The following is a 57,671-nucleotide window of genomic DNA, read 5'->3' as shown; positions in this document are numbered from 1 at the left end:
GATCGCGGGAATTGATCACCCAACCGTACTGAGTTATCTCGATGTACTGCGCGATCATCATCCGGTGGGTAAACGTGTGGCGATTATCGGTGCGGGGGGTATCGGCTTTGATGTGGCTGAGTATTTGGCTGTTGTGTCGGCTAACTCAATACAAGAGCAGAATCATCAACAGGATATTACCCACTGGCTGAAAGAGTGGGGTATTGATACGCAAATCAAGGCGCGTGGCGGGTTACAACTGGCTGTTGCACCAGTCACACAACGTGAAATCTGGCTGCTACAACGTAAAGAGAGCAAAGTCGGGGCGGGATTGGGGAAAACCACCGGCTGGATACACCGTGCGAGTTTACAGCAGCATAATGTGCAGATGTGGGCTGGTGTTCAGTACCACAACATTGATGATCAAGGGCTACATATTGAATATGCCGGTCAGCGCCAAATTCTGGCGGTCGACAACATTATTTTGTGTACGGGGCAAGAGCCGCTGCGTGAGCTGGCCGATCAACTACTGGCATTAGGGCGTAAGCCTCATGTGATTGGTGGAGCTGATGTGGCCAGTGAGCTAGATGCAAAACGTGCGATTCGTCAGGGTGCAGAGGTCGCGTCGCGTCTGTAATTGTATGCGTAGTAGTGACTAACATTTGATACTAAATAGCTATGATCACTAATACGTGATCACTCATAGACGGTAGATCGCAGATAACTTACAATTGAGAACTATTCGTATTTGTTAGGCGGCAGTTGAGCATGGTAATCTAACAACAGTGTTTACTTGTACGTTCACTGTCACCTTGCTGTAACAGCCGTTACAGTCAGGCGCTATTTTTTATACAAAGCTTTATGCAAGGTTTACGCAGGGAGTTACCTATGCACGCGTTGGATTTACTGTTGCACCGCCGTTCGGCTTCACGTCTGCAAGCCCCCGCACCACAGGGCGAGGCACTCGATACCATTATTCGCGCGGGTATGCGTGCGCCTGATCACGGCGCATTGCAGCCGTGGCGTTTTACCCTGATAGAGGGTGACGGATTGCAACGTTTTAGTGATCTGCTGGTCAGCGTGGCCGAGCAAGACCACGAACCTGCCGAATTTATCGAAAAATCACGCCAAGCGCCGTTTCGCGCACCGCTGATTATTGCGGTAGCTGCGCACTGTTGCGATCACCCCAAAGTGCCACACTGGGAGCAGATTATGTCGGCAGGTTGCGCAGTTCAGGCTATGCAAATGGCAGCCGTTGCACTCGGTTTTGGCGGTATCTGGCGCAGTGGCAAATGGACAGAAGATCAGCGTATAAAAGCGGCTTTTGGGTGTAATGAACAAGATGCGCTGGTGGGCTTTCTCTATCTGGGAACAACGCCGTTAACACCACAAAAAGTTAAACCGGCTGATATTTCACCTTTTGTCAGACATTTTTAATGTGAATCGGTGATTTATTCCACGAGATAGGCTTTTATCGTACTTTATCACCCACAACACCCATCATTTTTGAGCATCTCACGCTATGCGCGCTTATAATAGGCGCATTGCGTGTTACGGCACGCCTGTCATTTTCATAATTTGATGATAGGATTTTTTCCCATGGAAGCTCTGCGTTTAACCCAGTACAGCCACGGTGCAGGTTGCGGCTGTAAAATTTCGCCAAAAGTACTTGATACGATTTTGCATTCAGAAATGCAGAAGTTTGCAGACCCGAATTTATTGGTTGGCAACGAAACCAAAGATGATGCGGCTGTTTACGATATTGGCAATGGCACAGGCATTATCAGTACCACCGACTTTTTTATGCCGATTGTGGATGATCCTTTTGATTTTGGCCGTATCGCCGCCACCAATGCCATTAGTGATGTGTACGCAATGGGCGGAAAACCTATTATGGCGATAGCTATTTTGGGTTGGCCGATTGCCAAATTACCGGCTGAAGTTGCCCAAAAAGTGATTGATGGCGGGCGTTATGCGTGTCAGCAGGCGGGTATTGCACTGGCAGGTGGCCACTCAATTGATGCGCCTGAACCGATTTTTGGTCTTGCCGTTACCGGGATTGTTGAAACAGCCTTGGTGAAAAAGAACAGTGCGGCAGAGGCCGGTTGTAAGCTCTATCTAACTAAGCCGCTGGGTATTGGTGTGCTGACCACCGCAGAGAAAAAAGGCAAACTACGCCCAGAACATGTGGGTGTAGCAACGGAGACTATGTGCCAGATGAACACATCAGGCGCTGATTTTGCCCACTTAACCGGCGTTACGGCAATGACCGATGTTACCGGTTTTGGTTTGCTAGGCCACTTAAGTGAAATGTGTCAGGGCTCTTCTCTGACGGCAACCTTGTGGTTTGATACTGTGCCAAAACTCGATGCGGTAGAAGCCTATATTGCCGAGGGGTGTGTGCCTGGCGGTACGCTGCGTAATTTCGACAGCTATGGCCATTTAATTGCGCCGCTGACGGATTTACAGCGTAATTTATTGTGTGATCCGCAAACCTCTGGCGGATTATTACTGGCTGTACGTCCTGATGCTGAAGCCGACGTTCAGGCTGTAGCTGCCCGCCATAATCTGACGCTCTCAGCCATTGGTGAATTGCACCAACATGCACTGCAAGGTGCACCAGATACTGCCCTGATCGAGGTTAAAGCATGCCGCGTTTAAATGCAGCTGAAGTGGATTTTCGCACGCTGTTTTTAACGGATACCCCGCTCATGGATGTGCGCGCGCCGGTTGAATATTTACAAGGCGCATTCCCGACTTCAGTTAACTTACCGCTGATGAATGATCGTGAGCGAGAAGCGGTCGGGATCTGTTACAAAGAAGAAGGGCCTGAGCATGCACTACGCTTAGGGCATAATTTAGTGCGTGATGAGGTAAAAAGCGCACGTCTTGCCGCGTGGACAGCCTATTGCCATACACATCCGCAGGGTTACATGTACTGCTTTCGTGGTGGCCAACGCTCACACATCACCCAAGCATGGTTGAAAGAGGCTGGAGTAGACTACCCATTAATTGAAGGGGGTTACAAAGCCTTACGCCGTTTTTTAATGGATCAGACCGTTGAAGCGGCAACATTGCCAATGATACTGGTTGGCGGCAACACTGGCAGCGGCAAAACGCGCCTGATTAAATCACTGCCTAACAGTGCTGATCTGGAAGGCGCAGCCCGTCATCGTGGCTCTTCTTTTGGTCGGATGGTGGTTGAGCAATCTACCCAAATTGGGTTTGAAAATCAGTTAGCCATTGAACTGCTCAAGTGTATGGATAGCGGTGCAACCTCTCTGGTTCTCGAAGATGAGGGGCGGATTATCGGTTCGGCACACGTACCGCTAGAACTATTCCAATCAATGACAGAAGCAAAAATTGCGGTGATTGATGACCCTGTTGACGTTCGGCTAGTTCGCCTGCGTGAAGAGTACGTTGATTTTATGTTGAACGGCTTTATCAGTGTGTATGGCGAGCAACAAGGTTGGATGCAGTTTGCTGATTACTTGCGTCATGGCTTATTCGGTATTCGTAAACGCTTAGGAGTGACCCGTTTTCAAGAGATCACCGAGCTGTTGGAGAATGCCCTGATTCAGCATCAGCAGGGCCAATCAGCAGATGTACATATGAGCTGGTTAACGCCACTACTGGTTGAGTATTACGACCCAATGTATCAGTATCAACTGGGCAAAAAAGCTGACCGCATCTGTTTTAGGGGCACGTATCAAGATGTTGAAGCATACTTGAGAAATCAAGGTATTTAACCTATGCCGGGTAGCTGCTTTTTACATTATTACACAGGCCACATGGCACGCTCATGTGGTCTGTGCTTCACGGTTTATGCTGTATATCACAAAGCGATTTATCATAAAGGTTGTCAATGCGTCTTTTCATCGCGGAAAAACCCAGTCTTGGTCGTGCTATTGCCGATGTATTGCCAAAACCACACCGAAAGCAAGATGGCTATATTGAGTGCGGTGAGGGAAATGTGGTGAGCTGGTGTATCGGCCACTTGCTTGAGCAAGCCGAGCCTGATGCCTATGGCGAGCAGTATGCACGGTGGAATTTACTGCATTTACCGATAGTGCCGCAAAAATGGCAGTTGCAACCGAAACCCTCCTCCCGCAAACAGCTCAACGTATTGGCCTCATTGGTCAAAAAGGCGACACAAATTGTCCATGCCGGTGACCCTGACCGAGAAGGGCAACTTTTGGTGGATGAAGTGCTGCAATACCTGCCGTTATCGGCAGCGGCTGCAACGGATATTCAGCGTTGCCTGATTAATGATTTAAACCCTTCGGCTGTTACGCGGGCGATTAGCCGCCTGCGGCCTAATCGGGAGTTTATTCCCCTGTGTGTTTCCGCGCTGGCGCGTGCGCGCGCCGATTGGCTATATGGCATAAACATGACCCGTGCCTACACACTGCTTGGCCAGCGGGCAGGTTACAAGGGTGTGCTTTCGGTTGGGCGGGTGCAGACCCCGATTTTGGGCTTAGTGGTGCGGCGTGATGAAGAGATAGAGCACTTTATTCCCCGAACCTATTATGAAGTGCGGGCGCATATTCAAACACCTACCCACGAAACCTTCTGCGCACAGTGGCAGCCGAGTGAAGCTACTGAGCCCTATCAGGATGAAGAGGGGCGGATTATCAGCCTGAAACTGGCGCAGCATGTTGCCGCAAGGATCAGCGGTCAACCCGCGCAGGTTGATGATTACGAAGATAAGCGCGAAAAAGAGCAACCACCACTGCCTTTTTCACTTTCAGCGTTGCAAATTGATGCTGCGAAGGCCTTTGGGCTGAGTGCCCAGCAGGTGTTGGATACCTGCCAGAAGCTATATGAAACGCATAAACTGATCACCTATCCACGATCTGATAGCCGCTACTTACCCGCAGAGCATTTTGCTGATCGGCATGCGGTACTGAATGCGTTGACGGTACATGCTGCCTCGCTTGATGCTTCACATGCAGGGTTTGACGCACAACAACGTGGACGCTGTTGGGATGATGGCAAAGTAGATGCTCACCATGCCATTATTCCAACCGCCCGCACGAAACCGGCCAATCTAACGGCGGATGAACAAAAAGTGTATACCTTGATTGCTCGTCAATACTTGATGCAATTTTGCGCGGATGCCGAGTATCGTAAATGCAAAATTCGTCTGACTATTGATGGCGGTAAATTCCATGCACAGGCGCGTAACTTGCAAACCGCCGGCTGGAAAGCGTTGCAAGGCAAGCAAGATGAAGAGAAAGATGATGAGAGCAGCGCGCCGTTACCCGCCGTCAGTAAAGGGGATGTTCTAACCTGTGATCACGGTGAAGTGCTGCACAAAGAGACCCAGCCACCGCGCGCTTTTACCGATGCAACACTGCTTTCTGCGATGACAGGTATCGCCCGTTTTGTACAAGATAAAGATCTGAAAAAAGTGCTACGCGCAACCGACGGTTTAGGCACGGAGGCGACCCGAGCTGGCATTATCGAACTACTGTTTAAGCGGCAATTTTTGCACAAAAAAGGGCGTACGATTCAATCAACACCCGCTGGGCGTGCGCTGATCCACAGCTTACCGGATGTTGCTACTCGACCGGATATGACTGCGCAGTGGGAGTCAACTTTGACCGCAGTCAGTGAAAAACAGTGCTGTTATGATGACTTTATGCAGCCATTGATTGCACAGTTGCAGCAACTCATTGAAAAGGCTAGACAGTCACGTACACCACAGGCATTAAGTGGCATCCAACAGATACCATCTACGGCAGTACAACACGTAAAGGGTACTCGCAAACGTACCGAGGCAACAAAAAAAAGAGCAAGCGCAAAAACCACAGAAACAAAACGAGTGGGTATAAAAAAATAGTGAATAGCACAAACAGCAACAGCTAAAAAGTATCTGTCAAATTAAGCTCTACAAATAACAAGAGTTAGGGCTGATGCTTTGTCTTCGCTCTCATGAAAAATATCCCATGAAAAGGAGTTCTTGAATGTTTCAAATTTTGCTTTCTAAATCGCCAGTGCCACTATTTTTATTACGGAACACTCGTGGGAAGCATGGGTGGAGAAGAGTGAGTTATAGCTTGTTGTTTGGCTGTATGTTTAGCTATGCAGCCAATGCAGAAGTCATAGTAACCGGTGTTCAGGGCATACAAAATAGCACAGTATTAAGTACAGGGAACCGCAATCCAACACTGTCAAATAACCTGATTGCAGCAGATATTAACCCGCTAATATCAACAACAAAAACCAACACTGATAGCAATATGAATACGGTAAAACAGTGGGGAAATACTGAGCGCACTCGGCTAAATCTTGATTTAAATACAGGTGCATTAATGCAAGGCCAAGCATGTTATTACGCAGATCAACGTTATTCTGAAGGTGCATTGGTTGATGTTGGAAAACAGATACTTCGTTGTAGTAAACAACAACCTGAGTTCAATAATAGCCCATTAGAGTGGCAGCTATTTAATGTAACGAGTGGAAAACAGTGAAATATTCAGCACATTTACAAACATGAACAGAATATGAATATCTTCCTCAGATTAGATTAAGACGAGAAAGTGTTTAATACACCCATCAACCACGAGGAAGGAATATATTATGAACACTATCGCTATCGCCACTGTTGTATTGTTGCTAACGTCTGCTTCTGCTATGGCTTCTGATCACCATGTTGTTACTGATACTGGGCTTGTTAGCCAGAATGCTTATCAAGGCCCAGTGAAAACGATGACAATTGCAGAGTTACAGGCAATGAAGATGCCATTTGAAGATCACAATGTCGTATTAGAGGGTTATTTAACCAGCCAAATTGATACTGAACACTATACATTTAGTGATGGCAAACAGCAGATAACAGTAGAAGTAGACCATGACGTATTTATGCCACAAGGTGTTACTGGCAAAACCAAAGTGCGTTTATATGGTAAATATGAAACCGGTATTACTAAATCAGAGCTCGAAGCTAAACGTATTCAACTGCTATAATGGGGCGAGTAATTATCACTAAATGGCAAAAAAAAAGCGGCAATGGCCTATGATAACCTTCTATCTATAGAGGAAAATATGGGAAAACGTTGCCGCTATAGGCCACTACGGATCAGATGAGTCAACCTATGAAGCACATTGAATTAGCGACACTACTGTTAGCAGTGACGTTAAGTTTTACGCTGCCAATACGAGCACTGGCTGATCCGTTACCGCCTAACTATACGCCTCCGGCACTTGAGTTTGATGATGATGTACAAGACACCGCATTAGCAGCCACCCAAGCGGGGTTGATAAAGCCTTACAGTGCATTACTTGCCCAAGTTGAAAAGGATTTCTATGGCCGGATCATCGAAGTTGAATTAGATGAAGATGATGGTGTTTGGAAGTATAAATTAAAACTGCTGGGTGAAAAAAATAACCTGATTAAGGTTAAATATAATGCAACAACGCTACAAGTTATCAAAATGAAAGGCTGCCATCTTAAACAAGCATTAAAGCGCGATATTGTCCCTCTTGATGATTAATACGAGATGGCAATAAATCATCAATCAATGAACAACTGATATAAGCAATGCGGAATCTGATATGAAAGTACTGGTGATTGAAGATGAGCAGACACTGGCTGCACAAATAGCCGAGGCACTCACTCAACATCAATGGACAGTCGAGCAATCGTACGATGGAATTGATGCATTGTACCGCGCCACGAGTGAAACATGGGATGCTATCGTACTTGATCTTGGTTTGCCAAAACTTGATGGCCTGACGGTATTGCGCAGTTTGCGATCTGAGGGCATTCAGACTCCTGTTATTATTTTAAGTGCGCGTGCAGAGCTGCATCAGCGGGTTGATGGTTTAAATGCAGGCGCAGATGATTATCTCACTAAACCTTTTCAGATGGTTGAGCTGGTGGCTCGTTTGTCTGTGCAGCGTCGCCGTGCGGCAGGGCATGCGGCCTCTGTGTTGCAGATAGGTGCACTCACGCTTGATACGCAAACTGCCGTTGTAACATGGCAAGGCAAAACGGTTGATTTAACCTCACTAGAGTATAAAGTTTTAGCCTATTTAATGCACAATCAGGGGAAGGTTGTTTCCCGTACTGACTTGGTTGAACGTATTTATCAGCAAGATTTTGATCGTGATTCAAACACTATTGAAGTCTTTATTGGAAGAATTAGGCGTAAAATTGATAGCCAAATCATCCAAACTGTACGCGGATTAGGTTATCGAATCCATGAATAACCCTGCAAGTTTGCGCCAACGGGTATTAGGTGCAACCATCGGTTGGCTACTGCTTGTTTTGTTTAGTGCAGGAATGTTATTGCCCTCTATTTTTAATCACTACTTACGCGCTGAGGCAACGCAAACACTCACGTTGTACCTTGATGAGCTAAGTGCACGTATTGAGTTATCTGCAGAGGGTAAGCCTGTTGTTACTGGCCTACTGAGTGACCCACGTTTTCGTCAACCTTATAGCGGGCTTTACTGGCAAGTGAGCTCACCAACTGCAGTTATTCGCTCACGATCTCTGTGGGATAGCCGTTTGCAACCACAGTTAAATGCAGGCTTATCACCGCATAACTTAGGTAATAAGCAAACTCGCCATACACCAACAGACTCACAACACAGCGAACAACAGCATCAAACTGATTTAGCACCTGCAGCAAATACTGTCGAGCAGTGGGTTGGGCCAGAAAATCGCCCATTGATTACTGTTTCTCGTACACTGACGTTACCTGATTACGCATCTCCTTTATTGCTTCAAGTTGGGCAAGATGAGTCCTCTTTGCGTCAGACATTAACACGGTTAACACACAGTTTTTGGTGCGTACTATTAGCACTAGGGCTAGGGGTTGTTGTTATTATTGGTGGGCTCATTAACTGGTCATTGCGACCATTACGCCGTATGCAACAAGAACTTACTGCAGTGAGATTAGGTCAGCAAGTGCAACTTAATGGTGCGTTTCCACGTGAAATTGCGCCATTAGCAGATGATCTTAATGCACTCTTATTTCATTACAGCGAGTTATTGACTAGGGCCCGTCATCATACCGGTAATTTGGCACATGCTTTAAAAACACCATTGGCTATTTTGGGTAATCAAATTGCATTACTGCCTATTGACCAGCGCCAACCTATGCAGCAAGTTTTAGCGCAACTACAGCAACAAATCGATAGCCATTTGGCTCGCGCACGTATCGCCGGTGCAAATAATATTTTAGCTGTGCGCTGTAACCCTGCTATACGCACAGACCGTATTATCATGGCAATGGAAAAAATTTACTCTGAACGAAATATTGTCTGTATTAATGAGTTAGACAGTGATTTAGCATTAGCCGTTTCAGATAATGATTTTGATGATATGGTTGGTAATCTTATTGAAAATGCCTTCAAATGGGCCAATAGCATGATCACACTCAGTGCCACAGAACAGGCTGAGTCGTTAATGGTCATGATTGATGATAACGGCTTAGGCTTAGATGAAAATCAGTGTCAACAGGTATTGCAACGAGGCGTTCGCCTTGATGAAACCGTGGCAGGCAGTGGTTTAGGGCTTAATATTGTCAATGAAATGGCACTTTCATATCGGGGTTCACTGCAACTACAGCGTAGCCCACTGGGTGGGCTACGTGCAATATTGGTATTACCTAAGGCTCGTACAATATCATAAACGTGGGGTTATTACGGTTATTGCACCATACCGCGTGCAGGATGTGCATTTTCACGCTGCATTTGCCATAGCATCCAAATAGCCAGTAAAGTGCTACAAGCTGGCATGGCCATCCAAATGCCGTTAATCCCCCACAAAAAGGAAAATACCCATAAAAAGCCACCAATGAGCAGCAATTTCCCACCGGTAAGGGTCGAAGCCAATAACGGTTTATTCACAGCCTGAAAGTAAGTGGCACCGACTAATAATAGCCCTTCCATCGGCAAACCCCAGAAGTAGCGATAAATCCCATTAATCGCTTCGTTGTTTAGCGTAACATTATCACCGGCAAATAGCTGAGTAACCAGATGTGGGAAAAGATAGAGGAATGCCATACCCACAAGACCTAGCCCTGTTGTAATCCCTAGGGCTAAATTACGAATTTTCCGTACACGATCCTCTAACCCAGCACCTGCATTAAAGCTGGCAATCGGTTGAATACCCAGTGCAATACCCTCAAAAATCAGGTAGAAAAATGCCTCGGCATAACTGACAATACTGTAGGCCGCGACATGCAGCGCATTACCTGCACTCATAAAAGCTTTGTTGTGCAGTGCCAGCACAACAGAGAGATAAAGATACATTAATAAGCTTGATGTGCCTAAACGCAGGATCTCTACAATCAATTTTATACGTGGAAACAGTGCTCGCCATGAAAGGCGTAACTGGCTGCGTTTTGAGCAAAAATGAGCCAAACACAAGCCTCCACTGATCAGTTGTGAAAGCATAGTGGCTAAACCTACACCCGCAAGGCCAAGAGGAATAATGGCTAAAAAGGTGTAATCAAGCAGCACGTTGAGCGTGCCGCCAAAAATCAGAATATAGGTGACTCGCTTTGGCTCTCCATCATTACGCAGCAAGGCAGAGAAGCTCATAGAAAGCATTGCTGAAAAACCTAGCAGAAAATACCAGCGTAAATACTCAATACCTGCTGTAAATATATCACCAGTAGCGCCTAGCCAGCGTAGCATAGTGCCACCATAGGTCAGCCCGATCGTACCGATAATGATTGCTGCTGTAATCACCAATATCAGGGCATTACCGACAATATTTCGGGCTTGTTCAATCTTCCCCTGACCTAAACGCAATGAAACCAATGATGATGCACCCATACCAATCATTGCGCCGATAGCATACAACACCGACCCAACAGGATATGCCAGCATGACTCCTGCAAGCCCTTGTTCGCCTAAATAATGGCCAACAAAAATACCGTCAACAGTAACATATACACCACTGATCACCATGGCGGTAATGGTGGGCAGTGTGTAACGCCAAAACAGCGTTAACAGGGGCTCGGTAGCCAGCGAAGTATCATTTTCCTGTGGAGGTATGGCAGTTGAAGTCATAGTGATGGGCTCTGTCGCATAATAATTGCGTAATTAATAAATCAGCATAAATGAGCAGGTTAACCCGCATATTCTAGCGAGATTGTATCAAATGTACTGATAATTCAGGCATAGTTATGCGTTTTAATATAACAAACAGTCTACTATCTCACATATTTGTGTGGCGATGAGAGAGAGTCATACCGTGTTACTCATGCTTAAAAGTGTGATGTTCAGCATATTCAGTGGCTTGAATGCGGCTATAAATAAGTATTTTGCGCCACTTTCTGGTTTAATCACGAGAGCGTTATTTTATGAATAAAATCAGTGAGGTTACTGGATGTTTGGCTACTCACCGATACCCCAAGTGCGTTTATTAACTGAGCGGTTGGTTGTGCGTTTAGCACATGAAAAAGATGCAGTAAAAATTGCTGAGTATTACTGTCATAATCGTGATTATTTACAACCGTGGGAGCCAAAGCGTGATGCAGGCCATTTTACGGTTAGTGGTTGGAACGCTCGTTTATCGCTGATCTCTGAATACCATCGGCAAGGGGCAGCATTTAGTTTTTTATTGCTGGATCAAACAGAGTCACATGTGCTGGGCGTTATCAATTACAGTAACATTATTCGCGGCGTATTTCAGGCCTGTTATTTGGGGTACTCACTGGGAAAGCAGTTTGTGGGAAAAGGGCTGATGTATGAAGCTTTAAAAGAGAGTAATCGGTATATGCTCGAAAAACAGCAACTACACCGGATTATGGCTAACTACATGCCACATAATCAGCGTAGCGGAAATTTACTGGCTCGGCTTGGTTTTGAGCGAGAAGGCTATGCAAAAGAGTATTTGCTCATTAATGGTGTGTGGCAAGATCATGTTATGACTGCTTTAACCCATCGTAGCAGGAAAGACAGCGCATAAATCAGATTATTGTGCTAATAATAACAAGACTTTCAGCAAGATAGAGAGGTTGATGTGAAAACTCAATTAACAGCTTATGAAGCACGAGTGATTGGCTGTTTGTTAGAAAAACAGATAACAACACCAGAACAATACCCTTTATCACTGAATGGCTTAACTATCGCATGTAATCAAAAGACTAATCGAGATCCAGTTCTCGAACTGTCAGATTCAGAAGTGCAAAATATACTCGATGATCTGTTAAAAAAGAGATTAATCCGAGATCTTTCAGGGTTTGGCCACCGAGTAGCAAAATATGAGCATCGGTTTTGTAACTCTGAATTTGGCCACCTAAAATTAAATCCACAAGAGTTTGCGCTGATTTGTACCTTACTGTTACGTGGGCCACAAACTGCCGGTGAGTTACGCACCCGCACTCAGCGTTTGGCTGAGTTCACTGATGTACAAACCGTTGAAGCTGTGCTGGAAAAGTTGGCAACTCGTGATGATGGCCCGTATGTCGTACAATTACCACGTGAAGCAGGGAAACGTGAAAGCCGCTATATGCATCTTTTTTGCGGTGATATAAGTGCTACAAAAATAGCGACTACGTATGACTCAGACCGCCTACAACTGACACCGGATCAGAATGAGAGCTTACGGATCACACAACTTGAAAGTGATATTACGGCGTTACAGCAGCGAGTCAGTACACTTGAAACCTTGTTACAGCAGGTTTTATCAGCAGACACGACAATATCTGCATCGTAATTTCAGGTTACAGAATACTCAGTAGCCACATAAGCTACATAAAAAAGAATCCCGATTGAGGGATTCTTTTTTTTGACATTCGTTGGCCAATATTCAATGTATTCGCCAACGTTGTTCAAATCATCAATAGCCCTTGGCTAAAGGTATCTGTATGATCTACGGGTTTATTCACTACACTATTAAGCGCAATTACATACGCTCGACAGTATCGATACCCAGCAAATCAAGGCCCTGTTTAAGGGTTTTTGCTGTCAATGATGCTAGTTTCAGGCGGCTGTTACGCAGACTCTGATCGTCTTGATTGAGGATCGGGCACGCTTCATAGAAACTTGAGAACAGACCGGCCAGCTCGTACAGATAAGCACACATCAGGTGAGGTTCACCTTCGCGTACCACACTGTAAACTGCTTCTTCAAACTGCATCAGTTTGATTGCTAACGCTTTTTCGCGATCATCATGTAAAATGATATCGCCCGTTAAACTGTTTTCATCAATATTGGCACGCTTAAAGATAGAAGACACACGGGTATACGCATATTGCATATACGGTGCGGTATTGCCTTCAAAACTCAGCATATTCTCCCAATCGAAGATATAGTCAGTTGTCCGGTTTTTTGACAGATCAGAGTATTTCACTGAGCCCATCGCTACCGCATTAACAACCGAAGCACGCTCTTCTGCGCTCAGATCCGGATTTTTATCTGCAATCAGCTTTTCTGCACGCTCGGTTGCTTCATCGAGCAGTTCAGAGAGCTTAACAGTACCGCCTGAACGGGTCTTAAATGGGCGGCCATCTTTACCTAGCATCATACCGAATGCACAATGCTCAAGTGTCATACTTTCAGGGATATAGCCCGCTTTACGAACAATGGTCCATGCTTGCATCAAATGTTGGTGCTGACGTGAGTCAATAAAGTATAAAGCGCGATCGGCTTTGAAATGATCCCAACGGTATTTTGCACAAGCAATATCAGTTGTAGTGTACAGATAGCCACCATCGCTCTTTTGCACAATAACACCCATGGCTTCGCCATCTTTGTTTTTGAACTCATCGAGGAAAACGACCTGAGCACCTTCACTTTCAACCGCTAAACCGCGAGTTTTCAGATCAGCTACAATGCCTGGTAACATTGAGTTATATAGGCTTTCACCCATCACATCTTTACTTTTCAGGCTGACATTCAAGCGATCATAAATACGCTGGTTTTGCTCCATAGTAATATCAACCAGCTTACGCCACATGCTCAGACAATATGCATCACCACCTTGCAATTTCACCACGTAACCACGTGCACGCACAGCAAAGTCTTCATCTTCGTCGTAGCACTTTTTCGCTTCACGGTAAAACGCTTCTAAATCAGACAGCACCAAGGTTGCGTTACTGTCGTTTTGAATTTTTTCTAGGTAAGCTATCAGCATACCAAATTGAGTGCCCCAATCCCCTAAGTGATTAGCGCGAATAACGTGGTTACCCAAAAACTCAAGGGTACGAACAACGGCATCACCAATAACGGTTGAGCGAATGTGGTGAACGGCCATCTCTTTGGCAACATTAGGTGCTGAATAATCAACCACAATCGTTTGGCTTGGCTGTGTTGCACAAACATTTAATTTATTGTCAGTCAGTGCTAATGCTGCTTGTTTTGCAACCCATTCAGGGTTTAAGAAAATGTTAATAAACCCAGGGCCAGCAATTTCAGTTTTGCAGGCAATAGCACCTAACTCTAGGTTTTCAATCACTTTTTCTGCTAATTGGCGTGGCGCAATACCCAAGCGTTTTGCAGCGCCCATCACACCATTAGCCTGATAGTCACCAAATTGTACTTTTGCTGATTGGCGGACCATAGAATCACAATCAATCGGTGCACCTGCTGCGATCAGCGCCTGGTTAACCTTCTCGGAAATAAGAGCTTGTATATTCATCTGATTACCTTCAATCGAACAGTTAATTATTGTGCATATAAATAAACAGCAACGATACTATCAGTATTGATACATGTTATGCCGAATAATAATGCGTAAAGCTATGCACAGAGATACCGAATACTCGGTATCATACCCGTGCAACAGAGCCATGAAAACCCCACAAGCCATCCTGATATCAGTATATCGACTTAAATGAGGATAAAAGATGTCAACCCCCTTTGAATGGATAAATGAGTTAGCCGATCTTTCGTACTCTCTGCCTGATTTTGTGACGAAAATCACACAGTTAGCAGCAGATCTGGGTGTCAATATTCACGATTATCCCGCTGATCATATTGCGGTACGTTGTCATTCACAGGAAACGGCTGCTCGTTGGCATCAGGGCTTATTGCAAGCCGGTGAAATGTTGTCGCAAAAAAATATTAATGGTCGTCCAATTTGTCTGTTTGCACTGCATCAGCCATTATCGGTTGGTCCGTGGGTGATTGATTGTATAGAGCTACCTTATCCAAGTGAAAAACACTATTTACATGAAGGATGGGAGCATATTGAACTGGTTGTTTCCGTCAATGCAGAAACGATTACCGAGATGGAATCTGCTGCGCTCCATGCGATTCCATCACTCTCTACATGGATGAGTACCGCATCAATAACATCAGAAATAGCAACAGTGCGTTATAAAGCAAGTATGCCACAGGCCGAGGATGAACAGCGCACAAACCCAACGTTAGCATTTTCTCGTAATGGTATTACGTTAAAAATTCATCCACTGTCTATTCGTGATGTCATTGGGTGTCATCCGTAAGCCATTAATTATGACTTATTGTTTCGTAAGTGGGGGCATATACCGATGCACCATTGGCAATAGCCGATAGTGAATATCAGAAAAATATTTAGCCGTTAGCATGTAACGCTTTGCTTTATCAGGGCAGAAAAAAGCCAGAAACATAAGACAAATATTGTGACAACTTTTTGTTAGTCTTTTTGTCGTTAAATCGTCAATTTAGCGGTCAGCCGAGCAGTAATGTTAACTGACCGTTTTTTAAAAGATTGATAAAGGTGATTGCAATGAAATATACAGCAGGTGCTGCGTTGATTCTTGGTGTATGTGCACTTTCTGGTTGTGCGAATACAGATATGTATTCTGGGAATGTATTTTCAGGTCAAGATGCCAAAATGGTGCAGAACGTTAGCTACGGCACAATCATATCGGTTAGACCTGTAAGGATTCAAGATGATCAACAGCAGGGATCAAGTTTAGGCGGCTTAGGTGGCGCGGTTATTGGTGGCTTACTCGGTAGTGAAGTGGGTGGTGGTATTGGTCGCGATATCGCAACAACGGCGGGTGCAATTGCAGGCAGTGTTGTTGGGTCTAATGTAGGTAATCGTCTTGATCAAACGGAAGGTTTAGAGATGGTTATTCGTAAAAGTAATGGTCAAAATATTGTTGTTGTACAGCAAGCTGCACCTGGTTTTGTACCGGGCGCACGCGTTCAATTGGTCGGAAATGGTGGGCAGGCAACAGTTTCACTGATTGGTGCTGGATACCCTTATGGTTATGCGCAGTAATAACCATTTTATTGCTACAGCAACAGAGCTGTTGCGAGAAAGGTGTTTAGTTCACACAAAAAGAGTAGCTAAAGTGCAATTATTTTTTATTGTGTGATCCCGTTGGCTATACTTAGGGTGTGGCAGTTAACAGCTAGAAGCCTCTGATAGTCACACCCTTGTTTATTTTAGTGTGTTTACCTGCGGTATAACATAGCTAGTTTATTGTTGCTTTAATCCATGATAATAGTTGATTAGCTCACTGTTTTTTTGATTAATAGCATGTCTGTTATGCTAAAGCATTACACTTAATTGTTACATCTCTCTTTAATTAACACGATCTTTCGCGCATGGTGTACGTTGTGCAGAGGTGTGATGCATTATAGAGATTGAGTGTATACAGTAAGGTATTACGGCAGTTGAATCGCCGTTATGCATGCTTTAGTGATGCGGTTTACACGCTGTAAATTAGATTATGCTAACGGAGGTTATAATGAACACACGTTTAGGTGCTCTTGCGTTCATAGCGATGAGTTTAGCAGGCTGTGCAAATACAAACATGTACTCAGGAGATGTGTATAGCGGTGCACAGGCAAAAACTGTGCAGAATATACAGTATGGTACAATTGTCTCAATTCGCCCAGTCAAGATTCAAGCTGAAAGCTCAGGATTAATTGGTGGTATCGGCGGTGCGGTAGTCGGTGGTTTATTGGGTAGCACTGTTGGCGGTGGCACAGGGCGAGATATTGCTTCTGCGGCTGGGGCTATTGCAGGCAGTGCAATAGGCAAAAAGGCAGAAGATAGCTTAAATCAGATTAATGGCGCTGAGATGGAAATCCGCAAAGACAACGGTGCATCTATTGTTGTAGTACAAAAGGCCGATCCACGTTATCAACCGGGTGTGCGTGTGCGCTTGGTTGGGGGGAATAACGATATGACCGTCTCGGTAATGTAATGATGGTTACTACGCAGTAGATATATAAGAATAAACTGAATATTGCTATAAATATTATAGCGGATATATCTATACGTATAATCACTATAAATAAGAGATCAACAAGTAGCAAGAGGCTGTTTATTTAATGAACAGCCTCTATCTAATACAATATAAATAATATAAACGAGTTAAATAATAAATCGCTATTTTAATTTAAAACTAAAGTAGTGTGAGATTATTACTACTTAAGTGATATTTTTAGTGCAGTAAGGGCTTTTTCTATACGATCAAGTGCTTGATTTAATCGCGCACGAGTACAACCAAAATTGAGCCGTACAAATGCAGCATTACCAAAATCAGCACCTGCTGATAAGCCGACGCCTGCTTGCTCAAAAAAATGGTGTGGGTTTTGTACTGGCAGTGCAGAGCAATCAATCCACGCTAAATACGTTGCCTCGGTATGAGCCAATGTTAAATATGGCATCGCATTAATTCTTGCTTCTGTTATGTCTCGGTTTTCCCGTAGATAATCAAGTTGAGCTTCTAACCACGTATCTCCCGCTACATATGCAGCTTCTGCTGCCGTATAAGCCATGATATCGACACTCGGCACAATACCAGTACGCGCTTTAATAAACTGTTGGCGCAACTTGTCATTGGGAATGATAGCGATAGAAGCGCCCAATCCAGCAATATTAAAGGTTTTTGATGGGGCAAATAGCGTGATTGAACGTTGCTCTGCATCGGCATTGAGTGATGCAATGGGAATATGAGGCTGATTATCCAGCAGTAAATCACAGTGAATTTCATCACTACAGATCAGTAAATTGTGCTGACGCGCAAATTCAGCCTGTGCCAGCAGTTCTTCTCGGCGATAAATAGTACCGCCCGGATTTTGTGGGTTACACAACATCAGCAGCTTTTCATTTCCCTGCATTTCATTGGCGATACGGTCTAAGTTCATCACCCAGCGGCCTTGTTGCAGAGTGACGGGGGCCAGAACTTGTTCAATACCCGCAAAGGCTGATGATTTTACAAACGGCGGATAAATTGGTGAAGGGGCAATACTACGCTGGCCTTGGGCAGTAAATGCTCTAACGGCCAAATTTAGGCCACAAACCAGACCCGGTAGGAACACCAACCACTCTGGTTTGATAGCCCAGTCATAGCGAGTTTGCATGCGTGCAATAAATGCTTCGGTCAGTACCGATGATGCACCGTAACCATAACCAAACACACCGTGTTCCACCCGTTTATGCAGCGCCGCAATGACCGCAGGCGGAGAGCGAAAATCAGTGTCAGCTACCCACATTGGCAGAATATCTTTACCGGCATATTTGTTCCATTTATCGCTGTCGCTGTGGCTGCGATCAATGGGGATATCAAAATTAAACAGTGTATGCGTATTGTCAATAGCAGGTTTGGGTGATTGCATTTGATAGGCTCTCCTTGCCAGCCCGAAACGGGCATCTCTGATGTTATCCCATACAAATAGGGGGATAGGGCGTTGACGAATCATGTCGTTAAGATAACGAAAATGCAAGGTGTATAGAGAAGAGCAAGTAAGGGAGATGTGAATAATAAAAAAGGGCCTCGTAAGGCCCTTCGAATGTGTTAGCAATGCTGCGTTATGCCCGCAGATTATGCATTATCGCGATCCATGTTTTCAGTCTGCTCTAACCATAGGGCATTGATAATGCCGAATGAACAGGCTAATAGCACACCGAGAATCCAAGCAAAATACCACATTGTTCTTGTCTCCTAAGGGCTCATTAATAGGCTGAAGGGTTATTTTCAATATGTTTAGTCTCAATACGACCAAACATTTTGTAGTAGCACCAAACGGTATACACCAGAATAATGGGGACAAAAATCACAGCTGCACCAAGCATGATCCCCAGTGTTTTCTGGCTTGATGTTGCATCCCACATGGTCAGACTTTGTGCCGCCATAATGCTTGATGGCATTACAAACGGGAACATAGTGACGCCGGCAGTCAAGATGATGCAGGTAATGGCCAGTGAAGAGGTTAAAAATGCAAAACCCGCTCGCTCAAAATGTGATGCAATAATTGTCAGTAACGGCATAAACACACCGATAGCAGGAATTGCCCACAAAATAGGGTAGTCGTTGAAATTCTTCATCCAGGCACCAATCTCTACTGCAACTTCTTTATGCAGTGGATTAGAAGGGGCGCTTGTGTCAATCACCGAGGTGATGAGGTAACCAGGGATGCCTTTCATTACCCAGATGCCGGCCAGTGCAAAACAAACTGCTGTGATTAACGCAGTGATTTTTGCCGCAGTACGAGCACGAACATGCAACTCACCCACCGTTTTCATTTGCAGCCAAGTTGCCCCTTGCATAACCAGCATCATCAAACTGACGACACCACATAGCAGGCCAAATGGATTTAGCAAACCAAAGAAACCACCTTGATATTGTAAACGGAGCAAACTATCTACTTCGAATGGAACACCCTGCAGTAAGTTACCAAAGGCTACACCAAAGACCAATGCGGGTACTGCACCACCGATGAACAAACCCCAATCCCACATAGTGCGCCAGCGGGAATCTTCAATTTTTGAGCGGTAATCAAAACCGACAGGACGGAAGAACAGCGCAGCAAGCACTAATACCATCGCCACGTAGAAGCCAGAAAAGGCAGCAGCATAAACCATTGGCCACGCAGCAAACAGAGCACCCCCAGCAGTGATTAACCAAACTTGGTTACCATCCCAGTGTGGTGCAATGGTATTAATCATTACCCGACGTTCGTTGTCAGTTTTTCCGATAATCGGTAACAGCGCACCGACACCCATATCAAAGCCATCAGTGATAGCAAAGCCAATCAGCAATACACCGATCAGTAGCCACCAGGCAAAGCGTAACAATTCATAATCAATCATGGTCGGCTCCTGAATTATGCGTGAGTGTCAGTAACAACGGGTGCACTTTTTTGCTCAAAATGGTAGCGGCCAGTCTTTAAGCAGCTTGGGCCTAAGCGAGCAAATTTGAACATCAGATACATTTCAGCAATCAGGAACAGAGTATATAGCCCACAAATCAAGAGAAGTGAGAACCAAACCTGACCGGTACTGATAGATGATACTGCGGATGATACGGGCAATATTTCACCAACAGCCCAAGGTTGACGGCCATATTCAGCAACAAACCAGCCTGCTTCAATAGCAATCCAAGGTAACGGAATACCCCACAGTGCCAGTTTCAACAACCATGGTTTTTGATCAATTTTGTGGCGCGTTGTTTGGATAAAGGCCATGCCGATGATAAACAGCATCAAGAAGCCAACACCCACCATAATTCGGAAGCTAAAGAACAGTGGCGCAACTTTCGGAATAGAGTCTTTTACTGCTTGCTGAACTTGAGCGTCAGTGGCGTTAAAGACATCCGGTGCATACGGTTTTAGCAATAGGCCATAACCTAGATCTTTTTTCGCATTATCAAACTGTGCACGCAGCTCAGGGGTATCCTGACCGGAGCGCAGCTTTTGCAGCAGGTCATAAGCAACCATACCGTTACGGATACGCACTTCGTGCTCTTTCATCAGATCTTTCAGGCCGATGACAGGTGTATCAACAGAACGGGTTGCAATCAGGCCCAGTGCATACGGAATGCGGATAGCGTAATCGGTGCGCATCTCTTCTTGATTAGGAATACCAATCAAGGTAAATGCTGCAGGCGGTGCGTGGGTTTCCCACTCTGACTCAATGGCAGCGAGTTTTACTTTCTGCACATCACCCAGCTCATAGCCTGATTCATCACCTAGCACCATAACAGAGAGGATAGAGGCCATACCAAAACTTGCGGCAATGGCAAATGAGCGGCGCGCAAATGGCATATCACGCTTTTTCAGCAGATAGTAAGAGCTGATACCCAGTACAAACATTGCGCCTGTGACATAACCGGCCGCTACAGTGTGAACGAATTTCACCTGTGCAACAGGGTTCATGACCAGATCAGCAAAGCTGACCATTTCCATACGCATGGTTTCAAAGTTAAACTCTGAACCTACTGGGTTTTGCATCCAACCGTTGGCAACCAAGATCCACAAAGCAGACATGTTGGTACCAATTGCAGTCAGCCAAGTGACTAGCAGATGTTGGTGTTTAGACAGGCGATCCCACCCAAAGAAGAACATACCCACGAAGGTAGATTCAAGGAAGAATGCCATTAGCCCTTCAATGGCTAACGGTGCACCAAAGATATCACCAACATAGTGAGAGTAGTAAGACCAGTTTGTCCCAAATTGGAACTCCATGGTCAGACCTGTTGCAACCCCTAGGGCAAAGTTAATTGCAAACAACTTTCCCCAGAATTTGGTCATATCTTTGTAGATTTGTTTGTTGGTCATGACATAGACCGACTCCATAATGGCCAGCAAAAATGCCATACCAATTGTGAGTGGAACAAACAAAAAATGGTACATTGCAGTCAGAGCGAACTGCAATCTGGATAGTTCAACAACATCTAACATCACGACTCCTTGCTTTTTGCAGGAAGACTCCAGCTCTTGATCTTCAATCCTTGAGAAAGATTGTTATCTACACTGTTATTTGATAGGTCAATAAACAAACAACAGTGCATGAGCCACAGAGGATTCAATTTCTGCGTTCATAAAATGAGTTGATGCACTCTATGAACGAAGTCATCACATAACAGCAACCTAAATGACAGGGTGACTAAATATTACGCCTCTAATCCCTTACGCGGAATAGGCTTTTTAGTGATTCAAGTTATATTTTTTGTTATTCGGTCAATTATATTTAACAACCTACAACGATAAAAATTGATCACGGTCAACACCGAGAGATGATACTCCTATTCATAAGTTGATGCAGCTCAATTCCCGCTAAATTAAAGCAAAATATGTAATCGATTTGTTTTATTTCAGCACGTTAGTCGTAACTTCGTCACTGTATTTATTCAATATAGTCTGTTTATGGGGTAAAGCATGTAGGCGTATTAAAAGAGTAATCAATATAAAAACATAAATATAACAAATAAGGGTTGTGCCTGTTTTAAAGTTTATTTCACATTAATAATTCTAATGAATTAGGCTTAAAATTTGTCGTTTCTGTTTTTGGGGTTGTCTGCATATAATTTGCGCCATCAACAAGATGAGTTATGTTGAAATTGTTTTTTTATGAAAAAATTTGAACCCCATCACTTCGGAGCAGATATGCGTACTAACACGCTTAACAAGTTCGTAAACTCTTATAAAAAATTATTCAGTGACTTGTTTATGCTGCACAATAAATAGTGATTAGCTAAATTTACATGAACCCCACATTTTAAATGTGGGGTTTTCTTTTTGAGATAGGCAACAGGCTTTGTAGGAGAGCGTGCGATCTATGGCACATGAAGGCACTGAATAGCAAAAGGGTATTAAGCAAACAGGCTATTTTATGCGCATACAATCATTTTTGTGTTTGTATTTCTGGTACGTTACTTTTTATTTAATTTTCTTGAGTGGGCGTTAAGCCGAAGTGCTGGTATGCCCGTTGAGTAGCAATACGCCCGCGTGGTGTCCGCTGTAAAAAACCTTGTTGGATCAGATAAGGCTCAAGTACATCTTCAATGGTATCACGCTCTTCACCAATGGCTGCGGCAAGGTTATCCAACCCAACAGGGCCACCCATAAATTTATCAATGACTGCCAGCAGTAATTTTCTGTCCATAAAATCGAACCCTTCGACATCGACATCAAGCATATCGAGTGCTCGGCTTGCGATATCAAATTCAATAGCGCCTGTGCCTTTGACCTCGGCAAAATCACGTACCCTGCGTAATAAACGGTTGGCAATACGTGGAGTACCCCGTGAACGGCGGGCAATTTCTAATGCGGCAAGAGAGTTCATGGGTAATTCAAGGCAGCGGGCACTACGTTGAACAATTTGGGTTAACTCTTCGGTTTGATAAAACTCAAGGCGCTGCACAATACCAAAACGATCGCGCAGTGGTGAGGTTAGCGAGCCTGCACGCGTGGTTGCACCTATCAGTGTAAACGGGGGTAAATCGAGTTTGATAGAGCGTGCCGCAGGGCCTTCGCCAATCATGATATCGAGTTGATAATCTTCCATGGCAGGATAGAGCACCTCTTCGACAGCCGGTGATAGCCGATGGATCTCATCGATAAACAGCACATCATGGGGTTCGAGGTTGGTCAGCATAGCGGCCAGATCACCGGCCTTTTCCAGAACGGGCCCAGATGTGCTGCGCAGATTGACCCCCATTTCATTGGCGATAATATGGGCAAGCGTAGTTTTACCTAGCCCCGGCGGGCCAAAGATCAGCACATGATCCAGCGCATCTGATCGCATTCTGGCTGCTTGAATGAAAATATCCATTTGAGTACGAACATGCTCTTGTCCGATATATTCATCAAGCAGGCGGGGGCGAATAGCCCGATCAATCACTTCCTCTTCACGAGGGGCACTGACAGGGGAGATCAGACGGTCAGCTTCTATCATCCGGAAACCTTTTATTATCTATCAGCCCCGTGTTAGGGCTGATATCAGCAGTAGAGGGCTATAATGCAAGTGTACTATTGATTTGGCAATTACAATGCCGCGCGTAATGCGTTACGGATCAGGGTTTCGCAGTCAGCCTCAGGGGTGGCTACTTTGCTAATCATACGGCTGGCCTCTTGCGGTTTATAACCGAGCGCAATCAGTGCAGAGGCAGCTTCTTCTTCGGTATCCGCCTGTTGTACAGCCGCCTGAGAGTGGTGAATTGCTGAGGCAAGTTCATCAGGGGGAGTGAACAAATCAAAGCTGCCCATCCCTTTAAAACGATCTTTCATCTCAACGATCAGGCGTTCAGCAGTTTTTTTCCCGACCCCCGGCAGTTTAACCAGCGTGGTAATATCCTCACGCTCAACAGCACCAACAAATTGTGCTGCTGACATACCCGACAAAATAGCCAGTGCCAATTTTGGGCCGACACCGTTAGTTTTGAGCAGCTCACGAAACAGCGCACGCTCTTGTTTGTTGTTAAAACCATATAGTAGTTGCGCATCTTCGCGCACAACAAAATGGGTAAACAGGGTGGCTTCTGCACCAATATCGGGAAGATCATAAAAACAGGTCATTGGCATGTTGACCTCATAACCGATACCGCTGACATCGAGAAGAACTTCAGGCGGCTGTTTTTCGACGATAAGCCCACGTAAACGACCAATCACAGATTATCTCCTCGTTGTATGTTTTGCTGCGCATAGATCTGTTTATGCGTGATGTTTATTATCGCATGCAATACGGTAATTTCTGAGCATAGCATAACGAAAAGGCTGGATAAATATCCAGCCTTTTATCATTTCAGTCTTTTATTATTACAGATACCGAGATCTTGTGATCTTATCGGTATTGCTAATGCTACTGAGGTTATCAATGCAGCTTATGTCATCAGGTGATGTACAAATATCTGCAGACACTTTCAACGAAAACGCCCTTGGGTTATCTGTAATCGAGGGTTCATAATTTTTGCTGCATGCTGACAAATTTGTGCGTGAGTCATAGCAATAGCCAGCGCATCAGCAGCATCTGCCTGCGGATTTCCGGGCAGCTTGAGCATGGTTTTCACCATATGCTGGACTTGTGCTTTATCTGCCGCACCGGTGCCCACTACGGTCTGTTTTACCTGACGAGCGGCATATTCAAAGACAGGAAGACTATTATTGACCGCAGCAACAATGGCCGCGCCGCGTGCTTGCCCCAGTTTGAGTGCCGAATCTGCATTACGAGCCATAAACACCTGCTCAATGGCAAAAACATCAGGGCTAAACTGGGTAATAATTTCACTGACTCCGGCATACACCAGCCGTAAGCGGTTGGGAAGATCATCAACCTGGGTGCGAATACATCCGCTACCGAGGTATTCAAGATGCCGCCCTTGTTGGCGGATCACACCATAACCGGTGATCCGCGAACCAGGGTCAATACCCAAAATAATGGACATCCGTTACAGCTGTTCTGCAACTTCGTCAGAGATATCACCGTTATGGTAAACCTCTTGAACATCGTCACAATCTTCAAGCATATCGATAAGGCGCAGCAGTTTTGGTGCAGTATCAATATCCAGTTCAGCTTTAGTCGAAGGGATCAGCGAAACTTCAGCCATTTCAGCGGTTAAGCCGGCAGCATCTAATGCATCTTTGACTGAACCGAAATCTTCCGGTGCGGTGTAGACATCAATGGTGCTGTCATCATTCACAACTACATCATCAGCGCCCGCTTCCAGTGCCGCTTCCATAACGGTATCTTCATCCAAACCTGCAGGGTAAGATATCACCCCTTTTTTGGTAAACAGGTAGGATACAGAGCCATCAGTACCCAGATTTCCGCCCGTTTTGGTAAACGCGTGGCGAACTTCAGATACCGTACGGTTACGGTTATCACTTAGACACTCAACCATGACCGCAGTACCACCTGGGCCGTAACCTTCATAAATGATGGTTTCCATGTTGCTATCATCATCACCCCCGACACCGCGTGCAATCGCACGGTTTACAGTGTCGCGGGTCATGTTGTTAGAGAGTGCTTTATCTACAGCGGCACGCAGACGCGGGTTAATCCCAACATCGCCACCACCCATTTGAGCGGCAACAACCAGCTCACGAATCAATTTAGTGAAAATTTTGCCTCGTTTAGCATCTTGCGCTGCTTTACGGTGCTTAATGTTGGCCCACTTACTATGACCTGCCATAACAATCTCCGCTTTTTAATCTTATTTTGGGGCTATTTCGGTTTTCGCAGTACCGATTTTACAGTACTGATACAGTGTCGAACTACCCGATCTTAGTGTATTGCTGTCTCAGCTATTATCATCTGCTACCCGCTTTGTTATTGATTATAATCGCAATAACTGGGTAGGCTGGGCAAAATACCGTGTATTGTACTGCCCAGTTTGCAAGCTTGGCTTAGGCGCGTATTACATTGAAGCGATACAGCACTGTTCAATGGCCTGTTGATTGCTCCATGATTTGGTCAGTTTTGCTGCTTCATGTGCATGTAGCCACTGGTAAGCATGGTGCTCAGACAGTACAACCGCGCGTTCTGAAGGCAATGCCAAACAAAACCAGTGCTCTTTATTGCGAGTGACATCCGGCGCGTAACGGTGGCGGACATGCTCAAACAGTTCAAATTCAACGGTATGATGCAAATCAGTTAGCGTTAAGTGCTCTGATTGGATATCAATGGCAACCTCTTCTTGTACTTCACGCAGTGCCGTTTGTTGCGGCGATTCATCACCTTCTAGGCTGCCAGTAACCGACTGCCAAAATTGCGGATCATCTTTGCGCTGCAACATAAGCACCCGCTCTGTATTCGGACAGTGGATCACCACTAATACTGATTCCGGGCGCTTAAAGGTCATGCTTATTCCTTTGATGCTTTCACAACGTTGATAGACAACTCTGCCAGTGAAGCCGGATTAGCAAAGCTTGGTGCTTCGGTCATCAAACAGGCTGCTGCCGTTGTTTTCGGGAAGGCGATAACATCACGAATATTATCGGTACCGGTAATCAGCATCACCAAGCGGTCAAGGCCAAAAGCCAGACCTGCATGCGGTGGTGTACCGAATTTCAGCGCATCGAGCAGGAAGCCAAATTTCTCACGCTGCTCGTGTTCATTAATACCCAAAATGCTGAATACGGTCTGCTGCATATCGCTGTTGTAAATACGCACAGAACCGCCACCGACTTCATAGCCGTTAATGACCATGTCATAAGCATTCGCAATGGCAGCGGTAGGGTTAGCACTCAGTTCAGCCGGTGTCATATCACGTGGTGATGTGAACGGGTGGTGCATCGCAGCCAGATTACCTTCGTCATCGGCTTCAAACATTGGGAAGTCAATGACCCACAGCGGTGCCCATGCACTCAGATCGGTCAGATTGAAATCTCGGCCCAGTTTGATACGTAGCGCGCCCAACGCATCTGTAACCACGTTCCAGCGGTCTGCGCCGAACAGCAGAATATCGCCGTTTTCTGCGCCACTGCGAGATAAGATCTCTTCAACAATCTCAGCATTCAGGAATTTGGCGACAGGGCTCTGTACACCGTCAAGGCCTGCTGCACGATCGTTGACCTTCATCCACGCCATGCCTTTTGCACCATAAATACCAACAAATTGGGTGTATTCGTCGATAGTTTTACGGCTCATCTGTGCACCTTGCGGAACACGGATCAGGGCTACGCGGCCTTTTAGATCATTGGCTGGGGTAGAGAAGACATTAAATTCAACGTCTTTTAGCAGATCAGCTACATCAACAATTTCTAGCGGGTTACGCAAATCTGGCTTATCAGAACCAAAACGGCGCATCGCTTCTGCCCATGTCATGATAGGGAAAGGGGCAAAATCCACGCCTTTCACTTCTTGCCATAGCTCGCGAACTAAACGCTCCATCACTTCACGCACTTGCTCGGCGCTCATGAAAGAGGTTTCAACATCGATTTGGGTAAATTCAGGCTGGCGGTCAGCACGTAAATCTTCATCGCGGAAGCATTTTACGATTTGATAGTAGCGATCAAAGCCCGACATCATCAGCAGTTGTTTAAACAACTGTGGGGATTGTGGCAGAGCATAGAATTTACCTTTATGTACACGACTTGGTACGAGGTAATCACGCGCGCCCTCTGGGGTGGCTTTGGTTAGCATCGGAGTTTCGATATCAAGGAACTGGTTATCATCCATAAAACGGCGCACAAAGCTGGTCACTTTGGCTCGCATTTTTAGGCGATCAGCCATTTCTGGACGGCGCAGATCCAAATAACGGAACTTCAGGCGCTGCTCTTCAGTGTTAGTCTGGTTGAAATCGAGAGGCAGTGGCTCTGAACGGTTGATAATGTTCAGCTCTTGGGCAAAAACCTCAATTTCACCGGTAGCCATATCGCGGTTGATTTGGCTATCAGGGCGGGCGCGAACAACCCCTTTAATCTGAATGCAAAACTCGTTACGCAATTCAGAGGCTTGTGCAAATGCCGCTTGGTGGTCTGGGTCAAAAAAGACTTGAACAATGCCTTCGCGATCGCGCATGTCAATAAAGATCAGACCGCCTAAGTCTCGGCGACGGTGCACCCAGCCACACAGGGTAACATCTTGCCCTTCGTGGGTGCGATTAAGTTGTCCGCAATATACGGTGCGCATGGTTTACATCCTTTTGGTAAAACAGAGTGTATCGGGAGTGTGCTACCACCACTACACAGGGTGTTATCGCCGCAATAATGCGTTATCTGCGCATTTCTCACCGAGACTCTGCCTGATTATTTTTACCAATACTGAGTTTGCTAAACGCGCATTACTGCGGAGCAAACTGACCGGCCTTGTGATCTTTTACAAAGAGCGGCCTTTGACAAAAGAGCGACATTATAAAGGATAACGGCAGCCCAATAAAACTAAAGCCCCGAGATTAATCGGGGCAAATGTAGGTAATTGTACAAATTTTGTGGCTTTGCATCGGTTACTGACTCTAAGGGAGTGCTAAGCCTACATATTCTGGTGTGATTATCGACGGTTGCCCATGATGCGTAATAGCATCAGGAACAGGTTGATAAAGTCTAAATACAGAGTTAATGCACCTACAATCGCGTATTTACGAAAGTTCTCGTGGTCATCTTCTGAGATCTGTTCACCCAGCATTTTTAGCTTTTGGGTATCGTAGGCGGTTAAGCCAACAAACAGTACTACACCAATATAGGTAATAACCCACATCAAGGTGTCACTTTTTAGCCACATGTTGACCAGTGAAGCAAGAACAATACCGATTAATGCCATAAACAACATGTTACCCATGCCGCTTAAATCACGTTTTGTGGTGTAACCGTACAGGCTCATTGCGCCAAACATACCTGCAGTGACAACAAATGTTGCTGCAATGGAACTGGCGGTATAAGCGATAAAAATGCTGGAAAGGGTTAATCCTGTTAGGGCGGAGTAGAGCATAAACAGGCTCGTTGCCATTGTTCCACTCAGCCGTTGCAGCATACCCGATAGCACAAACACCAGTGCTAACTGTGCGATAATTAAACCAAAAAAGGTAATTTTACTGGAAAAAATGAAGTTGATAACAGCAGGTGTTCTGGCGGCATACCATGCAACGAACGCAGTAAGCAACAGGCCGCAAGTCATCCAGCCATACACTTGTGACAGGTAGGCCTGTACACGCAGACCTGCTCGTTCGGAAAATACATTGCTTGAGCGTGGATTCATAATAATAACCTTTTACACTGATTTAAGTGAGTAATGTTAATGTTATACGCGCTTTAGCGATAATGACTTATAAACGGTATAATCAATGCCTCGCTACAGCATAATTTAAAGATAACACTGCCTGCATATATTTTGAAATTAGCGAATATATGTAGTTTGTAACGCATTGCGAATTTTGCATATATAGGGCTATACGCTGATGTTCATTAGAAAATGAGGCATAAGTATCATCAGAATAGCGTGAAGGTGAAGCGAGCATTTTTCTAAGATGTAGAACAGCAGCGTTACCGTGTTTATTGCTATAATGGAACAGGACGTTTGTGGAAAAATAGAGTTAGCATAATAAGCTGCATATATAGTGTAGAGGCTGCCCACGCTATGAACACTTGCTGGTCGTAGTGCTGATGACTAAATATGTGCTGTCTGTTTTTTGATTTAGGCTATCCCACAAAAAACAAAATGTCTTGTTTTTCGGTCAGTTAGCACAAAAAACATTCAATAAGTGCAGTTAAAGGGCTAAATAAATGTTAAGTGTATATTAATATTGGCAATAATTTGTTGTGCATACAGTATTATTGAGTATCAACTTAAATGGCATACCTAAGTTTAGTGCCTTAAACCACATAAGAGTAATCTAAAATGGCTGTGTTTTTTTACAAGGATAATTGCCACCCCTCTGGATTTGTTGGGTATAGAGTTGTGACGACAGTCAACGGCGTATACCGTCAGAAATATTTTAGCATGAGTGAGCATACCGCCCTTAATGCAGAGGTAGAAGCAAAAAAACTGAATGAGCAATGGCGAATTGAAGCTGAAGCGGTGAACTTAGTAAAAAAAGAGACACGGGTTGTTCAGCCAGATCAAAATAAGAAGAATATTATTGCAAATAATTTTCGTGCAATGATTGAGTATGCTCCACCTCGGCGAGGCCGCAGTGCAGAGTGTTCCCCGCAATTTGTTATTGCGTACAAAAATAGCGATGGCCGTTATACACGTCGTACAATCAGAATACGAACATATGGGTTAACTGTAGCCTTCAAAATAGCCGTTGAGTTTTATGCTGAGGTATATGGATTAAGCCGAGAAGAGCGAAATAAGCTCTTAACACAGGAGGTGTCACGTGATGTTTTTACCGACTATCTCTATCCTCGTTTTATTGCACGTTATGGACGTGATGTGCTGACATTAACAGAACTTAATGCCTTAATTTAAGGGTGTTAAATGTATCACTAATGTAGTTGATAATTAATAAAATGGGTTCTATTTGTATTCATTTTGTTTTTACTTAGAATGACTCTCTTTATGACTACGTAGTTGCTTATTTTGTATACTTTCACAAACAGTACTGCCATTTTACTGAAATTAAAGAGAGTTAGGTGCATGTATGATTTTGTCGCGTTCAATAGGAAAGGCTTAATGTCGAGGGTGCTTGCGTTAGCTTTTTTGATGTTGTTAACCAGTTTTCCAAATTATGCACAAGATAAAATGGCTGAACCGGTAAAGAGTGAAAAAACAGTATTAACATTAACCAATTACCATACTGATACCATTGCGCTCTCTGTTTCGCAATTAAATGCACTTCCACAACACCAAATTACAACCTCAACTCCATGGCATACGCAAGCCAGAACATTTAGTGGCCCTAGCCTTACGGATATATTAGCGTTGGGGAAGATACAGTCGGACCGGATAGAGATCGATTCCATTAATGGTTACCAAATTACATTATCACCTACGGAATTAGCACCTTATGATCCTATACTTGCTACGCATGTTGATGGTAAAGAGATGCGGATTCGTGATAATGGCCCAATCTGGCTGGTGTTGCCGCTTGATAAGTACCCAAACTTACATAGCTCAACATATTATGCTCAAATGGCTTGGCAAATCAGAAGTATTCATGCGGTTAAGGATTAACTGTTGAAATGATGAGGGTTGGGATGACCTGGTTAAAAAAATGCAATATATGGCTTGTGATAAGTGGAATGCTATTTGTGATCAGTGCGGTGTTTTCATTAGGGCTATTTAGTCTTGGTGTTGGCTCATTGAAAGTGACACACTCGAATAGTTCATGGGCGCTTATGCAGTTACAAATGGAGCAGCAGAAAATAGAGTCTGCGCTTCGGTTATATCAAGCAGGTTTGGTTGATATAGATGAGATGTACTTGCGCTATGAGTTAATGTGGAGCCGTTTTCCTGTATTACTCGAAGGAGAAGAGGCGGCAGCTATTGATCAAGTTTTGGGTGCTGATATATTTCTTCAACAATATTTTCGTGATTTTAAATCACTTGAACCTCTGTTTAATCAGCATATTATTTCAGATCAAGATATTGTAACTATTCGTCATAAAATTGTGCAAAATAGCCGTGGTTTAGATCGTTTAATTAACCAATTTTTCCATGAATATCGCTATTATCAACTTACCGGAAGTAATAGCACTGTGTTAGCAAGCCATTTACTGGGTATTTCACTGGTTATATCATTTTTTCTTGCATTGCTATGTTTTACTCTTTTCTATCAACAAACTCGCCGACTTGAACGACAAAACCAGCAAGATATACTCACAGATTTACCTTTGCGTAATCAGTTGGTTAGCACACTACAACATATACATTATGATAAACAGCGTATAGGGTTGATGCTGTTTGATCTAGAGTTTTTCCGCATGATTAATCATGTTTCTGGTTTTGACGTTGGGGATCATGTTCTTCGGATCATGACTCAAAGTTTACAAGCGGTGAGGCCGACAGAGAGTCAATTGTTTCGGACTGGTGATGATCAATTTGCGTTGTTATTAAAAGTAAATAAAGACACTGATTTACCCCCGATTGTTGAGCAACTCAAAATAAAATTGCACACGTTAAGTGATCATTTACCTCAACGAACATCGGTACTTTTTTGTTGTGGGGCCGCAGTGAGTAACTCACAGCGTCGTCAAGAAACATTACTTAAGTGTGCAGAGCTTGCATTAGCTGATGCGCAGCAGCAACACCGAACCGGTATCGTGACGTTTTCACGCCCATTATTGGCGCATAAAGCAGAGCGTTTGCGTGCATTGTCTGAGATGCTGCGCCATGATCTTGAGTATCAAGTGCTTAATTTGCATTTTCAGCCAGTTCTTGATTGCACAGGGAATGATGTGCATTTAATTGACGTAAATCCGCGTTGGTATCATCCTCGTTTTGGTCAGATAAGCACACGTGAATTATGGCAATTAGCGGAAAATAATGCATTAACAGACTCATTAAGTTGTTGGATGTTAGAAAAAAGTTGTCAACAACTTCGCCAATGGCATCAAGATTTTCCTGAGCGGGAATTGAGCTTATGTATTCCGATTAGCCACTATCTATTGCATCCGGAATTACCTGCTCTGATTCAGTCATTACTTATGCGTTATAGTCTGCCTGCACATTGTTTGACCTTGCAAATTGAGGGTGAAAATCCAAGTGATGTGATGATATCCGTATTGTTTAATTTGCATACGATGGGGATCAAGTTGGCACTCGGCGGATTTGGCCGAAACCCTGCATCGTTGGTCGCTTTTCAACGGGTATCGCTTGATTTTATTAAAATTGATTGTGCGTTATATACTGATTTAATGCGTAATCGTAAACAGCAGATTTTAGTGCGTGGTATTTTACAAATAGCACGCAGACTGAATATTAAAGTCATTTTTGATCAGATAAATACACAAAAGCAGTTTGTGATCATGAGTAAAATGTTGTCATCAAATTGGTTACAAGGTGATCATTTTTGCCGAGCTTTACCGGCGGAAGGTATTAATATGTTTATATTAAATCATCCTTTTTCAAATACAGAGCTTTCATTAAGCTGTGTTTCGGCTAGTTAAACTATTTTATGTTCGTAAACAGTGTATGTTTGTAAATATAAGTGAAAAATTAACATAAAGTGAGTTTTTAAAAATAGCCGTTATTTTTATTTGTAATAAGTGTTTACTATGTATCGTTATGTGTCTTTACACAGGAATAACAATTAAAAATTTAGTATAGTAGCTTGAGGTGTATTTATCACACAATGCGATAATAATGTGATAAATGCAGATATTGATTAACAAAGAATAAGCAATATATACACAATTAAGATGACACCTGCGTGTCTTTATCATATGTACAGTATTGTTTGTTGTGGAGTAGATGACGATGGTTAGCGCCCTTTATGCGGTGCTTGGCGCGCTGTTATTGATCAAGTTTTCTCTTGATGTAGTGAAGTTGCGTTTTCAGTATAAAGTCTCTTTTGGTGATGGTGGGTTCTACCAGCTACAAACGGCGATTCGTATTCATGGTAATGCGGTTGAGTATATTCCCATTGGAATTTTATTACTGATTGTAATGGAGATGAATGGTGCAGAAACGTGGTTACTGCATTTTACTGGATTGATGCTACTTATTGGCCGTATTTTGCACTATTTTGGTATGCATGAGCGTGAGTTCCGCTGGCGGCGTGCTGGTATGGGGGCAACGTATGCGGCACTGATTTTGATGATTATCGGTAATTTATACTATATTCCGTGGTCACAAATTTTTTATCTGCAATAATACGATATATAATTACCGCTACAGTCTGTAGCGGTAAGAGACAAGACAGTTCTACTTCTATCCTCTAGAATACCCTGTTTTTTTATTATCTTCCTATTCACTCAGGTCACTCAGGTTTCGCTATGTCTAGCCGCGATACTCTCTTTTCTGCTCCAATCGCCCAATTAGGTGATTTTTCTTTTGATGATCGTGTTGCGGATGTTTTTCCCGACATGATTAAGCGTTCTGTTCCCGGTTATAGCAATATTATTGCTACTATCGGTATGCTGGCTGCACGTTTTATCCAGCCGAATACGCAGGCTTTTGATCTTGGTTGTTCACTTGGCGCGGCAACGTTGTCAATGCGACGAAATATCGATGTCGAAGGTGTACGTGTTATTGCCGTTGATAACTCACCAGCCATGATTGAGCGTTGCAAACGCCATATTGATACATTTCGTTCAGAGACACCGGTAGAGGTGATTGAGGGCGATATCCGTGATGTGGCGATTGAAAATGCTTCAATGGTTGTACTGAATTTTACACTGCAATTTTTACACCCTGATGATCGGCAGGCGCTGCTGAATAAAATTTATGCTGGTTTGCGCCCTGGTGGAGCATTAGTGCTTTCTGAGAAATTTTCATTTGCCGATACAACTATTGGTGAACACTTATTTGATATGCACTTAGATTTTAAACGTGCTAACGGTTACAGTGAATTAGAGATCAGTCAAAAGCGCAGTGCACTTGAGAATGTGATGTTAACGGATACAGTAGAGATGCATAAGCAACGTTTAGCCCGTGCAGGGTTTGAGCACGCAGAAGTATGGTATCAGTGCTTTAATTTTGGTTCTATGTTAGCGATAAAATCAGAGCATGCAATAAGAGAGCAAGTAAATGATTGAGTTTAACCATTTTTATGCACTGATAGCGAAAACGCCTCTGGCTCATTGGTTAGAGACATTACCTGCACAGTTGGCTATTTGGCAAAAAGAGAATCAAAACAGCCAGTTTAAACGTTGGGAAAAGTCAGTCAATTTTCTACCTGATATGCCCGTTTCATTGATGAATTTAACTTCCGCTGTTGCAGTAGGTGATGATTACAGTATTTCTGATGGAGAGCGTCAGCGGATCACCTATTTGCTACAAGGTTTAATGCCATGGCGTAAAGGGCCGTATCATTTACACGGTATTCATCTTGATACCGAGTGGCGATCAGACTGGAAGTGGGATCGTGTATTGCCACATATTACACCTTTGGCCGGTCGGACAGTATTAGATGTAGGCTGTGGCAGTGGCTACCATATGTGGCGTATGGTTGGGGAAGGTGCTGAGTGTGTAGTGGGGATTGACCCAACACCGCTGTTTTTATGCCAGTTTGAAGCGGTACGTAAATTATTAGGCAATGATCAGCGAGCCAATTTGATCCCTCTAGGGATTGAGCAACTGCCTGAGCTAAAAACCTTTGATACAGTTTTTTCCATGGGGGTACTGTATCACCGTCGCTCGCCGCTGGATCATCTGCTGCAATTAAAAGCGCAATTACAACCAGAAGGTGAACTTGTACTTGAGACTCTGGTTGTACCAGGAGACGAGAATACCGTATTAGTACCAGGCGAGCGTTATGCCAAAATGCGTAATGTCTATTTTATTCCATCGGCTGCGGCACTGGTGAAGTGGCTTGAAAAATCAGGGTTTATTGATGTGCGAGTTGTGGATGTTGAGATGACATCACTTGACGAGCAGCGCCGAACGCAGTGGATGATTACGGAATCACTGGCTGATTTTTTAGACCCACTTGATCCGAGTAAAACAGTAGAGGGATATCCAGCGCCATGCCGCGCAGTTATTGTGGCACGCAATAAATGTGTTGTGCAAGGGCTGAGTAACCTGAAGGAATAAGTGAATGTCAGTACTATCACGGCCAAAAACAACTCTTGAACAGTGGCGGATGTTTCAGGCCGTGGTAGATCACGGTGGTTATGCTCAAGCGGCTGAAAAGCTTAACAAAAGCCAGTCATCGCTGAACCATGCGGTGTCAAAATTGCAAGAGATGCTAGGCGTACAGCTATTAGAGGTACGCGGTCGTAAGGCATTTTTAACCGATGCAGGTCGGGTTATTTTGCACCGCAGCCGTCAGTTAACGGGGCATGCGCTGGCAGTTGAAGAGCTGGCAGCAAATTTGGATCAGGGTTGGGAAGCAGAGATCCGTATTGCCATTGAATCAATCTATCCACGTCAACCGTTACTCAATGCGATTACACAATTTTATCCACAAAGTCGTGGTAGCCGGTTAATAATTAAAGATACTATCCTGACCGCTACGCAAGAGGCGATTCGTGATGGCTGGGATCTGGTGATCACGCCACATGTCCCCACCGGATTTTTAGGTGAGCCTTTGTGCGGTATTTCATTGCATCCTTATTGCCACCCTAAACATGCATTGGCTGAGTTTACAACGTTAAATGAGCAAGATTTAGTTGGGCATTTACAAATTGTCATTATGGATAATGCATTACAACCGACAATGGAAATTGGCTGGCTAAAATCAGGTCAACGGTGGAGTGTAAGCCATTTTTATGAGGCAAAAAACCTACTATTGTCTAATATGGGGTTTGCATGGCTACCCGATCATATTGCTGAACCAGAGTTCCAACAAGGGTTACTACACCGTTTACCGATACAGTTTGGTGGTGAACGGCGTTTAACGGCTCAGTTGCTATTGCCGCGCGGTGAACAGACAGGGCCAGGAGCAAAAACATTAGCACATTTCATTATTCAATCTGATCGTATACAAGCTTTTACTGTTTTGTAAGAGCATTAAATCAAAAACTACTGAGCAGACAGTATATAACAGTTGCATTTGTGATATGTATACTGTCTGACCAATATAAAATATTTTGTTGCTATGACATATTCTCTAGCAAACACATTTTCATTTGGCGAACAGTATATGGGTCAACTTCAATACGCATAAATTCATCCGCACCGCTATCTCGGCTCATATTGACTCCGGGTTGATGGTAGCGCATTGGCGAAGGCACAGCGTGTGACGCTGACGAGTGAATTTCACTCGCTCCAGCTTGAATAAAAGTGTGGATATTATTTAATCTGATACCTGATCCGGGTAGAATAATAGGCCCATTTGTTTTTGCTGTTTGTTCCCAAAGTATTTGCAGTAAAGGTAAACCTAGTTCAGCAGTATCACGCTGCCCTGAGGTAAGAATACGGCTAACACCCAAATCTGTGAGTTGTTGCAGCATTAATAGAGGGTCTGCACACATATCAAATGCACGATGAAACGTAATTTCCATTGTGCCTGCTAAACCTAGCAGCGTTTGTATCCGTACACTGTCTAACTCACCGTTTTCATTGAGCATACCCAATACAACACCAGGATAACCAAGTTCACGCATCAGTGATAGGTCTGATTTCATCTCTTCAAATTCTTGCTGACTATAGCAAAAATCACCGCCGCGCGGACGTAAGATCGGGAACACAGGAATAGTTAGCTGATCACGTGCACTGATCAATGAACCATATGCAGGTGTTGTTCCCCCCTCTAAGCGGCCAGCACATAGCTCAACTCTGTCAGCACCGGCTTTTTCAGCCTGCAGTGCACAACTGACACTGTAGCAACTTATCTCTAATATACGGTGCATCAGCATAATCGATTTTCCTGTCTGATTTTTCCTTAGGGTAGCAGTGTTTTTATTTCGAATCTTAATGAGTATGTTAAGACGTGATACATGTTTACATTTAGAATGCTCTCATGGCATGGTGAAAATTTACATGAAACGAATTATTGAGAGAGTATATAGCGACACACGTTAACAGCATATTATACTTGTAAAGTAATAAGTTACATTAATGAGGTTTTAAGAAAAGACACTTATATTTTCTCTACCTGTTATCAATTCATTAGATGTTTTTTTATTAGGTAATACATCAAACGACACTCATAATTAAAAGTGAGTCAATATTCAATCAATTGTACATCAAAAAAGGGGGGTGGTATGTGTTTAATTATAACATGATAGATATCATTCATATTACTTAGTGTTAAGTATTAATAATTCCAATTAAATGGGATATGGTTTATTGACATGGGATTTATTTTTATGTTTAAAATTAATTTATCATTGCATTTGTTTTTTAATGTGATTTTAGTGGTATTTATTTGGTGGTAATTTGTCAAAATATTGTCGAGTATAAATTGTATTGAGTATCTGAATAGTAGATCACTTTTTAATGGTATACCCTTTTAGAATAATTGAAGGGTTAGTGGCTTTCTGATTTTTTGAGGGGGGAATCAGTGTCAGTGTTTATAACTTTATATTAGCTAGATTGTTATAATATATAAGATCACCTTATTATTTATATATTTTGTGTTGTGCATTTATTCTGTTCGTTATTCTGCCTTTATTACTATAGTGCTTTTAAATTTTCGGTGATTCATTTTTCTCAATAAGTTGTGTGCTTTATCACTTTTTGGTGTTGTGAAGCTATTTCAGTTTTAGCTTTTAATACTATTGACTAATAAGGATATTTTTACTATGAAAATTACTACTCTTGCTGCCATTATTGGCGTAGGTTTATCACATTCAGTATGGGCAACAACAGGGGAACAAGATTATTTTCGTCAGACTTATCAAACCCATTATCAAAAAATGACGGAACGTTTATCTGCATTGTATGATGAAGCTGAAAGCGGTAGTAATGTGAGTATTAAAGATGGTCAACGTTATCTCACTGTCAATGGCACTGAGTATCGTTTGACAGCAGATAATCAGATTATTTTTGATCTTCCTAAACCCACTTTTTTAGATGAAACAGCAATTCGTAATGTATTTGATTTTTTTAATGATGATTGGGAGCTAAGTTGGTACGACGGTGGTGTTGTTGCTGTGAACAAGTTATTTGGTAATTATAACTATGGGAATGGTTGCTTAATGGAATATTATCCACGAGGCACTATACAGCAAGGCGAGCGTACTCATGTCGTGTTAGATAATACATCTTGCCAAGTAAACTCATTTGACACCAAAATGAAAAATTTAGATATTGGTGAGCAACTATTAGCTGAACAGCTAGGATTAGATGCTAATTTAGTTACGGCAGTAGAGCGTTATAAAAATAGTTTATACGTTACTCAAAACAGTAATCCCGGTAAAGTGATTATTATCGATATTCCTTCTAAACAGGTGATTGGTGATATTAGTGGTATTAATACTGCAACTGGTTTTGCTGGTTATAATTACTTAAGTGAGCTTTATATTAGAAATAACTTATTATATGTTGTGTCACGGTTCTCACATCGAATTGATATTTTTGATTTAGATAATAACCATCAGCATGTAACGACATTAGGTACAGGAAAAGGGGGGGCAGGGAGTAATCGCTTAGATAGAGCGCAAGCAGTAGTAGCAAATGATCATTATGTCATGGTTGCAGATTCTTTAAATCTGATTAAAGTATACCGACAGGAAGATGTCACACCAGAAAATAATTTAAAGATACCAGCTATAGGCCATTTGCAATTTGAAGGGAAATATAGCAACCGCTTTGTGCAAATGCACTTGTTAAAAGACTATTTAATTGTCCATACCGCAGGTAAAAATTATTATATTTATGACTTAAGAAAGTTGGATCAATCAATTAATGATGGTGTAGCATTAGCACCAGAGCAAATTATCACAGATAGCGCATTACAAAAAATGGATACTGACGGTGATCAGTTAGTTGTTAACTTTAAAGATCACATTGCATGGTATCAAATTGATGACTTTATCTCTAATGGATTTCGCTTTACAAATGAAACGTTTTCAGTCAACCGTATTAATCAGCAACCGATCTCTGCCCTCAAAGATGTACATTTAGCAGGAGATACATTAGTTACTGCTAATAATAATGGTTTAGGGATTAATAAATTACTTACTAAAGAAATTACTTTTGTCTCTGGCGATAGCCTGTCAGTACCACAATTTAACTTTGATCAGCTGTTACCAAGCTCTGTGAGTTACATTTTTGATAAAGATGAACCTTATGATGTATTGATTAACCGCGATTTACGATCAGTTAATATTAACTCTTTGGTAAAAACTGAACTCATTGATAATGAGTGGGTAAGGATTACTAACTATGCTGCAAAGGAGCTGCATGATATTAATATCGAATCTAAGTTGAGTGGTATTAATAAATGGTTTGTTTTAGGGCAGTTTGACCGTTTACCGGCTTACGCACAGATTATTCTACCTCTTAGTGCTTTTGGTGATAATGGCCGTTTTAATAGTGCTAATCGTGATGGTATTTTTGATCTTAATGCTCTACTTGATAATAGTGTTGCTTTATCAGAGCAGTTAACTCATCGCTTCAGTTCAAACTCTGATCCTTTTGCTCAAAAATTATCACGCTTAAAGCCAAGTTGGAATGTACGATTTGCCACTAAAAATCCAAATGATAATAAATGGAGAGCAATGAATGCACTGTATGCGAAAGAGTGGTTAATTATTGCAACTAATTTAGCTTACATAGTATCGGCGGAGGAATTTAAGCATGTTTGGTTTAATTTTAAAGATGTTCTAGGCTACGATATGTTTGGTAACGGAGGAAATAACTATGTTGCCAATGGGATTTTTAAAGCTGAAGATTATGAGCATTACTATCAAAGTTTAATGAAACGTCCTACTTTAAATGTAGGGATCACTTCAATGGGGGGTGGTTTAGGTAGTGCAGGAATAACGGGTATTGATACTTTTAATTTTGTTAGCCATTACTACGGCAGCTGGGGCATTATTGCCCATGAATTTGGATATGGTTTTGATGGCCGAAACTATAGCCATAACAGTGCATTTGCTCGTGGTAGTCATGGCTGGCATCCATTAATTACAGTAATGGCTAATTATCATATTCGCAAAGGTGATCTCCCTTATATGGATGATAATCTAAATGGTTTTTATAAACCAGAAAATGCCATATACCGTTATGCTCAACCAGGTAATGGTGGAAGAAAATACCGTTCTGATAGCCACATGTACCCAACTGATCATTATTTTATGCAGTTTTCAAATATGCCAATGGGGTGGTTAGTCAATGAAAAAGATTTTAGTGTTGAACAATTAGCAGGGTTAAATAATCAAGAGCAGTTATTAATGGGAACGCTACTCAAAGATACTGAAAAGCGTAACCTATGTCGTTTTACTTTTACTGATAATGAACAGTATTACGGGTATGTTGAACCAGTAGATGGCGGTGGTTACCGTTGTGAAGCGGGTGAGTTTATGCGTTATCGGCAGCCTGATGGTCAGTTTGTTACTATAGAGTCAGCACCTAATCAATTTGATTGGCTGTCTTTGCACATGAAAGGCCAGCTCAATAAGCCAGTATTACACCAAAATGGTCAACCACTTTGTTATCAAAGTAACGCAAATTATTATGGGATTGGTTTTGTTAATGGTAACAACCAATGTGTTCAATTACCTAATATTTATCACACGAATGGAAATAAGTGGGTATTTAGCAAAGGCTGGGCACCAATTAATTATATTAGTGGTGACTTTATTGTACCAACTGCAGGTGCAAATAGTGATTTTACACTCTATAACTTTAACAGCCAGTACCCACTGGTTAATGGAAAAATCAGTATCCCACTCGTTTTGAGTACAGCTAATCCAGTAAATATTACAGCAACGTTAGAACAATCAGGTAATGTACAAGGAAGTGCAAGTGCGCGGATTGATGGTGATGGTACGCTCTTGCTAGAATTAAGCCAATTAACTGTTGGCGATTATGATCTATTACTAGAGGGAATGGCTGAAGGTGGTAAGCAAGGTAGCCAACAAAGATTTAGTGTGACTCTTATTCAAGAGTAATAAAGTGCTCTCGTTTAGATTTAGAGCCTAAATATAGAGTAGAGCCTAGATTAAGAGTTTAAAAGACACTAGATAAAGGGCTGTTTAGCAGCCCTTTTCTACAAGTAAAATAATGAGAAACTCAGCAATTTTTAATGTTAATTTTATTATGTGATTTAAAAGTGAAATTTTGGAACTCAGTAAAATTTGAGTCGTAAATGATACTCAACGTAAAGATTTTATTTTGATTAAGATCAATTCTTGCTTTTAAACTGTCCGTGGCCTTGTTAGCATTCTGAATATCTTTTTAATGATGACAATAAACATAACTTATGAAATTTATATCGTTTAATATCAATGGATTACGTGCAAGGCCACACCAGTTGGCTGAAATTGTACAGCAGCATCAACCCGATGTTATTGGGCTGCAAGAGATTAAAGTCCACGATGATGCCTTTCCGTTAGCTGATCTTGCTCCGCTGGGGTATCACGTTTTTTATCATGGCCAAAAAAGTCATTACGGTGTGGCGTTACTGACCAAAGCTGAACCCTTGGCCGTACGTAAAGGCTTCCCGACAGATGATGAAGATGCGCAGCGCCGTATCATCATGGCTGATTTGGCCACACCTATAGGCACATTAACGGTGATTAATGGCTATTTTCCGCAAGGTGAAAGTTGTGATCATGAAACCAAGTTTCCGGCAAAACGTAAGTTTTATGCTGATCTGATGCACTATCTCAATACCTGCCATAATCCAGATCAACCGATTGTCATTATGGGGGATATGAACATCAGTGCCACGGATCTAGATATTGGTATTGGTGAGCAAAATCGTAAACGCTGGTTACGTACCGGAAAATGCTCATTCTTGCCTGAAGAGCGTGAATGGATGGAAACACTGTTACAGTGGGGGCTTATTGATACTTTCCGAGCAGAAAATCCTGAAGTGAATGACAGATTTTCATGGTTTGATTACCGCTCAAAAGGGTTTGATGAGAACCGAGGTTTACGTATCGATCAGATTTTGGCCACGAAAATGCTGGCAGAACGCTATCTAGATACAGGAATTGATTATCAGATCCGGGGAATGGAAAAACCGTCAGATCATGCGCCAATTTGGGCTAATTTTACGTTGTAACGCTATCTAGATAAAAAAGCCGGTTTAAGCCGGCTTTTTTGTACACGACGCGGTTGTGGCTATATCCAATCTTACGATAAAGGGCGTAGATGCCGTTGCCAGCGTTGTTCCCACCGTTTAAAGACTCCAACAATCATCAGTGTTAAGCACAGATAAATCAGTGCGGCAAAGCAAAAGGCCTCAAACGGCGCGTAATAACGTGCATAGGTATCACGTGCTGCACCGGTAATATCAATGACCGTAACCACACTGGCGAGTGAGGTAGCATGCAGCATATAAATCACCTCATTAGAATATGCGGGTAACACGCGGCGAAAAGCTGAAGGCAAAACTATCCGTCGCAACAAGCAAAAAGATGACATACCGTACGCTCGTGCCGCTTCACGCTCTGTACGCGGCGTAGCCTGCATTGCACCACGTAAAATCTCAGTACTGTAGGCTGCAGTATTGAGGGAAAAAGCAAGTAAACAGGGGTAAAGCGGGTTTTGCAGGAATGGCCACCAGACAGAGCCTTGTACACCATCAATCATGCTCACGCCGTAATACACAATATAGAGTTGGATCAGCAAAGGTGTTCCACGAAACAGATAGGTAAATACCCACACTGAGCCTGAAATAATACGGTTCTTGCTGTATCTTGCAATGGCTAACGGAATTGCCAGTAGTCCGCCAAACCACAATGAAACAACCAGCAATTGCAACGTAGTCACCAACCCATTGGCATAGTGCAGCAGCGTTTCAGAGGTGAAAATCGTGTTACCGTCTAACCAAGTGGTTAAAATAGGCAAAAATGGCTCGTTCATCTTGTCTACTCCCTGACTACGCCAATGCTGTAGTGCCTTTCCAGTGCTGAAATGCCCCATTCAGAAAGCGTGGTTAATGCCAGATAGATAATGGCTACCGGAATAAAAAAGATAAATGGCTCATGTACCGCCCCAGCTGCTTCTTTGGCCAGCTTGACCATATCAGTCAGCCCAATGACTGAAGCCAACGCGGTTGTCTTGACCAGAACTTGCCAGTTATTGCCCAATCCGGGCAGTGCATGTCGCATCATTTGCGGGAACAACACCCGTCGGAATACTTGTACCGAAGACATACCAAAAGCCCGTGCTGCATCGATCTGACCACGCTCTACCGCCAAAAACGCCCCCCGGAACGTTTCGCCCATGTAAGCACCAAAAATTAGCCCAATGGTCAATACACCTGCGGTAAACTCATCAATATTGATATAAAAACCAATCTGGTAATGTTCAACTATCCAATCACCTAGCATATTTACGGCAATTTGAATGCCGAAGAAAATGAGCAGCATCAGTACCAGATCTGGCACACCGCGGATCACCGTCGTATAAAGTTGACCAATAACACGCCACCTACGATGTGATGATAATTTAGCCTTCGCCGTAAGTAGACCCAGTATTAAGGCAATCAGCAGAGATAAAAAAGCCAACTTTAATGTCAGCAGTGCACCATAAAAAATAGACGGGCCGTATCCGTGGAGATCAAGCATAATATTCTCCGTAATGGGGTGCACAGCGTATAATTATCCTAATACGCATATTTAATATACAGGCAACATATGAAATGTACGGCAGGTGCGCAAATTACGCTGAAAGCAACCTGCGCTAAAAAAATCTATGCTAAAAACGACCTGCCGTACCAAAAGCAAAATAGCTCATAATCTCTTAGAAGATTATTTCTTCACATTGTATTCAAAATATTTTTTCATAATCGAATCATACGTACCGTTACTTTTAACCGTGCTGAGTGCCTGATTAAATGTTGCTTTTAAATCGGTATCATTTTTACGAAATGCTGCACCCACACCATCGCCGAGCTGGAATTTATCCCCGGTCATCACAAAATTTTCACCGTCTGCGGTTTTTAAAATCGTGCTTTCGCCTACCGGATAATCAATTAATACTGCATCTAATCGGCCACCTTTTAGATCTAACACTACCTCATCACCGCTGTTGTAACGAATAATCTGGGCTGTTTTCCCAAACATCTTGCTTGCTTCTGTGTCCTGAATTGTACCGCGCTGTACGCCCAGTTTTTTACCAGCGAATGTTTCCGGTTTCGCAGGGTTAATATCAGTGACTTTCGGTGTAAACCATGCACTTGGGGTATTGTAGTAAGCATCAGAAAAATCAACTTTTGCCTTACGCTCTTCATTAATCGACATTGATGAAAAAATCACATCATATTTACGGGCCAATAAACCGGGAATAATACCGTCCCAGGTTTGTATTACCCATTCGCACTTAAGTTTTGCCTGCTGGCAGACTGCGTTACCCAGATCAATTTCAAAACCGGTCAGTGAACCATCCGGTTTTTTAAACTCAAACGGCTCATACGGCACATCCACTGCAATACGAACCTCTTTCCACTCTTTGGCGATAACAGAACCGCTGGCCAGACACGTTGCAGAGATCAGCATACTCAGTGCAACACGCTTATTAAGTGCGGGGATTCGGGCCATATTTAAATTCCTTCTTCAACAGGGGGTTAACGCAATACACCTAATCGTGCTGACATCCGGCTCTGTGGGTGATATTGGTTATTCATAGCAGGCGTGTTACCTGCTGATTATTCACCCAATAATGGGGTGCATCTCTGTTTTAGCGTAGTTGGTATCTCACTGTTTAGCCTATTTATTGTTAATATTTAAGGCGTAACATTTAGAGTGTAGATATTTAAATCTAATATTTTGGTGCTAAAAATTGCCGCATACGCTCTGATTGAGTGTGATAAAAAACTTGTTCTGGTGAACCTTGCTCCTCAATTTTTCCCTTGTGCAAAAACAGCACATGGTTGGAAACATCACGGGCGAATGACATCTCGTGTGTCACCACCAACATAGTTCGCCCCTCTTGTGCAAGGCTACGCATTACATTTAACACTTCACCTACCAACTCCGGATCCAGTGCTGATGTCGGTTCATCAAACAACAAAATGTCTGGCTGCACCGCCAGAGCACGGGCAATTGCTGCGCGTTGCTGTTGTCCGCCGGAAAGGTGGCTTGGGTAATAATCACGCCGTTCATACAGGCCAACTTTGTGCAGCAACGCCTCAGCATTCTCAATAGCACTGTGGCGTGGTTCACCCAGAACATGTATAGGTGCTTCGATAATATTTTCTAGCACCGTCATGTGTGACCAGAGATTAAACCCCTGAAAGACCATTGCCAGCCGTGAACGTAGCCGTTGTACCTGTTTTTCATCCGCAGGAAAACGCTCTCCACGCCGATTTTGTTTCATGGTGATCAGTTCACCCTTAATGCGAATTTCACCGGCTGTCGGGGTTTCTAGCAAATTAATACAGCGCAAAAATGTAGACTTGCCTGACCCCGATGACCCTAAAATTGAGATCACATCCCCTTTATGGGCACTCAAACTGATACCTGACAACACGGGGTTTACCCCGAAAGATTTATATAAATCAGAGATTTGTAGTGCAGGGATATCTAACATTTACAACATCCTTGGTTCTGTATGAAAAAACAGATCGAAGGCTAAATTACTGTATGTCAGATATTTTGTTAATAGTGAGTAAATAAAATGTGGGTAATTTGGCTGCTCGGAGCAGTGATTTCTGCTGTTATTAATTCCTATATTAGGAATATTATTTTTTATTTCTGGCTATTACCTTTTTTAAAATAGGCATTAACCGCTGATCGTAGTCGATCACTGTTAATTTTGGGTTAATAGACAGAAGATAAATTGCGTATAAAAATCAACAACAAAAAAGAACAGGTGCGAAGGGTATGGAATATAGAAAAAGTAAAATCAGTACACATAAAATATGGGGAAGTGTAGAGAAAAGCAGAGAGAGAAAATTTTTTGGATACAGTGAAGAAGAGAAACAAGAGTAAAGATGTAAGAAAAAATAATGGTGGAGAGAGAAGGATTCGAACCTTCGAAGGCTGAGCCGTCAGATTTACAGTCTGATCCCTTTGGCCGCTCGGGAATCTCTCCACACAGGTTTTGCGGTTATATAGCACTGCAAGCCAAAGCAATGCGTTGTAATAGATGGTGGAGAGAGAAGGATTCGAACCTTCGAAGGCTGAGCCGTCAGATTTACAGTCTGATCCCTTTGGCCGCTCGGGAATCTCTCCACACAGGTTTTACGGTTATGTAGCACTGCAAGCCAGCGCAATGCGTTGTAATAAATGGTGGAGGGGGAAGGATTCGAACCTTCGAAGGCTGAGCCGTCAGATTTACAGTCTGATCCCTTTGGCCGCTCGGGAACCCCTCCAAAGCAAGCGGGGCGCATCATATCAAATGAACACTGAGTGTAAAGGTAAAAATACTAAAAAGTTGTCTGCACGCTGCTTTTTTATGCGGAGTGTTGAAAATAGAGACATTTAGTACATTAAAATAGGAAAAAATGCCAAAAGAGGTAAAGAATTTAAAGAGATTGCCGCTACCTATTTTATGCATAGAACAGGATATTTTTGTGATTGATCGTATCGACACCCGCGTATTAACCGATGAGCTACAGCTAAATGGCCGCTTACCTAAAGCCATCGAGCAGGGGCAGCGTACCGATTTTTCGCTGCTTTTAGCTATGTTATCGGCTAATGTGTGTGATCAAGCTCAATTTCAGATGCCTGAGCCTCAAACACAAACTGCCAGTTTGAATTTACCGGTTCCCCCGAAAAGCCGTTTATATGGTCATGAAGATGATGTGCAGTGGGCCGATCAGCGCACTGAGGCATTTCATCAGGGTGGGTTGGCATCCACATGGTTGCTTGAGTGTTTGCAACCAGATCCGCTTATCTATCCGCCACAAAATACAGCCGGTTTGCAGCCTGAAGTGTACGGTAATATGTCGTATACCGAACGCGATGAGCTAGAAGGGAAGAAAACAACGAAGGCGGCCGATCACCGCACACAACTGTTTTTAACCTGCCTACAAGCCGCGCGTACTCAAGCATCACTTTCCCATCTGCAAATTGCAGCTTAAGTTCAGCGTGAAGGTCATTCATTTCTACAGCGAGTAGTTATGATCTGTGTGACTATGATGCACGCTGCTGCATCAATTCGTTGTTCACCGAGATACCGGCACGCAGAGCGCACCGGTAAGAATAGAGTATAAGATCAGCTATCAATTGGCAGATTACAGAACAACAGTGCGGTTTCCATGTACAAAAACGTGCTGATCAAGTACCAGACGCAGTGCGCGGCTGAGTACATTTTTTTCTACATCACGGCCTGCCAGCATCATATCTTCTGCGGAATAGGTGTGATCGACATTAATCACATCCTGCACAATAATCGGCCCTTCATCGAGATTATCATTCACAAAGTGTGCTGTTGCGCCGATAATTTTTACCCCTCGCTCATACGCCTGATGATACGGTTTTGAGCCAATAAATGCCGGCAGGAAGGAGTGGTGAATATTGATGATTTTATTCGGATAATGCCCCACAAACTCAGGTGTTAGCACCCGCATATATTTAGCCAAAACTAAATAATCTGGGTTATAAGCATCAATTTGTGCACACATTTGTTGATCATGCTCTTCACGGCTCAACCTCTCATGGCTGACACAGTGATAGGGGATCTCAAACCGTTCAACCAGCACACGCAACGTTTCGTGATTGCCAATCACCGCAGCAATATCAACATCCAGACCACCATAATAGGCTTTCATCAGTAAATCGCCGAGGCAGTGTGCCTCTTTTGTCACCAAAATCACGACGCGTTTACGCCCTGCAGCAATCAGACGACGTTTAGTACCCTCAGGCAGGGCATCATCCAGATCAGTCAATAATGTGGTGTCATTAAAAATCCCTTCTAACTCGGTACGCATAAAAAAGCGGCGAGTACGGTGATCAACAAACTCATTATTTTGGATAATATTTAGCTGATGCTTGTAACAGATGTTGGTAATTTTTGCGATTAGCCCCTTAGCATCGGGGCAGTCAGTTAACAGAATTTTGCGTTCCATATCAGTCCATCGAGTTGGTGTAGTAATACTGCTTACTTTTGTACTCTGAATATCTTTAAGGGTCAAAATGATTCCGTAACAAAGTAGTATGAAAAACGCTAAATAGTCATAGCGGTATAATGCGTATAAACCGGTTTATTACAGGTTAAAAAAATATTGCACTATCGTGTATATAAGAGCGTATTTTTTCTGTACAAAAGTAGTGCGTATTTTGCCCGTATTATCCACAGCATTTTTTGTATTTTTTTCCTGAACCACACACGCAGAGATCATTCCTTCCTACCCGAGAGGTCTGTTTTGGGGGGGCAGGTGTGATCCCATCAATATAAAACCAGCGTCCAGCTTCACAAACAAAACGTGAACGCTCATGTAACTCCCCATGAATACCTGCCTCTTCAAACTGAGCGATAAACTCGACAACATCTTGTTGTGAAGTGTGAGGCGCTGTTGAAAGGGGCATGACGGATTGTTGGGGTGATGATGTTTGTAATGTTGGGTTATCAATAATGGTCAGGCCTAACCATGTAACTTGTTCACATGCATGTACGATATCATGACGAAAAGTCTGTGCTTGCCGAGAGGGGTGATAAGTGTCAATGATATACTCAACATTACGCATGACATGTGCAGTATAACGTGAGCGCATCAGTGCTTTTGCATTAGGAGCAAGAGCTCCTTTTAGCAGAGGGCTACAGCATTGTGCAAAAGAGTTCAAACTACCACATGGGCACAATATTTGTTCGTTCATTTTTATTCGCTCATTCTCATTATATTGTGGATATGACGATTATTTTACGGCAATCAGGAGTGTATACATAAAATTATGGAGAAAATAAAAATTGGTATTGCGTTGGGCGCTGGTGCAGCAAAAGGGTGGGCGCATATCGGCGTGCTAAAAGCCTTATCTGATTGCGGGATAGAGGCTGATATTGTGGTCGGTACGTCTATCGGTGCATTTGTTGGTGCAGCCTATGCGAATAACCGTCTTAGTGAGTTAGAGACCTGGGTAAAAGGCTTTAGCTATTGGGATGTTATTCGGTTGATGGATTTTGAATGGGGAAAAGGTGGTCTGATTCGTGGCGAGCGCGTGTTTGATATTGCCAGCGCAAAAATAGGTCAAAAGAGTATTGAAGAGTGCATCAAACCTTTTGCTGTTGTGGCCACTGAACTTGAAACAGGGCGAGAACGTTGGCTGATGAAAGGGGATCTTCGGCAAGCGGTGAGAGCCTCGTGTAGCATGCCCGGTTTATTAGCGCCTATGTTACTTGATGGAAAATGGATGGTTGATGGTGCAGTGGTTAATCCTGTACCTATTTCACTGGCTAAGGCAATGGGTGCTGATTTTGTTATCGCGGTGGATTTAGGCCGAGAGCATCAAATTGCGCAAATTGACATGCTTTCAGCTTACCCTTTAGAGCTGACACAAACAGAAGATGAGAGTTGGCAGGCAAAACTACGGCATAAAATGGAGAAAATATGGCCACAAAAGCGAAATAATGTGCCATCAGCGTTAGATGTGATGACATCATCAATGCAAATATTAGAGAGCCGCCTGAAAAAAAGCCGAATGGCGGGTGATCCACCTGATGTTCTGATTCAGCCGAATGTTGCACAAATCTCAACATTAGACTTTCACCACGCAACCACTGCAATTGATGCAGGTTATCGTGCAGTAGAAAGAGTGGCTGAACAATTAGAACCTATTGTCGCTTTTTTGCAATTGCGCGATGAAAAATAGGATCTCTTTACAAAAAAAATGTCAAATAAGCCATGATTTCGCGCAATAACGGGCTTTTTAGCACACACTTTACTCATAGCGTTATGCGGAGGTGTGGATAATGAATATAAATAATCAACATCAGGAAAAAAAGTGTTTTAGTGGTTACCATTTCATGCTGGTTGATGATGACCCGATCTTTCGGCAACAACTTATTCAATTTATTGAACAGTTTAGTGGCACAATTATTGAAGCAGAAAATGGGCAATATGCACTTGATAAATTAGCGCACTATAAACCCGATGTTATTTTGTGTGATCTAAACATGCAAATAATGGGGGGTGTTGAACTTGTTCGAATCTTACGGGCTCATGGGGATAAAACACCCGTAATTATCATCTCTGGTTCAGAAAAATTTTCAGATGTTGCAGATGCACTGCGTGCAGGCGCTTCAGACTATCTTACTAAACCCTTGGATGATTTATATATTTTGCGCACAACGATTATGGATGTGCTGCAAAGCCGAAAAAATCATGATCTGGAAGTCGAAGAACTTAATGAGTATTTCCAGCAATTGCATGAAAATCCAGCGGGCTCTGTACAGCTTATCCATCAGCTAATGCCGCCAGTACAATCGAGCATTAGTCAATCATTAGTCCGTTATCGGCACATTAATCAGGCAGACAAAATAGGGTTAGCCTTTGATTTAGCACCATTAACTGCGGATAAATTTGGTTTCTATGTCTTTGATATGTCAGCGGCCGGTCGTGATGGCCCTGTTGCTGCCTTGTTACTACGCACGCTTTTCAATGGTTTTTTAGGCCAACCTGACACATTGAATTTTGTGTTAACTCATGAAGATATTTTACGGAAAATTTACCAAACTTTTCGTCAGGCTGGGCTGACAATGAACCCTCGTTTACTTATTGGTTCTTATCAGTGTGATAATGGAAATTTACAACTGTCTGCGGCAGGTATACGTATCACTATTACCACAGTAGAGCATATGGAGTATTGCCTATCATCAACCCAACCACTAGGGTTAAAAGGGTGTTTGCAAACAGAAACAGTAAGATTGCAGACAGCAAAATGGCATGCTCGTGTTTCATCTTTTCAGTATGGACATTTAGACTTGCATGTACAAAGTGAAAAGAGAGCAGGTCAACATACTCAACCTGCCACTAAATACACGGATGATTTAAGTGAAAATGATCTTGGTAGTCATGATATTCATACTAACGCAGATATTATTCTCTTTACCCAGCAATAGCAGATAATAATGTGCATTACGTGCTACTGCCAGATAACGGTATAACATAATCAATGGAGCGTTGATTGTGCTTATTTATGGTTGTTCTACCGTATTCACGTTATGCAATGACTTTTGAGCACCTTCAGCGCCATGCATCCATGAAATGAGTTTTCCAGATATCATCAGTAGGATTAGGCCAGCAATCGTTGCTGCAATGGCAATACCACCAAAAATTGCCAATGGGCCTGACTCACCAACAAACGAACCGATAATTCCTGCTGTATAGTTTGCCAAAGCATTAAAACCAAACCATGCACCCATCATCAAAGAGGCTAAACGCAGCGGGGCAAGTTTTGTCACCATAGATAGCCCAATAGGTGATAGGCATAACTCACCCAGTGTATGGAAAAAATAAGCCCCGACTAACCAAATCATACTAGCTTTGCCTGATACTTTGGCATCAAATACTGCACCTATCATACAAAGGAAACCTAATGCCAGCATAAACATAGCGATAGAAAATTTAATAGGAGAACTAGGCTCACGTTGGCCTAATTTTACCCAAATAGCCGCAATCAGAGGAGCAAGAGTAATGATAAAAAATGGATTTAGTGATTGAAACCATGCCGTAGGGACTTCAAAACTACCAACCATTCTATTGGTATGTTCTGCTGCATAGATATTCATTAGACCACCGGCTTGTTCAAAACCGGCCCAGAAAACAATCGTAAAAAGACCCAGTATTAGGATAACTTTTAATCGATCAATTTCTTGTTTAGTTAGCGGTTCTTGACGATGAGCATTAAGAATCTTATCGCGTTTTGCTGCCGGTACAACACCAATATTCCCCAGCAGCTTACGGGCAAACACCAATTGAACAACCAGCGCAATCAGCATGCCGATACCTGCACAGAAAAAGCCAGATTTCCATCCCATTGAGGTGGAGACAGAGCCTGCAACTAAACCGGCAATGAGCGCCCCTAAATTGATTCCCATATAGAAGATCGTAAATGCACCATCACGACGATTATCACCATCTTGGTATAGATCTCCGACCATCGTAGAGATATTTGGCTTAAATAAGCCGTTACCACATATGATCAAACTCAAACCAGCATAAAATACAGTAATATCTGCGCCATTTAACATTCCATGTGGCAATGCCAGCGTAAATTGACCTAGCGCCATCAATGCGCCACCAATTAAAATCGACTTACGTTGACCCAGCACATTATCCGCTAACCAACCCCCAATTAACGGCGTAATATAAACTAAACCTGTGTAAATACCGTAAAGTTTCAATGCCTCTTCTGTTGACCAGCCAAGCCCACCATTTACTGTTTGATCAGTAAGATAGAGAACTAAAATTGCCCGCATCGCATAATAAGAGAATCTTTCCCATAATTCGGTACTAAACAGCAAAAAAAGGCCCTTTGGATGACCTAAAAAGGTGGAATGTTGTGTGTTATTCATCACTTTCCTTTTTTGTTTTTTTAAAATGCTATTTTTATATACACCGTAGAGGTTTAATCTGCAATCTAAAACATTTTTGAAACAAATTATTGTTTCGGTAACTCTTTGTATGTTTTAGGAACAGAGTATAGGGAATGGATGGGTTTATCACTTCTCTGTTGTACATTGCTGATATAAAGTATCGTATTACTGAGTTTTAATGGTTTAACTATCCAGTATTATTGGCTTTCTAAGTGCATATTACCGTATGTTCCGCTTTTTATTTTTGTAACATAAGCGGTAATGTTGTAACAATAAGGTGATTATTACCAATCTGCTAGACTTAGGGCTGAAACGGTTAATCTTACGGTTAGCTGATATACTGGTAGCATAATCAGCCATACTGTTATTTGTTGAGTTCACGCCCTGATAATAAGTTATCGGTGTGATAGATGCATTTTGCCGAGGTTGTACATCGTGTGATATTGGCTTTTTATCAATAACGTACTTATTGCGTAAGAGTATGATGCTTTTACGGTGTATCTACGGCGATGCATCAATTTTATACAATACACTGACTCATCGTGAGTGAGAGGTATCTGTTTTTTTGTATACAGTATGTTATGCACGTTTTACTGAGCATGCTTAAATATTTTGTTTTTATTGCGAGGATGGCAAATGTCTCATTATCAGGTTCATAAGGCAGTAATTCCCGTTGCAGGTTTAGGAACGCGGATGTTGCCAGCCACCAAGGCTATTCCAAAAGAGATGCTCCCTATTGTAGATAAACCATTGATTCAATATGTTGTTAATGAGTGTATTGCTGCAGGGATCACTGAAATTGTATTGGTTACACATTCATCAAAAAACTCCATTGAAAACCATTTTGATATCAGTTTTGAATTAGAAGCGACGTTAGAAAAACGTGTAAAGCGTCAACTTTTAGAAGAGATCCATGCCATTTGTCCAAAACATGTCACTATTATGCATGTTCGCCAAGGTCATGCTAAAGGGTTAGGGCATGCAGTGTTGTGTGCAAAACCATTAATTGGTGATGAGCCTTTTGCCGTGGTATTGCCTGATGTCATTATTGATGACTTTGACGCAAATCCAAAAACAGAGAATCTGGCTGAAATGCTAATGCGTTTTTCTGATACAGGGGTTAGCCAAGTTATGGTTGAGCCTGTTCCAGAAGAGGACGTATCAAATTATGGTGTAGCAGATTGTGGCGGTGCAGTATTGCAACCTGGTGAGTCACATATCATGACTGCTGTTGTTGAAAAACCAAAGCAAGATGAAGCACCTTCTAATTTGGCCGTTGTTGGGCGTTATGTCTTACCAAAAGAGATTTGGCCTTTACTTGAAAAAACCCCAATGGGTGCAGGTGATGAAATCCAGCTGACAGATGCGATTGCTATGCTGATGGACATTCAACAAGTTGAAGCCTATCACATTCGTGGTCGTAGCCATGATTGCGGTGGCAAATTAGGGTACATGCAAGCGTTTGTGGAGTACGGTATGCGCCATCATGAATTAGGTGAAGAGTTTACCGTGTACTTATCGCAACTACTGGCGAAACCGTCTTCAAACTTTCCAAAATAAGGACTTTTTATGGCTATTTTAGTAACGGGTGGTGCAGGATATATTGGTAGTCATACCGTACTTGAGCTGCTTAACAGTGGCGAAGAGGTGGTTATCATTGATAATCTTTGTAACTCTAGCCGTGAATCACTACGCCGTGTTGAAAAACTGACTGGTAAAACTGCCCAGTTTTACCAAGCTGATGTAAGTGATCGCAGTGCATTACGCGCAATTTTTGCTACTCATCATATTGAATCAGTCATTCATTTTGCAGGTTTAAAAGCGGTTGGAGAGTCATCCAAAATCCCATTGGAGTATTATCAAAATAATATCTCTGGTACATTGGTATTGTATGATGAAATGGCGCAGGCAGGTGTTTTTCGCTTAGTTTTTAGCTCTTCTGCTACGGTGTATGGTGATCCACACACTGTACCTATTCAAGAACACTTCCCAACAAGTGCAACAAATCCGTATGGCCGTTCAAAATTGATGGTTGAAGAGATGTTGCGGGATATTGTTGCGGCAGACCCACGTTGGTCAGTGGTGTTATTACGCTATTTTAATCCTGTAGGTGCACATATTAGCGGTGAAATTGGGGAAGATCCAAACGGTATTCCAAATAATTTACTGCCATATATTTCACAAGTGGCCGTAGGGCGTTTACAACAGTTATCCGTTTTTGGCGATGATTATCCAACGGCCGATGGCACGGGTGTACGTGATTATATTCATGTAGTTGATCTGGCATTAGGTCATTTAAAAGCACTGAACTATATCGCCAATCGTGAAGGTATTTTTACCTTCAATTTAGGTACTGGTCAGGGGTATTCAGTTTTGGATATGGTGCGGGCGTTTGAACAAGTATCAGGTAAACCCGTACCTTATACCGTTGTTGCGCGTCGGGCTGGAGATATTGCTATTTGCTATGCCGAACCTGCGTTGGCTGATCAAGAACTTGGTTGGCATGCACAGCGTGGGCTTTCAGAGATGATGGAAGACACATGGCGTTGGCAAAGCCATAATCCGAATGGATATACAACATCAGAGTAACCTCGATATTGCTGTTATAGCAAACCTAAATAGAGTTAGCAATAACAGCAAGCAATAGGATCATGTCAGTTCACAGAGAGCATGCAATGAAAGTTACAGTATTTGGTATTGGTTATGTTGGGCTTGTGCAAGCCGCTGTTTTGGCAGAGGTAGGGCATGATGTACTGTGTGTTGATGTTGATGCACAAAAAGTAGAGAACCTGAAAAAAGGCATTATTCCTATTTATGAACCAGGTTTAACCCCCTTAGTCAGTACAAATTTTGAAACTGGACGTTTAGCGTTTACCACTGATGCTGCCGCAGGGGTTATGCATGGCGATATTCAATTTATTGCAGTGGGCACGCCTCCTGATGAAGACGGTTCGGCTGATTTGAAATATGTTTTAACTGTGGCTAAAACCATTGCTGAACATATGCAGACACACAAAATTATTGTGGATAAATCGACTGTTCCAGTTGGCACAGCCGATCGTGTAGTTGATGCGGTACAAGCAGTATTATCGGCTAGAGGTTCTGAGCTGACTTTTGATGTTGTCTCTAATCCTGAGTTTTTAAAAGAGGGAGCAGCCGTCTCTGACTGTATGAAGCCTGATCGCATTGTCATTGGTTCCTCAAATGCAGATGCTATTGATGTAATGCGCGAGCTTTATGCGCCATTTAATCGTAACCACGATCGTATGATCTGTATGGATGTTCGCAGTGCAGAGCTAACGAAATATGCAGCAAACTGTATGTTAGCCACAAAAATTAGCTTTATGAATGAAATGGCTAATTTAGCCGAACATTTGGGTGCAGATATCGAGATGGTACGTAAGGGGATAGGTTCAGACCCTCGAATTGGTTATCACTTCATTTATCCTGGATGTGGTTACGGCGGCTCTTGTTTTCCTAAAGATGTGCAAGCATTGGTTCGTACTGCTGAAAGTATTGGCTATCAGCCACAACTATTGCAAGCAGTGGAAGGGGTAAATAATCGACAAAAATACAAACTCCCTGAAACGATTAAACAGCATTTTGGTAAAGACCTTTCAGGTAAAACCTTTGCAGTGTGGGGTCTATCGTTTAAACCTAATACTGATGATATGCGAGAGGCTTCTAGTCGAGTGTTAATGGAAGAGCTATGGGCCGCAGGAGCACAAGTGCAAGCGTATGATCCTGAAGCAATGGAAGAGACACAACGTATTTATGGTTCGCGTACAGACCTTTGTTTAATGGGCACAAAAGAGGCAGCATTAAAAGGCGCTGATGCATTAATTATTTGTACCGAATGGCAAAATTTCCGTGCTCCCGATTTTGATCTCTTAAAACAGCAATTACAGCATGCTGTTATTTTTGATGGGCGTAATTTGTATGAACCTGAGCGAATGAAACGTCGTGGGTTCACTTATTATGGTATTGGACGCGGCGCATCAATCAAAAAATAATCATACTTTTGGCGTAGATTTTTCGCAGATAAAGACTAATAAGGTAAATGTAATGAAGTTTCTTATAACAGGCGCTGCTGGTTTTATTGGCGCGAGTTTAAGCCAGCGTCTATTAGCTCTCGGTCATCAAGTGGTCGGGATTGATAATTTAAATAACTATTATGATGTAAACCTAAAACAGGCACGGTTAGACTTATTAACGCCATCGCCACAATTTGCATTTTATCCACTGGATTTAGCCGATCGTGAAGGCGTTGCAACGCTTTTTGCTCAAGAGCAATTTGATCGGGTCATTAATTTAGCTGCTCAAGCAGGAGTGCGTTATTCATTAGAACAACCTATGGAGTATGTTGATTCTAATTTAGTAGGCTTTGCAAATATTTTAGAAGGTTGTCGACATAATAAAGTGA

General features: G+C 42.9%; 52 protein-coding genes and 3 tRNA genes (2 of these 55 running past the window's edge). 31 read left to right on the top strand and 24 right to left on the bottom strand.

Annotation, left to right across the window (positions count from 1 at the left end; translation table 11 throughout):
• The 10 genes from ACRC53_RS10405 to ACRC53_RS10360 all read left to right on the top strand — a co-directional run.
• Positions 1–616: the end of an oxidoreductase gene (locus ACRC53_RS10405; RefSeq protein WP_438643639.1), read on the top strand. Its footprint begins 1,469 nt before the window's first position; 616 of the gene's 2,085 nt are visible here — the last part of the coding sequence; its start codon lies beyond the left edge, outside the window; the stop codon is at positions 614–616.
• A 251-nt stretch (positions 617–867) separates the two neighbouring features.
• The gene (locus ACRC53_RS10400) at positions 868–1,416 is read left to right on the top strand and encodes an NAD(P)H nitroreductase (RefSeq protein WP_438629739.1); all 549 of its coding nucleotides are present in this window, start codon (positions 868–870) and stop codon (positions 1,414–1,416) included.
• Between the two features lie 144 nt (positions 1,417–1,560).
• Entirely contained in the window at positions 1,561–2,640 is a 1,080-nt protein-coding gene (gene selD, locus ACRC53_RS10395) for a selenide, water dikinase SelD (RefSeq protein WP_438643638.1), read from the top strand.
• Positions 2,628–3,728, top strand: coding sequence for a tRNA 2-selenouridine(34) synthase MnmH (mnmH, locus tag ACRC53_RS10390; protein ID WP_438643350.1), 1,101 nt, complete (start codon positions 2,628–2,630; stop codon positions 3,726–3,728). Before selD ends, mnmH begins: the two co-directional genes overlap by 13 nt.
• Positions 3,729–3,844: 116 nt before the next feature.
• Positions 3,845–5,824, top strand: coding sequence for a DNA topoisomerase III (locus ACRC53_RS10385; protein WP_438643349.1), 1,980 nt, complete (start codon positions 3,845–3,847; stop codon positions 5,822–5,824).
• Positions 5,825–5,948: 124 nt separating this feature from the next.
• Positions 5,949–6,455, top strand: coding sequence for a DUF1496 domain-containing protein (locus tag ACRC53_RS10380; RefSeq protein WP_438643348.1), 507 nt, complete (start codon positions 5,949–5,951; stop codon positions 6,453–6,455).
• 109 nt (positions 6,456–6,564) lie between these two features.
• The gene (locus ACRC53_RS10375) at positions 6,565–6,951 is read left to right on the top strand and encodes a YgiW/YdeI family stress tolerance OB fold protein (protein ID WP_438643347.1); all 387 of its coding nucleotides are present in this window, start codon (positions 6,565–6,567) and stop codon (positions 6,949–6,951) included.
• Between the two features lie 128 nt (positions 6,952–7,079).
• On the top strand, positions 7,080–7,478 hold the full coding sequence (locus tag ACRC53_RS10370) for a PepSY domain-containing protein (RefSeq protein WP_438643346.1): 399 nt from the start codon (positions 7,080–7,082) through the stop codon (positions 7,476–7,478).
• A gap of 61 nt (positions 7,479–7,539) precedes the next feature.
• Positions 7,540–8,196, top strand: a complete 657-nt coding sequence (locus ACRC53_RS10365; protein WP_438643345.1) for a response regulator transcription factor — start codon at positions 7,540–7,542, stop codon at positions 8,194–8,196.
• Positions 8,189–9,625: an ATP-binding protein gene (locus ACRC53_RS10360; RefSeq protein WP_438643344.1), complete on the top strand. Its 1,437-nt coding sequence runs from the start codon at positions 8,189–8,191 to the stop codon at positions 9,623–9,625. Before ACRC53_RS10365 ends, ACRC53_RS10360 begins: the two co-directional genes overlap by 8 nt.
• A 17-nt stretch (positions 9,626–9,642) precedes the next feature.
• Here ACRC53_RS10360 and ACRC53_RS10355 read toward each other — a convergent pair whose 3' ends face one another.
• Positions 9,643–11,013: an MATE family efflux transporter gene (locus ACRC53_RS10355; protein WP_438643343.1), complete on the bottom strand. Its 1,371-nt coding sequence runs from the start codon at positions 11,011–11,013 to the stop codon at positions 9,643–9,645.
• Between the two features lie 319 nt (positions 11,014–11,332).
• Here ACRC53_RS10355 and rimJ point away from each other — a divergent pair, with 319 nt between their 5' ends.
• Positions 11,333–11,914 (top strand): ribosomal protein S5-alanine N-acetyltransferase, encoded by a 582-nt coding sequence (gene rimJ / locus ACRC53_RS10350; RefSeq protein ID WP_438643342.1) that lies wholly within the window; start codon positions 11,333–11,335, stop codon positions 11,912–11,914.
• 54 nt (positions 11,915–11,968) lie between these two features.
• Positions 11,969–12,664: a YceH family protein gene (locus ACRC53_RS10345; RefSeq protein WP_438643341.1), complete on the top strand. Its 696-nt coding sequence runs from the start codon at positions 11,969–11,971 to the stop codon at positions 12,662–12,664.
• Between the two features lie 189 nt (positions 12,665–12,853).
• Here ACRC53_RS10345 and argS read toward each other — a convergent pair whose 3' ends face one another.
• A complete protein-coding gene (argS, locus tag ACRC53_RS10340; RefSeq protein ID WP_438643340.1) occupies positions 12,854–14,587 on the bottom strand; it encodes an arginine--tRNA ligase in 1,734 nt (577 codons plus the stop codon).
• 208 nt (positions 14,588–14,795) lie between these two features.
• On the opposite strand from argS, the gene ACRC53_RS10335 reads away from it, so the two are divergent.
• The 3 genes from ACRC53_RS10335 to ACRC53_RS10325 all read left to right on the top strand — a co-directional run bounded on the left by ACRC53_RS10335 (position 14,796) and on the right by ACRC53_RS10325 (position 17,093).
• A complete protein-coding gene (locus tag ACRC53_RS10335) occupies positions 14,796–15,395 on the top strand; it encodes a VOC family protein (protein WP_438643339.1) in 600 nt (199 codons plus the stop codon).
• A 263-nt stretch (positions 15,396–15,658) separates the two neighbouring features.
• Positions 15,659–16,159, top strand: a complete 501-nt coding sequence (locus tag ACRC53_RS10330; protein ID WP_438643338.1) for a glycine zipper 2TM domain-containing protein — start codon at positions 15,659–15,661, stop codon at positions 16,157–16,159.
• Between the two features lie 472 nt (positions 16,160–16,631).
• Complete coding sequence (locus tag ACRC53_RS10325) at positions 16,632–17,093, top strand: glycine zipper 2TM domain-containing protein (RefSeq protein ID WP_438643337.1); 462 nt, start codon at positions 16,632–16,634, stop codon at positions 17,091–17,093.
• 223 nt (positions 17,094–17,316) lie between these two features.
• Here ACRC53_RS10325 and ACRC53_RS10320 read toward each other — a convergent pair whose 3' ends face one another.
• From ACRC53_RS10320 to ACRC53_RS10270, 11 genes are all read right to left on the bottom strand, one after another.
• Positions 17,317–18,510, bottom strand: coding sequence for a MalY/PatB family protein (locus ACRC53_RS10320; protein ID WP_438643336.1), 1,194 nt, complete (start codon positions 18,508–18,510; stop codon positions 17,317–17,319).
• A gap of 206 nt (positions 18,511–18,716) precedes the next feature.
• Positions 18,717–18,824: a cytochrome bd-I oxidase subunit CydX gene (gene cydX / locus ACRC53_RS10315; RefSeq protein WP_438622987.1), complete on the bottom strand. Its 108-nt coding sequence runs from the start codon at positions 18,822–18,824 to the stop codon at positions 18,717–18,719.
• Positions 18,825–18,847: 23 nt separating this feature from the next.
• Entirely contained in the window at positions 18,848–19,984 is a 1,137-nt protein-coding gene (gene cydB, locus ACRC53_RS10310; RefSeq protein ID WP_438643335.1) for a cytochrome d ubiquinol oxidase subunit II, read from the bottom strand.
• A gap of 14 nt (positions 19,985–19,998) precedes the next feature.
• The gene (gene cydA, locus ACRC53_RS10305; protein ID WP_438643334.1) at positions 19,999–21,573 is read right to left on the bottom strand and encodes a cytochrome ubiquinol oxidase subunit I; all 1,575 of its coding nucleotides are present in this window, start codon (positions 21,571–21,573) and stop codon (positions 19,999–20,001) included.
• A gap of 982 nt (positions 21,574–22,555) precedes the next feature.
• Positions 22,556–23,569: a Holliday junction branch migration DNA helicase RuvB gene (ruvB, locus tag ACRC53_RS10300; protein WP_438643333.1), complete on the bottom strand. Its 1,014-nt coding sequence runs from the start codon at positions 23,567–23,569 to the stop codon at positions 22,556–22,558.
• A gap of 89 nt (positions 23,570–23,658) precedes the next feature.
• Complete coding sequence (gene ruvA / locus ACRC53_RS10295; protein ID WP_438643332.1) at positions 23,659–24,282, bottom strand: Holliday junction branch migration protein RuvA; 624 nt, start codon at positions 24,280–24,282, stop codon at positions 23,659–23,661.
• Between the two features lie 251 nt (positions 24,283–24,533).
• Positions 24,534–25,055, bottom strand: a complete 522-nt coding sequence (gene ruvC / locus ACRC53_RS10290; protein WP_438622992.1) for a crossover junction endodeoxyribonuclease RuvC — start codon at positions 25,053–25,055, stop codon at positions 24,534–24,536.
• A 3-nt stretch (positions 25,056–25,058) separates the two neighbouring features.
• Entirely contained in the window at positions 25,059–25,802 is a 744-nt protein-coding gene (locus ACRC53_RS10285; RefSeq protein ID WP_438622993.1) for a YebC/PmpR family DNA-binding transcriptional regulator, read from the bottom strand.
• A 225-nt stretch (positions 25,803–26,027) separates the two neighbouring features.
• A complete protein-coding gene (gene nudB, locus ACRC53_RS10280) occupies positions 26,028–26,471 on the bottom strand; it encodes a dihydroneopterin triphosphate diphosphatase (RefSeq protein WP_438634696.1) in 444 nt (147 codons plus the stop codon).
• Between the two features lie 2 nt (positions 26,472–26,473).
• Positions 26,474–28,243 (bottom strand): aspartate--tRNA ligase, encoded by a 1,770-nt coding sequence (gene aspS, locus ACRC53_RS10275; protein ID WP_438643331.1) that lies wholly within the window; start codon positions 28,241–28,243, stop codon positions 26,474–26,476.
• A 357-nt stretch (positions 28,244–28,600) separates the two neighbouring features.
• Complete coding sequence (locus tag ACRC53_RS10270) at positions 28,601–29,305, bottom strand: Bax inhibitor-1/YccA family protein (RefSeq protein WP_438643330.1); 705 nt, start codon at positions 29,303–29,305, stop codon at positions 28,601–28,603.
• A 741-nt stretch (positions 29,306–30,046) separates the two neighbouring features.
• Between ACRC53_RS10270 and ACRC53_RS10265 the strand changes: the two genes are divergently transcribed.
• The 7 genes from ACRC53_RS10265 to ACRC53_RS10235 all read left to right on the top strand — a co-directional run bounded on the left by ACRC53_RS10265 (position 30,047) and on the right by ACRC53_RS10235 (position 36,656).
• Positions 30,047–30,517: a hypothetical protein gene (locus tag ACRC53_RS10265; RefSeq protein WP_438643329.1), complete on the top strand. Its 471-nt coding sequence runs from the start codon at positions 30,047–30,049 to the stop codon at positions 30,515–30,517.
• A gap of 204 nt (positions 30,518–30,721) precedes the next feature.
• A complete protein-coding gene (locus ACRC53_RS10260) occupies positions 30,722–31,222 on the top strand; it encodes a hypothetical protein (RefSeq protein WP_438643328.1) in 501 nt (166 codons plus the stop codon).
• Positions 31,223–31,290: 68 nt separating this feature from the next.
• On the top strand, positions 31,291–33,156 hold the full coding sequence (locus tag ACRC53_RS10255) for an EAL domain-containing protein (protein ID WP_438643327.1): 1,866 nt from the start codon (positions 31,291–31,293) through the stop codon (positions 33,154–33,156).
• A 310-nt stretch (positions 33,157–33,466) separates the two neighbouring features.
• On the top strand, positions 33,467–33,862 hold the full coding sequence (locus ACRC53_RS10250) for an MAPEG family protein (RefSeq protein WP_438643326.1): 396 nt from the start codon (positions 33,467–33,469) through the stop codon (positions 33,860–33,862).
• A 122-nt stretch (positions 33,863–33,984) separates the two neighbouring features.
• A complete protein-coding gene (gene cmoA / locus ACRC53_RS10245; RefSeq protein ID WP_438643325.1) occupies positions 33,985–34,746 on the top strand; it encodes a carboxy-S-adenosyl-L-methionine synthase CmoA in 762 nt (253 codons plus the stop codon).
• On the top strand, positions 34,739–35,743 hold the full coding sequence (gene cmoB, locus ACRC53_RS10240) for a tRNA 5-methoxyuridine(34)/uridine 5-oxyacetic acid(34) synthase CmoB (protein WP_438643324.1): 1,005 nt from the start codon (positions 34,739–34,741) through the stop codon (positions 35,741–35,743). Before cmoA ends, cmoB begins: the two co-directional genes overlap by 8 nt.
• 4 nt (positions 35,744–35,747) lie before the next feature.
• Positions 35,748–36,656, top strand: a complete 909-nt coding sequence (locus ACRC53_RS10235) for a LysR family transcriptional regulator (protein ID WP_438643323.1) — start codon at positions 35,748–35,750, stop codon at positions 36,654–36,656.
• Between the two features lie 91 nt (positions 36,657–36,747).
• Here ACRC53_RS10235 and cutC read toward each other — a convergent pair whose 3' ends face one another.
• Positions 36,748–37,509, bottom strand: a complete 762-nt coding sequence (gene cutC / locus ACRC53_RS10230; protein ID WP_438643322.1) for a copper homeostasis protein CutC — start codon at positions 37,507–37,509, stop codon at positions 36,748–36,750.
• 888 nt (positions 37,510–38,397) lie between these two features.
• Here cutC and ACRC53_RS10225 point away from each other — a divergent pair.
• Positions 38,398–41,712, top strand: a complete 3,315-nt coding sequence (locus ACRC53_RS10225; RefSeq protein WP_438643321.1) for a hypothetical protein — start codon at positions 38,398–38,400, stop codon at positions 41,710–41,712.
• 311 nt (positions 41,713–42,023) lie between these two features.
• On the top strand, positions 42,024–42,830 hold the full coding sequence (gene xthA / locus ACRC53_RS10220) for an exodeoxyribonuclease III (RefSeq protein WP_438643320.1): 807 nt from the start codon (positions 42,024–42,026) through the stop codon (positions 42,828–42,830).
• 71 nt (positions 42,831–42,901) lie between these two features.
• Here the strand turns inward: xthA and ACRC53_RS10215 are convergent, their stop codons facing one another.
• From ACRC53_RS10215 to ACRC53_RS10185, 7 genes are all read right to left on the bottom strand, one after another.
• The gene (locus tag ACRC53_RS10215) at positions 42,902–43,633 is read right to left on the bottom strand and encodes an ABC transporter permease (RefSeq protein ID WP_438643319.1); all 732 of its coding nucleotides are present in this window, start codon (positions 43,631–43,633) and stop codon (positions 42,902–42,904) included.
• Between the two features lie 5 nt (positions 43,634–43,638).
• A complete protein-coding gene (locus tag ACRC53_RS10210) occupies positions 43,639–44,340 on the bottom strand; it encodes an ABC transporter permease (protein ID WP_438643318.1) in 702 nt (233 codons plus the stop codon).
• 183 nt (positions 44,341–44,523) lie between these two features.
• Complete coding sequence (locus ACRC53_RS10205; protein ID WP_438643317.1) at positions 44,524–45,312, bottom strand: transporter substrate-binding domain-containing protein; 789 nt, start codon at positions 45,310–45,312, stop codon at positions 44,524–44,526.
• Positions 45,313–45,532: 220 nt separating this feature from the next.
• Positions 45,533–46,303 (bottom strand): ABC transporter ATP-binding protein, encoded by a 771-nt coding sequence (locus tag ACRC53_RS10200; protein ID WP_438643316.1) that lies wholly within the window; start codon positions 46,301–46,303, stop codon positions 45,533–45,535.
• 419 nt (positions 46,304–46,722) lie between these two features.
• A tRNA-Tyr gene (locus ACRC53_RS10195) sits at positions 46,723–46,807 on the bottom strand.
• Between the two features lie 55 nt (positions 46,808–46,862).
• A tRNA-Tyr gene (locus ACRC53_RS10190) sits at positions 46,863–46,947 on the bottom strand.
• Between the two features lie 55 nt (positions 46,948–47,002).
• A tRNA-Tyr gene (locus ACRC53_RS10185) sits at positions 47,003–47,087 on the bottom strand.
• Positions 47,088–47,288: 201 nt separating this feature from the next.
• On the opposite strand from ACRC53_RS10185, the gene ACRC53_RS10180 reads away from it, so the two are divergent.
• Positions 47,289–47,798: a VC2046/SO_2500 family protein gene (locus tag ACRC53_RS10180; protein WP_438623011.1), complete on the top strand. Its 510-nt coding sequence runs from the start codon at positions 47,289–47,291 to the stop codon at positions 47,796–47,798.
• A 153-nt stretch (positions 47,799–47,951) separates the two neighbouring features.
• On the opposite strand, the gene purU is transcribed toward ACRC53_RS10180, so the two are convergent.
• Positions 47,952–48,785 carry a formyltetrahydrofolate deformylase gene (purU, locus tag ACRC53_RS10175; RefSeq protein WP_438643315.1) on the bottom strand — a complete coding sequence of 278 codons (834 nt, stop codon included), beginning with the start codon at positions 48,783–48,785 and terminating at the stop codon, positions 47,952–47,954.
• 220 nt (positions 48,786–49,005) lie between these two features.
• Complete coding sequence (locus ACRC53_RS10170) at positions 49,006–49,533, bottom strand: YchJ family protein (RefSeq protein ID WP_438643314.1); 528 nt, start codon at positions 49,531–49,533, stop codon at positions 49,006–49,008.
• A gap of 75 nt (positions 49,534–49,608) precedes the next feature.
• Here ACRC53_RS10170 and rssA point away from each other — a divergent pair, with 75 nt between their 5' ends.
• Positions 49,609–50,523, top strand: coding sequence for a patatin-like phospholipase RssA (gene rssA, locus ACRC53_RS10165; RefSeq protein ID WP_438643313.1), 915 nt, complete (start codon positions 49,609–49,611; stop codon positions 50,521–50,523).
• Positions 50,524–50,623: 100 nt separating this feature from the next.
• Positions 50,624–51,772, top strand: a complete 1,149-nt coding sequence (locus ACRC53_RS10160) for a response regulator (RefSeq protein WP_438643312.1) — start codon at positions 50,624–50,626, stop codon at positions 51,770–51,772.
• A gap of 75 nt (positions 51,773–51,847) precedes the next feature.
• Here ACRC53_RS10160 and ACRC53_RS10155 read toward each other — a convergent pair whose 3' ends face one another.
• Positions 51,848–53,227 (bottom strand): peptide MFS transporter, encoded by a 1,380-nt coding sequence (locus tag ACRC53_RS10155; protein ID WP_438643311.1) that lies wholly within the window; start codon positions 53,225–53,227, stop codon positions 51,848–51,850.
• Between the two features lie 657 nt (positions 53,228–53,884).
• On the opposite strand from ACRC53_RS10155, the gene galU reads away from it, so the two are divergent.
• The 4 genes from galU to ACRC53_RS10135 form a co-directional block, all read left to right on the top strand.
• Positions 53,885–54,808: a UTP--glucose-1-phosphate uridylyltransferase GalU gene (gene galU, locus ACRC53_RS10150; protein WP_438643310.1), complete on the top strand. Its 924-nt coding sequence runs from the start codon at positions 53,885–53,887 to the stop codon at positions 54,806–54,808.
• Between the two features lie 9 nt (positions 54,809–54,817).
• The gene (galE, locus tag ACRC53_RS10145; protein WP_438643309.1) at positions 54,818–55,837 is read left to right on the top strand and encodes a UDP-glucose 4-epimerase GalE; all 1,020 of its coding nucleotides are present in this window, start codon (positions 54,818–54,820) and stop codon (positions 55,835–55,837) included.
• 86 nt (positions 55,838–55,923) lie between these two features.
• Entirely contained in the window at positions 55,924–57,261 is a 1,338-nt protein-coding gene (locus tag ACRC53_RS10140; protein WP_438643308.1) for a UDP-glucose dehydrogenase family protein, read from the top strand.
• Positions 57,262–57,313: 52 nt separating this feature from the next.
• Positions 57,314–57,671: the 5' end (the start) of an NAD-dependent epimerase gene (locus tag ACRC53_RS10135; protein WP_438643307.1), read on the top strand. It continues 650 nt past the right edge of the window; the window shows 358 of its 1,008 coding nt (coding positions 1–358); the start codon lies at positions 57,314–57,316; its stop codon lies off the right edge, out of view.

Source organism: Plesiomonas sp. (genome assembly GCF_051652165.1).
Lineage (GTDB): Bacteria > Pseudomonadota > Gammaproteobacteria > Enterobacterales > CAMTGL01 > Plesiomonas.
This window is presented reverse-complemented; position numbering and strand designations above follow the sequence as displayed.

Excerpts from the sequence above, each read along its gene's own strand:
- ACRC53_RS10400 (WP_438629739.1), top strand. The coding sequence starts at position 868 with ATGCACGCGTTGGATTTACTGTTGCACCGCCGTTCGGCTTCACGTCTG.
- selD (WP_438643638.1), top strand. The coding sequence starts at position 1,561 with ATGATAGGATTTTTTCCCATGGAAGCTCTGCGTTTAACCCAGTACAGC.
- mnmH (WP_438643350.1), top strand. The coding sequence starts at position 2,628 with ATGCCGCGTTTAAATGCAGCTGAAGTGGATTTTCGCACGCTGTTTTTA.
- ACRC53_RS10385 (WP_438643349.1), top strand. The coding sequence starts at position 3,845 with ATGCGTCTTTTCATCGCGGAAAAACCCAGTCTTGGTCGTGCTATTGCC.
- ACRC53_RS10380 (WP_438643348.1), top strand. The coding sequence starts at position 5,949 with ATGTTTCAAATTTTGCTTTCTAAATCGCCAGTGCCACTATTTTTATTA.
- ACRC53_RS10375 (WP_438643347.1), top strand. The coding sequence starts at position 6,565 with ATGAACACTATCGCTATCGCCACTGTTGTATTGTTGCTAACGTCTGCT.
- ACRC53_RS10370 (WP_438643346.1), top strand. The coding sequence starts at position 7,080 with ATGAAGCACATTGAATTAGCGACACTACTGTTAGCAGTGACGTTAAGT.
- ACRC53_RS10365 (WP_438643345.1), top strand. The coding sequence starts at position 7,540 with ATGAAAGTACTGGTGATTGAAGATGAGCAGACACTGGCTGCACAAATA.
- ACRC53_RS10360 (WP_438643344.1), top strand. The coding sequence starts at position 8,189 with ATGAATAACCCTGCAAGTTTGCGCCAACGGGTATTAGGTGCAACCATC.
- ACRC53_RS10355 (WP_438643343.1), bottom strand. The coding sequence starts at position 11,013 with ATGACTTCAACTGCCATACCTCCACAGGAAAATGATACTTCGCTGGCT.
- rimJ (WP_438643342.1), top strand. The coding sequence starts at position 11,333 with ATGTTTGGCTACTCACCGATACCCCAAGTGCGTTTATTAACTGAGCGG.
- argS (WP_438643340.1), bottom strand. The coding sequence starts at position 14,587 with ATGAATATACAAGCTCTTATTTCCGAGAAGGTTAACCAGGCGCTGATC.
- ACRC53_RS10335 (WP_438643339.1), top strand. The coding sequence starts at position 14,796 with ATGTCAACCCCCTTTGAATGGATAAATGAGTTAGCCGATCTTTCGTAC.
- ACRC53_RS10330 (WP_438643338.1), top strand. The coding sequence starts at position 15,659 with ATGAAATATACAGCAGGTGCTGCGTTGATTCTTGGTGTATGTGCACTT.
- ACRC53_RS10325 (WP_438643337.1), top strand. The coding sequence starts at position 16,632 with ATGAACACACGTTTAGGTGCTCTTGCGTTCATAGCGATGAGTTTAGCA.
- ACRC53_RS10320 (WP_438643336.1), bottom strand. The coding sequence starts at position 18,510 with ATGCAATCACCCAAACCTGCTATTGACAATACGCATACACTGTTTAAT.
- cydX (WP_438622987.1), bottom strand. The coding sequence starts at position 18,824 with ATGTGGTATTTTGCTTGGATTCTCGGTGTGCTATTAGCCTGTTCATTC.
- cydB (WP_438643335.1), bottom strand. The coding sequence starts at position 19,984 with ATGATTGATTATGAATTGTTACGCTTTGCCTGGTGGCTACTGATCGGT.
- cydA (WP_438643334.1), bottom strand. The coding sequence starts at position 21,573 with ATGTTAGATGTTGTTGAACTATCCAGATTGCAGTTCGCTCTGACTGCA.
- ruvB (WP_438643333.1), bottom strand. The coding sequence starts at position 23,569 with ATGATAGAAGCTGACCGTCTGATCTCCCCTGTCAGTGCCCCTCGTGAA.
- ruvC (WP_438622992.1), bottom strand. The coding sequence starts at position 25,055 with ATGTCCATTATTTTGGGTATTGACCCTGGTTCGCGGATCACCGGTTAT.
- ACRC53_RS10285 (WP_438622993.1), bottom strand. The coding sequence starts at position 25,802 with ATGGCAGGTCATAGTAAGTGGGCCAACATTAAGCACCGTAAAGCAGCG.
- nudB (WP_438634696.1), bottom strand. The coding sequence starts at position 26,471 with ATGACCTTTAAGCGCCCGGAATCAGTATTAGTGGTGATCCACTGTCCG.
- aspS (WP_438643331.1), bottom strand. The coding sequence starts at position 28,243 with ATGCGCACCGTATATTGCGGACAACTTAATCGCACCCACGAAGGGCAA.
- ACRC53_RS10270 (WP_438643330.1), bottom strand. The coding sequence starts at position 29,305 with ATGAATCCACGCTCAAGCAATGTATTTTCCGAACGAGCAGGTCTGCGT.
- ACRC53_RS10265 (WP_438643329.1), top strand. The coding sequence starts at position 30,047 with ATGAGTGAGCATACCGCCCTTAATGCAGAGGTAGAAGCAAAAAAACTG.
- ACRC53_RS10260 (WP_438643328.1), top strand. The coding sequence starts at position 30,722 with ATGTCGAGGGTGCTTGCGTTAGCTTTTTTGATGTTGTTAACCAGTTTT.
- ACRC53_RS10255 (WP_438643327.1), top strand. The coding sequence starts at position 31,291 with ATGCTATTTGTGATCAGTGCGGTGTTTTCATTAGGGCTATTTAGTCTT.
- ACRC53_RS10250 (WP_438643326.1), top strand. The coding sequence starts at position 33,467 with ATGGTTAGCGCCCTTTATGCGGTGCTTGGCGCGCTGTTATTGATCAAG.
- cmoA (WP_438643325.1), top strand. The coding sequence starts at position 33,985 with ATGTCTAGCCGCGATACTCTCTTTTCTGCTCCAATCGCCCAATTAGGT.
- cmoB (WP_438643324.1), top strand. The coding sequence starts at position 34,739 with ATGATTGAGTTTAACCATTTTTATGCACTGATAGCGAAAACGCCTCTG.
- ACRC53_RS10235 (WP_438643323.1), top strand. The coding sequence starts at position 35,748 with ATGTCAGTACTATCACGGCCAAAAACAACTCTTGAACAGTGGCGGATG.
- cutC (WP_438643322.1), bottom strand. The coding sequence starts at position 37,509 with ATGCTGATGCACCGTATATTAGAGATAAGTTGCTACAGTGTCAGTTGT.
- ACRC53_RS10225 (WP_438643321.1), top strand. The coding sequence starts at position 38,398 with ATGAAAATTACTACTCTTGCTGCCATTATTGGCGTAGGTTTATCACAT.
- xthA (WP_438643320.1), top strand. The coding sequence starts at position 42,024 with ATGAAATTTATATCGTTTAATATCAATGGATTACGTGCAAGGCCACAC.
- ACRC53_RS10215 (WP_438643319.1), bottom strand. The coding sequence starts at position 43,633 with ATGAACGAGCCATTTTTGCCTATTTTAACCACTTGGTTAGACGGTAAC.
- ACRC53_RS10210 (WP_438643318.1), bottom strand. The coding sequence starts at position 44,340 with ATGCTTGATCTCCACGGATACGGCCCGTCTATTTTTTATGGTGCACTG.
- ACRC53_RS10205 (WP_438643317.1), bottom strand. The coding sequence starts at position 45,312 with ATGGCCCGAATCCCCGCACTTAATAAGCGTGTTGCACTGAGTATGCTG.
- ACRC53_RS10200 (WP_438643316.1), bottom strand. The coding sequence starts at position 46,303 with ATGTTAGATATCCCTGCACTACAAATCTCTGATTTATATAAATCTTTC.
- purU (WP_438643315.1), bottom strand. The coding sequence starts at position 48,785 with ATGGAACGCAAAATTCTGTTAACTGACTGCCCCGATGCTAAGGGGCTA.
- ACRC53_RS10170 (WP_438643314.1), bottom strand. The coding sequence starts at position 49,533 with ATGAACGAACAAATATTGTGCCCATGTGGTAGTTTGAACTCTTTTGCA.
- rssA (WP_438643313.1), top strand. The coding sequence starts at position 49,609 with ATGGAGAAAATAAAAATTGGTATTGCGTTGGGCGCTGGTGCAGCAAAA.
- ACRC53_RS10160 (WP_438643312.1), top strand. The coding sequence starts at position 50,624 with ATGAATATAAATAATCAACATCAGGAAAAAAAGTGTTTTAGTGGTTAC.
- ACRC53_RS10155 (WP_438643311.1), bottom strand. The coding sequence starts at position 53,227 with ATGAATAACACACAACATTCCACCTTTTTAGGTCATCCAAAGGGCCTT.
- galU (WP_438643310.1), top strand. The coding sequence starts at position 53,885 with ATGTCTCATTATCAGGTTCATAAGGCAGTAATTCCCGTTGCAGGTTTA.
- galE (WP_438643309.1), top strand. The coding sequence starts at position 54,818 with ATGGCTATTTTAGTAACGGGTGGTGCAGGATATATTGGTAGTCATACC.
- ACRC53_RS10140 (WP_438643308.1), top strand. The coding sequence starts at position 55,924 with ATGAAAGTTACAGTATTTGGTATTGGTTATGTTGGGCTTGTGCAAGCC.